42 protein-coding genes (2 of these 42 cut by a window edge) are annotated in these 57,671 nt (G+C 72.7%); 16 read left to right on the forward strand and 26 right to left on the reverse strand.

The features are described 5' to 3' along the window. Positions 1-198, reverse strand: the 5' portion of a protein-coding gene (locus ACIBZJ_RS17605) for an STAS domain-containing protein (RefSeq protein WP_395930637.1). Its footprint begins 171 nt before the window's first position; only the first 198 of its 369 coding nucleotides appear in the window; its start codon is at positions 196-198; its stop codon lies beyond the left edge, outside the window. 224 nt (positions 199-422) lie between these two features. Here ACIBZJ_RS17605 and ACIBZJ_RS17610 point away from each other — a divergent pair, with 224 nt between their 5' ends. The 3 genes from ACIBZJ_RS17610 to ACIBZJ_RS17620 are packed head-to-tail and all read left to right on the forward strand — an operon-like array spanning position 423 to position 3,681. After that, on the forward strand, positions 423-1,649 hold the full coding sequence (locus ACIBZJ_RS17610; RefSeq protein WP_395930639.1) for a PP2C family protein-serine/threonine phosphatase: 1,227 nt from the start codon (positions 423-425) through the stop codon (positions 1,647-1,649). Continuing rightward, on the forward strand, positions 1,646-3,241 hold the full coding sequence (locus ACIBZJ_RS17615; protein ID WP_395930641.1) for an ATP-binding protein: 1,596 nt from the start codon (positions 1,646-1,648) through the stop codon (positions 3,239-3,241). The genes ACIBZJ_RS17610 and ACIBZJ_RS17615 overlap by 4 nt, the downstream gene beginning before the upstream one ends. Continuing rightward, positions 3,238-3,681 (forward strand): response regulator, encoded by a 444-nt coding sequence (locus ACIBZJ_RS17620; protein ID WP_395930643.1) that lies wholly within the window; start codon positions 3,238-3,240, stop codon positions 3,679-3,681. The genes ACIBZJ_RS17615 and ACIBZJ_RS17620 overlap by 4 nt, the downstream gene beginning before the upstream one ends. A 78-nt stretch (positions 3,682-3,759) precedes the next feature. Here the strand turns inward: ACIBZJ_RS17620 and ACIBZJ_RS17625 are convergent, their stop codons facing one another. The 3 genes from ACIBZJ_RS17625 to ACIBZJ_RS17635 all read right to left on the reverse strand — a co-directional run bounded on the left by ACIBZJ_RS17625 (position 3,760) and on the right by ACIBZJ_RS17635 (position 7,545). After that, positions 3,760-6,105 carry a sodium-translocating pyrophosphatase gene (locus tag ACIBZJ_RS17625; RefSeq protein WP_395930645.1) on the reverse strand — a complete coding sequence of 782 codons (2,346 nt, stop codon included), beginning with the start codon at positions 6,103-6,105 and terminating at the stop codon, positions 3,760-3,762. 649 nt (positions 6,106-6,754) lie between these two features. Further along, on the reverse strand, positions 6,755-7,207 hold the full coding sequence (locus ACIBZJ_RS17630; protein ID WP_395930647.1) for an ATP-binding protein: 453 nt from the start codon (positions 7,205-7,207) through the stop codon (positions 6,755-6,757). Next, positions 7,207-7,545, reverse strand: a complete 339-nt coding sequence (locus ACIBZJ_RS17635) for an STAS domain-containing protein (protein ID WP_395930649.1) — start codon at positions 7,543-7,545, stop codon at positions 7,207-7,209. The genes ACIBZJ_RS17630 and ACIBZJ_RS17635 overlap by 1 nt, the downstream gene beginning before the upstream one ends. A gap of 75 nt (positions 7,546-7,620) precedes the next feature. Here ACIBZJ_RS17635 and ACIBZJ_RS17640 point away from each other — a divergent pair, with 75 nt between their 5' ends. Genes ACIBZJ_RS17640 through ACIBZJ_RS17655 form a run of 4 tightly spaced genes read left to right on the forward strand, consistent with a single transcriptional unit; the run spans position 7,621 to position 13,787 of the window. After that, the gene (locus ACIBZJ_RS17640) at positions 7,621-10,059 is read left to right on the forward strand and encodes a DEAD/DEAH box helicase (protein ID WP_395930651.1); all 2,439 of its coding nucleotides are present in this window, start codon (positions 7,621-7,623) and stop codon (positions 10,057-10,059) included. A gap of 51 nt (positions 10,060-10,110) precedes the next feature. Next, positions 10,111-10,845: a hypothetical protein gene (locus tag ACIBZJ_RS17645; RefSeq protein WP_395930653.1), complete on the forward strand. Its 735-nt coding sequence runs from the start codon at positions 10,111-10,113 to the stop codon at positions 10,843-10,845. A gap of 33 nt (positions 10,846-10,878) precedes the next feature. Then, positions 10,879-12,399: a TldD/PmbA family protein gene (locus ACIBZJ_RS17650; RefSeq protein ID WP_395930655.1), complete on the forward strand. Its 1,521-nt coding sequence runs from the start codon at positions 10,879-10,881 to the stop codon at positions 12,397-12,399. After that, on the forward strand, positions 12,396-13,787 hold the full coding sequence (locus ACIBZJ_RS17655) for a metallopeptidase TldD-related protein (protein ID WP_395930657.1): 1,392 nt from the start codon (positions 12,396-12,398) through the stop codon (positions 13,785-13,787). The genes ACIBZJ_RS17650 and ACIBZJ_RS17655 overlap by 4 nt, the downstream gene beginning before the upstream one ends. An 843-nt stretch (positions 13,788-14,630) precedes the next feature. Here the strand turns inward: ACIBZJ_RS17655 and ACIBZJ_RS17660 are convergent. The 7 genes from ACIBZJ_RS17660 to ssd all read right to left on the reverse strand — a co-directional run bounded on the left by ACIBZJ_RS17660 (position 14,631) and on the right by ssd (position 19,850). After that, complete coding sequence (locus ACIBZJ_RS17660; protein ID WP_395931250.1) at positions 14,631-14,972, reverse strand: Rv3654c family TadE-like protein; 342 nt, start codon at positions 14,970-14,972, stop codon at positions 14,631-14,633. 350 nt (positions 14,973-15,322) lie between these two features. After that, positions 15,323-15,805 carry a TadE family type IV pilus minor pilin gene (locus ACIBZJ_RS17665; protein ID WP_395930659.1) on the reverse strand — a complete coding sequence of 161 codons (483 nt, stop codon included), beginning with the start codon at positions 15,803-15,805 and terminating at the stop codon, positions 15,323-15,325. Positions 15,806-15,957: 152 nt separating this feature from the next. Beyond that, positions 15,958-16,125, reverse strand: coding sequence for a DUF4244 domain-containing protein (locus ACIBZJ_RS17670; protein ID WP_395930661.1), 168 nt, complete (start codon positions 16,123-16,125; stop codon positions 15,958-15,960). A gap of 35 nt (positions 16,126-16,160) precedes the next feature. Next, positions 16,161-16,775 (reverse strand): type II secretion system F family protein, encoded by a 615-nt coding sequence (locus ACIBZJ_RS17675; protein WP_395930663.1) that lies wholly within the window; start codon positions 16,773-16,775, stop codon positions 16,161-16,163. Further along, positions 16,772-17,614, reverse strand: coding sequence for a hypothetical protein (locus ACIBZJ_RS17680; protein ID WP_395930665.1), 843 nt, complete (start codon positions 17,612-17,614; stop codon positions 16,772-16,774). The genes ACIBZJ_RS17675 and ACIBZJ_RS17680 overlap by 4 nt, the downstream gene beginning before the upstream one ends. Continuing rightward, positions 17,611-18,768, reverse strand: coding sequence for a TadA family conjugal transfer-associated ATPase (locus ACIBZJ_RS17685; RefSeq protein WP_395930667.1), 1,158 nt, complete (start codon positions 18,766-18,768; stop codon positions 17,611-17,613). Before ACIBZJ_RS17685 ends, ACIBZJ_RS17680 begins: the two co-directional genes overlap by 4 nt. Further along, positions 18,765-19,850 (reverse strand): septum site-determining protein Ssd, encoded by a 1,086-nt coding sequence (ssd, locus tag ACIBZJ_RS17690; RefSeq protein ID WP_395930669.1) that lies wholly within the window; start codon positions 19,848-19,850, stop codon positions 18,765-18,767. The genes ACIBZJ_RS17685 and ssd overlap by 4 nt, the downstream gene beginning before the upstream one ends. A 644-nt stretch (positions 19,851-20,494) precedes the next feature. Between ssd and ACIBZJ_RS17695 the strand changes: the two genes are divergently transcribed. Continuing rightward, a complete protein-coding gene (locus ACIBZJ_RS17695) occupies positions 20,495-21,370 on the forward strand; it encodes an HAD family hydrolase (protein ID WP_395930671.1) in 876 nt (291 codons plus the stop codon). Positions 21,371-22,037: 667 nt separating this feature from the next. Further along, a complete protein-coding gene (locus ACIBZJ_RS17700; protein WP_395930673.1) occupies positions 22,038-22,880 on the forward strand; it encodes a hypothetical protein in 843 nt (280 codons plus the stop codon). A 178-nt stretch (positions 22,881-23,058) separates the two neighbouring features. Here ACIBZJ_RS17700 and ACIBZJ_RS17705 read toward each other — a convergent pair whose 3' ends face one another. Continuing rightward, a complete protein-coding gene (locus tag ACIBZJ_RS17705; protein ID WP_395931252.1) occupies positions 23,059-23,802 on the reverse strand; it encodes an oxidoreductase in 744 nt (247 codons plus the stop codon). A gap of 23 nt (positions 23,803-23,825) precedes the next feature. Continuing rightward, positions 23,826-25,325: a TolB family protein gene (locus tag ACIBZJ_RS17710; RefSeq protein ID WP_395930675.1), complete on the reverse strand. Its 1,500-nt coding sequence runs from the start codon at positions 25,323-25,325 to the stop codon at positions 23,826-23,828. Between the two features lie 156 nt (positions 25,326-25,481). Here ACIBZJ_RS17710 and acs point away from each other — a divergent pair, with 156 nt between their 5' ends. Further along, positions 25,482-27,449: an acetate--CoA ligase gene (gene acs, locus ACIBZJ_RS17715; RefSeq protein WP_395930677.1), complete on the forward strand. Its 1,968-nt coding sequence runs from the start codon at positions 25,482-25,484 to the stop codon at positions 27,447-27,449. A 38-nt stretch (positions 27,450-27,487) separates the two neighbouring features. Here acs and ACIBZJ_RS17720 read toward each other — a convergent pair whose 3' ends face one another. After that, a complete protein-coding gene (locus ACIBZJ_RS17720; RefSeq protein WP_395930679.1) occupies positions 27,488-28,462 on the reverse strand; it encodes a WD40 repeat domain-containing protein in 975 nt (324 codons plus the stop codon). Between the two features lie 117 nt (positions 28,463-28,579). Here ACIBZJ_RS17720 and ACIBZJ_RS17725 point away from each other — a divergent pair, with 117 nt between their 5' ends. After that, positions 28,580-29,503: an alpha/beta fold hydrolase gene (locus tag ACIBZJ_RS17725; RefSeq protein WP_395930681.1), complete on the forward strand. Its 924-nt coding sequence runs from the start codon at positions 28,580-28,582 to the stop codon at positions 29,501-29,503. On the opposite strand, the gene idi is transcribed toward ACIBZJ_RS17725, so the two are convergent. Further along, positions 29,466-30,014, reverse strand: coding sequence for an isopentenyl-diphosphate Delta-isomerase (gene idi / locus ACIBZJ_RS17730; RefSeq protein ID WP_395930683.1), 549 nt, complete (start codon positions 30,012-30,014; stop codon positions 29,466-29,468). The two genes, ACIBZJ_RS17725 and idi, sit on opposite strands and share 38 nt — an antisense overlap. A gap of 254 nt (positions 30,015-30,268) precedes the next feature. Here idi and mycP point away from each other — a divergent pair, with 254 nt between their 5' ends. Continuing rightward, positions 30,269-31,537 carry a type VII secretion-associated serine protease mycosin gene (mycP, locus tag ACIBZJ_RS17735; RefSeq protein WP_395930685.1) on the forward strand — a complete coding sequence of 423 codons (1,269 nt, stop codon included), beginning with the start codon at positions 30,269-30,271 and terminating at the stop codon, positions 31,535-31,537. Between the two features lie 11 nt (positions 31,538-31,548). Here mycP and ACIBZJ_RS17740 read toward each other — a convergent pair whose 3' ends face one another. The 5 genes from ACIBZJ_RS17740 to ACIBZJ_RS17760 form a co-directional block, all read right to left on the reverse strand. Further along, positions 31,549-32,064, reverse strand: coding sequence for a hypothetical protein (locus ACIBZJ_RS17740; protein ID WP_395930687.1), 516 nt, complete (start codon positions 32,062-32,064; stop codon positions 31,549-31,551). Positions 32,065-32,184: 120 nt separating this feature from the next. Continuing rightward, on the reverse strand, positions 32,185-32,427 hold the full coding sequence (locus tag ACIBZJ_RS17745; RefSeq protein WP_395930689.1) for a histidine phosphatase family protein: 243 nt from the start codon (positions 32,425-32,427) through the stop codon (positions 32,185-32,187). After that, on the reverse strand, positions 32,334-32,885 hold the full coding sequence (locus ACIBZJ_RS17750) for a phosphoglycerate mutase family protein (RefSeq protein WP_395930691.1): 552 nt from the start codon (positions 32,883-32,885) through the stop codon (positions 32,334-32,336). Before ACIBZJ_RS17750 ends, ACIBZJ_RS17745 begins: the two co-directional genes overlap by 94 nt. Continuing rightward, the gene (locus ACIBZJ_RS17755; protein ID WP_395930693.1) at positions 32,882-33,364 is read right to left on the reverse strand and encodes an SUKH-3 domain-containing protein; all 483 of its coding nucleotides are present in this window, start codon (positions 33,362-33,364) and stop codon (positions 32,882-32,884) included. The genes ACIBZJ_RS17750 and ACIBZJ_RS17755 overlap by 4 nt, the downstream gene beginning before the upstream one ends. Next, positions 33,361-33,741, reverse strand: a complete 381-nt coding sequence (locus ACIBZJ_RS17760; protein WP_395930695.1) for a YwqJ-related putative deaminase — start codon at positions 33,739-33,741, stop codon at positions 33,361-33,363. The genes ACIBZJ_RS17755 and ACIBZJ_RS17760 overlap by 4 nt, the downstream gene beginning before the upstream one ends. A gap of 55 nt (positions 33,742-33,796) precedes the next feature. On the opposite strand from ACIBZJ_RS17760, the gene ACIBZJ_RS17765 reads away from it, so the two are divergent. After that, on the forward strand, positions 33,797-35,446 hold the full coding sequence (locus ACIBZJ_RS17765; protein ID WP_395930697.1) for a right-handed parallel beta-helix repeat-containing protein: 1,650 nt from the start codon (positions 33,797-33,799) through the stop codon (positions 35,444-35,446). Here ACIBZJ_RS17765 and ACIBZJ_RS17770 read toward each other — a convergent pair. The 5 genes from ACIBZJ_RS17770 to ACIBZJ_RS17790 form a co-directional block, all read right to left on the reverse strand. Next, complete coding sequence (locus tag ACIBZJ_RS17770; protein ID WP_395930699.1) at positions 35,443-35,928, reverse strand: SUKH-3 domain-containing protein; 486 nt, start codon at positions 35,926-35,928, stop codon at positions 35,443-35,445. The genes ACIBZJ_RS17765 and ACIBZJ_RS17770 overlap by 4 nt on opposite strands. Continuing rightward, entirely contained in the window at positions 35,925-36,641 is a 717-nt protein-coding gene (locus ACIBZJ_RS17775; protein ID WP_395930701.1) for a YwqJ-related putative deaminase, read from the reverse strand. Before ACIBZJ_RS17775 ends, ACIBZJ_RS17770 begins: the two co-directional genes overlap by 4 nt. Next, the gene (locus tag ACIBZJ_RS17780; protein WP_395930703.1) at positions 36,638-38,902 is read right to left on the reverse strand and encodes a toxin glutamine deamidase domain-containing protein; all 2,265 of its coding nucleotides are present in this window, start codon (positions 38,900-38,902) and stop codon (positions 36,638-36,640) included. The genes ACIBZJ_RS17775 and ACIBZJ_RS17780 overlap by 4 nt, the downstream gene beginning before the upstream one ends. Before the next feature lie 69 nt (positions 38,903-38,971). After that, positions 38,972-39,529: a hypothetical protein gene (locus tag ACIBZJ_RS17785; protein WP_395930705.1), complete on the reverse strand. Its 558-nt coding sequence runs from the start codon at positions 39,527-39,529 to the stop codon at positions 38,972-38,974. A gap of 27 nt (positions 39,530-39,556) precedes the next feature. Beyond that, entirely contained in the window at positions 39,557-39,802 is a 246-nt protein-coding gene (locus ACIBZJ_RS17790) for a hypothetical protein (protein ID WP_395930707.1), read from the reverse strand. Positions 39,803-39,850: 48 nt separating this feature from the next. Between ACIBZJ_RS17790 and ACIBZJ_RS17795 the strand changes: the two genes are divergently transcribed. From ACIBZJ_RS17795 to ACIBZJ_RS17805, 3 genes are read left to right on the forward strand one after another with little or no spacing between them, the layout of a single operon-like run. Beyond that, positions 39,851-40,399, forward strand: a complete 549-nt coding sequence (locus ACIBZJ_RS17795) for a hypothetical protein (protein WP_395930709.1) — start codon at positions 39,851-39,853, stop codon at positions 40,397-40,399. 5 nt (positions 40,400-40,404) lie between these two features. Beyond that, the gene (locus tag ACIBZJ_RS17800) at positions 40,405-40,971 is read left to right on the forward strand and encodes a hypothetical protein (RefSeq protein ID WP_395930711.1); all 567 of its coding nucleotides are present in this window, start codon (positions 40,405-40,407) and stop codon (positions 40,969-40,971) included. Continuing rightward, positions 40,968-42,185, forward strand: a complete 1,218-nt coding sequence (locus tag ACIBZJ_RS17805) for a hypothetical protein (RefSeq protein ID WP_395930713.1) — start codon at positions 40,968-40,970, stop codon at positions 42,183-42,185. The genes ACIBZJ_RS17800 and ACIBZJ_RS17805 overlap by 4 nt, the downstream gene beginning before the upstream one ends. Here ACIBZJ_RS17805 and ACIBZJ_RS17810 read toward each other — a convergent pair. Next, a protein-coding gene (locus ACIBZJ_RS17810) for a toxin glutamine deamidase domain-containing protein (RefSeq protein ID WP_395930715.1) crosses the window boundary here: on the reverse strand, positions 42,182-57,671 show its 3' portion. Its footprint extends 5,702 nt past the window's final position; 15,490 of the gene's 21,192 nt are visible here — the last part of the coding sequence; its start codon lies off the right edge, out of view — the gene reads right to left on this strand; the stop codon is at positions 42,182-42,184. The genes ACIBZJ_RS17805 and ACIBZJ_RS17810 overlap by 4 nt on opposite strands.

Here is a 57,671-nt window from a genome sequence, read left to right on the forward strand (position 1 = left end):
CACCTCCATCAGGACGCCGAGGCCGGTGGAGTCCAGGAACGGCACTCCCGACACGTCGAGCACCAGGTGCTGCTCACCCGAATCGACCAGGCCGAGCAGCTCGTCCCGCATCTGCGGCGTGGTGGCCATGTCCACCTCACCGACGATGACGCAGCATGCGACTCCGTCGACGTGCTCCACACTCACCTGCAATGACACGCGAACCTCCGGCGAGCAGACAATCGTCTGGGGGCCACTATCCAGAATCCGGCTCCGGCAAACGTGTCCGGGGCGAGTAGTTACGTTTTCGGCCTCCGGAACGCTTATCGATATAGAGGTGCACCACTGATGCCCGGCACACGGCAAGACGGGCAAAGCGACCAGTCGACACGGTCGGCTCGACGTCCACTTATCCTCGGGGACGCCGAAAGAAGGAGTTGTCGGTGAGCGCTGCCATCTACCCGCCCACGCACGACTTGAGCGGGCGCCCGGTCGACCCCGCTGACGCCGGTCCGGTCCGGGTGATCCTGGTCGAGGACGACCACGGCGACGCGTTCCTCGTCGAGGAGTTGCTGGCCGGTGCCCGGGTGGCGTTCGAGCTCACCTGGGTGCAGAACCTGGCCGACGCGACCTCGGCCGTGGACGAGCGCGTCCGCTGCGTCCTGCTCGACCTCAACCTGCCGGACGCCACCGGGATGGAGGGTCTGCACCGCATCCTGGAGCTGGCGCCGCAGGCGGCCGTGATCGTCCTCACCGGTCTGGCCGACGAGCACCGCGGCGTCGAGGCGGTCGCCGCCGGGGCCGAGGATTACCTGGTCAAGGGCCAGGTCGACGGCGAGCTGCTGGCCCGGGCGATCCGGTTCGCGATCGAGCGCAAGCGCGCCGACTCGGCGGCGCTGCGTCTGCGCGAAGCCGAGCTGCTGGCCAGCGAGAACGCCCGCATGGAGCGGGCCCTGCTGCCGACTCCGCTGCTGCACGACCCGCACGTGCACTTCGCCCACGCCTACCGGCCGGGCCGGCGGATGGCTCTGCTCGGCGGTGACTTCTTCGACGTGATCGAGCGCGACGGCACGGTGTTCGCGCTGATCGGCGACGTCAGCGGGCACGGGCCGGACGAGGCGGCGCTGGGCGTCTGCCTGCGCATCGCGTGGCGGACGCTGGTGCTCTCCGGGGTTCCGGCGGCCGGCATGCTGCCGGTGCTGGACATGCTGGTCGTCCGCGAGCGGCACAGCCCGTTCGCGTTCGCGACCGTCTGCATGGTGGTGATCACGCCCGACCGGCGCTCGGCCGACATGTACCTGGCCGGGCACCCCTCCCCCATCCTGGTCTCGGACGACGTGCACCAGCTGCCGATGGGCCCGCGCGGCCCGGCGCTCGGCTTCCTGCCCGAGGGGCGCTGGCCCGCCGTGCGGCTCGACCTCCCGCCGTCGTGGGCGCTGCTGCTGTTCACGGACGGTTTGTTCGAGGCCCGCACCGGGAACGGCCCGGATCGGCTCGGCGAGGAAGGGCTCGTGGAGTTGATCTCGGCGCACCTGCCGGATCTGCCGGTCACCGACGGGTGGCCGGAAAGCTTGCTGGACGCCGTCGAGGAGCGGAACGGCGGCGCGCTGGCCGACGACGCCGCGCTGGTCGTACTGTCCCGCCGCGCGCCGGAAGGAGAGGGTCGATGACCCCGGGAACCGGCGGGTGGACGCTGCGCCGCCGCCTCCTGATCACGTTCGTCGTGGCCGGGGCGCTGACCGTGGTGATAGCGCTGGTGACCGCGACCGCGCTGGGCCGGGTGATCAACCGCAACGACGACCTGCTGGAGCGAATCGGCCCGGCCCGGATCGCCGGGTACCAGATCGAGGCCGCGCTGCTCAACCAGGAGACCGGCGTCCGCGGCTACGTGCTCACCAAGCAGCAGACGTTCCTGACCCCGTACGAGGACGGCACCAAGGCCGAGAGCAAGAACCTCGCGAGCATCCGGAGCGCACTCAAGGGCAACGCCGGCCTGCTCCGTGACATCGACGAGTTCGAGGCGGCGGCGAACGCGTGGCGCACCCGGTACGCCGAACCGCTGATCAACGCGACGCGCCTCGGGCAGCCGGCGACGACCGGGCAGGACGACCAGGGCAAAACGCTCTTCGACGCGGTCCGGGACGCGACCACGACGTTCCAGAACGACCTGACGTCGATCCGCAACAACACCTACGACGAACTGCAGTCGGCGATCAACACGCTGATCGCGATCGCGATCGTCGCGCTGGTGCTGCTCCTGATCGCGGGTGGCATCCTCTGGCGGGCGCTGCGTCAGTGGGTGCTCCGGCCGCTGGAGGCGATCGGCACCGAGACCCGCGAGGTCATGGGTGGCGCGCTGACGCACCGGGTCGAGGTGGACGGCCCACGCGAGATCACCGCGCTGGCCGAGCACGTGGACGCGATGCGCGGGTCGCTGGTCACCGCACTCTCGACCGCCGTGGCCGCCCAGGACCGGCTCAAGGAGCAGACCGACCAGCTCGCGGCGCAGACCGAGGACCTGCAGCGGTCCAACACCGAGCTCGAGCAGTTCGCCTACGTCGCCTCGCACGACCTGCAGGAGCCGCTGCGCAAGGTGGCGAGCTTCTGCCAGATGCTGTCGCGCCGGTACTCGGGCCAGCTCGACGAGCGCGGCCAGCAGTACATCGACTTCGCGGTCGACGGCGCCAAACGGATGCAGCGGCTGATCAACGACCTGCTCGCGTTCTCCCGGGTCGGCCGCACCACCGGCGAGTTCGAGGACGTCTCGCTCGACAGCGTGCTCGACCGGGCGCTCACCAGCCTGGGCAGCACGATCGAAGAGAGCGACGCGGCGATCCAGGCCGACCCGCTGCCCGAGGTGCACGGCAATCCGATCCTGCTGACCCAGATTTTCCAGAACCTGATCGGCAACGCGATCAAGTTCCACGGGATGGCGCCGCCGCGGATACGGATCACCGTCGAGCGCAAGGGCGACAACTACGAGTTCGTGTGCAGCGACAACGGCATCGGGATCGAGCCGCAGTACGCGGAGCGGGTGTTCGTGATCTTCCAGCGACTGCACGGCAAGGACCAGTACGACGGCACCGGCATCGGCCTGGCGATGGTGCGGAAGATCATCGAGCACCACGGCGGCCGGATCTGGCTCGACACCGACGGCCCGACCACCGGAGGCACGACGTTCCGCTGGACGTTGCCGGTACCGTCCTCGACTGAGGGGGAGCCCGTCGCGGTCGGCGGGGCAGGAACGGAGAGCGACGCGTGACCCAGCCGGAACCGCTGCCGATCGAGGTGCTGCTGGTCGAGGACGACCCGGGTGACGTCCTGATGACCAAGGAAGCGTTCGACGACCACAAGCTGCGCAACACGCTGCACGTCGTCAACAACGGCGTCGACGCGATGGCTTACCTCCGCAAGGAGGCGCCGTACGAGGGCGTGCCGACCCCCGATCTGGTGCTGCTCGACCTGAACCTGCCGCGGATGGACGGCCGCGAGGTGCTCGCGGAGATCAAGAAGGACGACGCGCTCCGCCGGATCCCGGTGGTGGTGCTGACCACCTCGGAGGCCGAGGAAGACGTCCTGCGCAGCTACAACCTGCATGCGAACGCGTACGTGACGAAGCCCGTGGACTTCGAGCAGTTCGTCAACGTCGTCCGCCAGGTGGACGAGTTCTTCCTGTCCATAGTCCGCCTTCCTCCGCTGTAGGCGGCCCGCTCCACGTCACGACAAAAATCAGGGCCCTCCCGCCATTCGGCGGGAGGGCCCTGGTTCTGGGCTGCTTGGTCAGACGCCGATGGGTTCGGTCTTTGTGGTGGCCGGCTGCTCGGTGTCGTCCTCCGCGATGGAGATCGGACGACGCCGGCTGACGACCACCGCGGCGACGATGACGAGGGTCGCGACCAGCGCGATCGTCACCCGCACCCCGACGTTCGCGTCGACGCCGGTCGACAGCGCGACGACCGCGGGCGCGATGATCAGCGAGACCAGGTTCATGACCTTGATCAGCGGGTTGATGGCCGGACCGGCGGTGTCCTTGAACGGGTCACCCACCGTGTCACCGATGACCGTGGCGTCGTGGGCGGAAGAGCCCTTCCCCCCGAACGCACCGTCCTCGACCATCTTCTTCGCGTTGTCCCACGCCCCACCGGAGTTGGCCAGGAACACCGCCATCAGCGTGCCGGTCGCGATCGCGCCGGCCAGGTAGGCACCCAGCGGCCCGACCCCGAGCCCGAACCCGACCGCGATCGGGGCCAGCACCGCGAGCAGACCCGGCGTGGCGAGCTCCCGCAGCGAGTCCTTCGTGCAGATGTCGACGACCTTGCCGTACTCCGGCTTGCCGGTTCCTTCCATGATCCCGGGGATCTCCCGGAACTGGCGCCGGACCTCGAACACGATCGCGCCGGCCGCCCTGGTCACCGCGTTGATCGCGAGACCGGAGAACAGGAAGACGACCGAGGCGCCGATGATCAGCCCGACCAGGTTCTTCGGGTCGGCCACGTTCAGCACGCCTGCGAACTCGTCGGTGACCTTGCCCTTCGCGTCCGCCGCGGCCGTCTGGACGGCGTCGGTGAACGACCCGAACAGCGCGGTCGCCGCGAGCACTGCGGTCGCGATCGCGATGCCCTTGGTGATCGCCTTGGTCGTGTTGCCGACGGCGTCCAGGTCGGTCAGCGTCCGGGCGCCCTTCTCGTCGATGTCGCCGGACATCTCGGCGATGCCCTGCGCGTTGTCGGAGATCGGGCCGAACGTGTCCATCGCGACGATGACGCCGACCGTGGTGAGCAGGCCGGTACCGGCCAGCGCGACCGCGAACAGCGAGATCACCGTGACGCCACCGCCGAGCAGGTAGGCGCCGAACACCGCGGCGCTGATCACCAGGCCGGTGTAGACCGCCGACTCCAGGCCTACCGTGATGCCGGAGAGCACGACGGTCGCCGGGCCGGTCAGCGCGGTCTTGCCGATGTCGCGGACCGGACGGCTGCCGACCGCGGTGAAGTAACCGGTGAGCAGCTGGATCGCCGCGGCCAGCACGATGCCGATGAGCACCGCGACGACGGCCAGGATGCGCGGGTCGCCGCTGTGATTGGCGATCGTGTCGCTGACGCCGTCGAAGTCGGAGAACGACGACGGGAGGTACGCGAACGCCGCGATCGAGCACAGCACCGCGGAGATCAGCGCGGAGATGAAGAACGCCCGGTTGATGGCGGTCATCCCGTTCTTGTCGCTCGCCCGCAGCCGCGTGATGAACACGCCGATGATCGCGGTCACGACGCCGATCGCCGGGACGATCAGCGGGAAGACCAGGCCCTCGCCGCCGAACACGACCTTGCCCAGGATGAGCGAGGCGACCAGCGTCACCGCGTAGGACTCGAACAGGTCGGCGGCCATACCAGCGCAGTCACCGACGTTGTCGCCCACGTTGTCGGCGATCGTGGCGGCGTTGCGCGGGTCGTCCTCGGGAATGCCCTGCTCGACCTTGCCGACGAGGTCGGCGCCGACGTCCGCGGCCTTGGTGAAGATGCCGCCGCCGACCCGCATGAACATCGCGAGCAGCGCGGCACCGAAGCCGAAGCCCTCGAGCACGGTCGGAGCGTCGCCCTGGTAGGTGAGGACGACGATCGCCGCGCCGAGCAGGCCCAGGCCGACGGTGAAGAAGCCGACGACGCCACCGGTGCGGAACGCGATCCGCATCGCGGTCGGAGCGCCGTCGCTCTCCCGGGCCGCGGCCGCGACCCGCACGTTCGCCCGGGTCGCCAGCCACATGCCGACGTAACCGATGAACGCCGAGAACACCGCGCCGACGATGAAGAAGACCGAGCGTCCGATCCGCACCGACATCTCGTCGCCCGGTACCGGCAGCACGAACAGCAGGATCACCGCGACAACGACGAAGATCCCGAGCGTTTTGAACTGCCGGGTCAGGTACGCGGACGCGCCCTCTTGAACCGCGGCGGCGATCTCCTGCATCTTCGCCGTGCCTTGGCCGGCTGAGAGCACCACTCGCACCAAGGCGGCGGCGACGCCGAGCGCGAGCAGCGCGATCGCGGCGGCTATGACCACGTAGGTCACATTGCTGCCGCTGAGGTCGATGCCCTCGCCGCCGATGGCGACGGGAGTTGGCCCATCCATGCGTCCTCCTGAAACGGGCGAGCGCAACGACGCGCTCCACCAGAAGCCTGCGCTGGGGGCCCGGCGGTAACGAATGGGGACTGGGGATCTCTCCGCCGGGATTTGGGGAGTCTAGGTGACGTTGACCACAGCATGCACCGCGACCTGCGGTGCGAGATCCATCACATCTGCCGTGACCGGCCATAACACCCACGAACCCGACCTGTCGGAATCGATCCGGATTCGCACCACCCCGCAGCCGGACGTCCCCCCGCAACCCCCCGATCCCCAGACCGCCCGAGGCGCAGTCCCCCTCCCCCGGAGCGCGCCTCAAACGGCCGAAGCCGCCGCGCCTTCGCACGAACCGGAGCCCGCCGAAAACACGCCGCCAAATCCGCCGCAGGCGCGTCTCGCACGAACCCGAAGCCCGCTGAGGCCACCGCTAGAGCCGCCGCAGGCGCGTTTCGCACGAACCCGAAGCCCGCTGAGGCCGCCGCTAGAGCCCCCGCAGGCGCGTTTCGCACGAACCTGGAGCCCGCTGAGGCCGCCGCTGCCGCTCGACCGGGCCGACGCCGTGGCATAAAGCGAAGCGCCACAAGGAGGCCCGGTCGCGCGGCAGCGGCGGCCTCAGCGGGCCGCCCACTCAAGGGGAAGCGCGGCAGCGGGGACCTCAGCGGGCCGCTGAGACCCAGGTCATGTGGACTATGGTCCCGTCCCGATCCTCGGCCGCGGTCACCGTGACGTCGTCCACCAGACCGGTGAGCAGCGCGAGGCCGACACCGGCCGCGACCTCTTCCTCGGACTCGGTCTCCGCGAACGCCGGACCGGCGACGAACGGGCTGCTGACCGCGAGGTCCGCATGCAACGCCTGATCGGCGGGCGCTGAATCACGCACGACGACCTCGAACCGCGGCCCGTCGGTGAACTCGACCTCGACCAGTTCGGACCGCTTGTGCTGAACGTGCAGGCTCACCGCGCGTGAACACGCCTCACCGACCGCGAGCCGGATCTCGTCCAGCAGGCTCTCGGCCACACCCGCGTTCCGCGCCGTCGCGACCGCGACCAGCCGGGCCGTGCGGACGTGCGCGGGGGTCGGAGAGAACGCGAGCCTCACGGTGCGCATCAACCGGCCGCAACCGCCTCTTCGACGGTCGGATGGATACCGAAGACCTTCTCCAGCCCGGTGACGTTGAAGATCTTGAGGATCTTCGGCTGGGAACACGCCAGCTCGACCGAGCCGCCGGCCGCGCGGGCCCGCTTCAGCGCACCGACCAGCACGCCGAGCCCGGTCGAGTCGAGGAAATCGACCCGATCCATGTCGACGACGATGTGCGCGTACCCCGCGTCAGCGAGACGGATCAGCTCCGTCCGGAGCTGAGGGGCGGTGTAGACGTCGATCTCACCGCCGACCGCGAGAACCGTATGGCGCCCCACGGCCCGTGTCGTCAACGACAGTTCCACGAAGACCCCTCCACGATGCCCAGGCCGACCTAGGTCCTGATTCAACCATCTATCCAGCGACGACGAGTCGATCCGATGCCGAGGTGCGGCGCGATCCCTCGAACATACGTGCAACAAATCTGGCAGAGTGCAGGCGTGTCCCGCCACCCCACCCTCACCGCTGGGCCCGATGAGTGGCTGAATCGGGTGCGAGCCGGCCGCTCGGAAGACCCGGTCACGCACGTCGAGCGGCTCCCGGCCCGGCCCGGCGTCCTCGTCGACTGGCCGGGTTGGACACCTCCCGTCCTCCGGGACGCTTTCGTGGCGCGGGGCGTGACCCGACCGTGGGCTCACCAGGTCGCCGCGGCCGAGATGGCGGCGAGCGGCGAGTCGGTGGTCATCGCCACCGGTACGGCGTCCGGAAAGTCGTTGGCGTACCAGTTGCCGACGCTGACGGCGCTGTTGTCCGACGCGCGGGCGACCGCGCTGTACCTCTCACCTACGAAGGCGCTGGCCGCCGACCAGTTGCGGGGGCTGCTCGACGTGGCCGACGCGGTCGGCGGCGGCATCCGGCCCGCGCTCTACGACGGCGACACGGCCGACGCCGAACGCGACTGGGTCCGGGCGCACAGCCGTCTGGTGCTGACGAACCCGGACATGCTCCACCGCGGGATCCTGCCGCGGCACGACGCCTGGGCGTCGTTCCTCCGCCGTCTGCGGTTCGTCGTGATCGACGAGTGCCACGCCTACCGGGGGGTGTTCGGATCGCACGTGGCGCACGTGCTGCGGCGGCTGCGCCGCCTCTGCGCCCGGTACCGGTCGGCGCCGGTGTTCGTGCTGGCGTCGGCGACGGTGGCCGACCCCCGCACCTCGGGCGCCGCGCTGATCGGCGCGCCACTGCGGGCGGTCACCGAAGACGGGTCGCCCCGCGGCGCGACCACGTTCGCGCTCTGGGAGCCGCCGGTCAGTCCGTTCGTGGGCGAGCGCGGCGCTCCGGTCCGGCGCACGGCTACGGCCGAGGCCGCCGACCTGCTCGCCGACCTGGTGGCGGTCGGGGCGCGCACGCTCGCGTTCGTGCGCTCCCGCCGCGGCGCCGAGGCGGTCGCCCTCGGCGCCAAGAGAGCGCTGGCCGAGGCGGTCCCCGAACTCGTCGATCAGGTGGACGCCTACCGGGCCGGCTATCTGGCCGACGACCGGCGCGAACTGGAAGCGGCGCTGCGGTCCGGTGCGTTGCGGGGGCTGGCGTCCACGAACGCGTTGGAGCTGGGCGTCGACGTGACCGGTCTGGACGCGGTCGTGCTGACCGGCTATCCAGGGCGGCTGGCGTCGCTCTGGCAGCAGGCCGGGCGGGCGGGCCGGGGCAGCCGGGACGCGCTGGCGGTGCTGGTCGCACGGGACGATCCGCTCGACAGTTACCTGGTGCACCACCCCTCGGCCGTCTTCGGTCGCCCGGTGGAGGCGACCGTGCTCGATCCGACCAACCCGTACGTCCTGGGCCCGCAGTTGGCGTGCGCGGCGGCCGAGCTGCCACTGACCGAGGCGGATCTGCCGTTGTTCGGGGGTGCGGTGGCCAGGGCGGCTCTCGACGGACTGGTCGATGCCGGGGTGCTGCGCCGGAGACCGGCCGGGTGGTACTGGACCTCTCGCGGCCGGCCCGACGCCGACCTGCGCGGTACCGGCGGCGAACCGGTGTCGATCGTCGAGGCGTCCACCGGTCGGCTGCTGGGCACCGTGGACGCGGGGTCGGCGCCGTCGAGCGTGCACACCGGGGCGGTGCACCTGCACCGCGGTGAGACGTTCGTGGTGGACGAACTCGACCTGGAGAACCTGGTCGCGCTGGTGCGCCGGGCCGAGCCGGACTGGTACACGCAGTCGCGGGACGTGACGGATCTTTCGGTGGTGTCGGTTTCCGCGTCGATCGCGTTCGACGGCGTCGAGTTGTCATTCGGGACCGTGGACGTCACCAATCAGGTCGTTTCGTATGTGCGGCGACGAATTGCCACTGGTGAGGTGCTGGACGAGCAGCCGTTGGACCTGCCCGAGCGGCGGCTGCGCACTCGGGCGGTCTGGTACACGATGACCGATCCGGTGCTGACGTCGGCCGGAGTCGCTCTGGAAGAGCCGGACATCGGTGGGGCGGCGCACGCGGCGGAACACGCCGCGATCGGGTTGCTGCCGCTGGTCGCCTCGTGTGACCGGTGGGACATCGGAGGCCTGTCGACAGCGTCGCATCAGGACACTGGTCTGGCGACGGTTTTCGTGTACGACGGACACCCCGGCGGCGCCGGTTTCGCCGAGCGTGGATTCGCGGCCGCCGACGACTGGCTGACGGCGACCCGGGACGCGATCTCGGCCTGCGAATGCGCTGCTGGGTGCCCCTCTTGTGTCCACTCCCCCAAATGCGGCAACGGAAATGATCCACTGGACAAAGCAGGTGCGGTTCGATTGCTGACCGCAGTCGTCGACCGCGTGCGGCACGCGCGGGCTGAGCAGAGTACGTTTGGCCACCAAGTCGGGGGGCAACGCCCCCTGTAACCGGCGGGTCGGTTGCAGGGGAACCGGGCTGATTCGGAGAGGACGCGGACCATGGTTCTGCTGGGCCTGCTGCTCGCCGCAGTGGCGATTGCCCTCGGGGTGGGTCTGGCGTTGCAGCCGGGCGACACAGCCAACGTCCATTTCTTCGGTCTGAACATCCCCAACCTCAACGGCCGGACGCTGATCCTGGTCGGGGTGGCGATCGGGATCCTGTTCATGCTCGGCCTCTGGTTCATCAAGTGGGGCTTCGCGGTCTCCGCGCGCCGGCGCCGGACGAAGAAGGCCGCGAAGGCCGCCGCCGCCGGCGTCGCTCCGGTGGGAGACCCGCGCGATCAGCACGAGGTGCCGCCCCGGCCCGACGCCGATCCGCGGGAGCCCGACCTGGACCCTCGCCGGCAGGACGACCTCCGCCGTCAGGACGAGGCACGCAGGCAGGACGACCTCGCGAACTGGGAGCGGGCCGAGGCCGCCCGCCGGGAGGACGCCGCCCGGCACGAGGAAGCGGCGCTGCGGGCCCGCGCCGAGGGGCACCAGCAGCCCGACCCGTACCCGCCGGCCTCGCCCGACGCCTACCAGGGCCACCAGCCGCCGCACCGGCAGCCGGAGCCGTACCGCGGTGACAACCACCCCACCGATGCGTACCCGACGATGGACCACAAGACCGAGGAGTACCCGACGGTCGACCCGTACCGGGACGAGCCCCGTCCGACCGGCACGGTCTACCAGTCCGGCGGCCACACCTATCCCCCGAACGACGAATACCCGCCCCAGCCGCCTCGCTACTGAGCGCGCGCCTCGCCAAGGGCTAATGTCGACCGGGTGCCGCACGAGATCGATGAGCGATTCCTAGCCCTTCCCCGCGCGGTCCTCGCCGACGCCGCGCTACAGAAGGCCCGTGACCTCGGCGCCAGCCACGCCGACTTCCGCCTCGAGCGCATCCGCTCGCAGGGCCTGTCGCTCCGCGACGGCCGGCTGGAGGGCAGCCACGACGGTGAGGACGTCGGGTTTGCCGTCCGGGTGGTCCACGACGGGGCCTGGGGCTTCGCGTCCGGCGTCGACCTGACCGCCGACGCGGTCGCGGCCGCAGCCGAGACCGCCGTTCAGGTCGCGAAGGTCAGCGCCCGGATGAACACCGAGCGCGTCGAGCTCGCCGACGAGCCGGTCTACCGCGATGTCCGCTGGGTCTCCGCCTACGACACCAACCCGTTCGACGTCCCGGAGCAGGAAAAAGTCGCGCTGCTGGCGGAGTACTCGCAGCGGCTGCTGGCCGCCGACGGGATCGACCACGTGACCGCCGGTCTCTCCCAGGTACTCGAGGGCAAGTTCTACGCCGACACCGCGGGCAGCGTGGTGACCCAGCAGCGCATCCGGCTGGCCCCGGCGCTGGAGGCCCTCTCGGTGGACGCCGCCGGCGGACGGTTCGAGCAGATGGGGACGCTCGCTCCGCCGGTCGGGCGCGGCTGGGAGTACCTGACCGGCACCGGCTGGGACTGGGAGTCCGAGCTGTCTTCGCTGCCGACGCTGCTGGCGGAGAAGATGGCGGCGCCCAGCGTCGAGCCCGGTCGTTACGACCTGGTGATCGACCCGACGAACCTGTGGCTGACGATCCACGAGTCGGTCGGTCACGCCACCGAGCTCGACCGGGCGCTGGGTTACGAGGCCAACTACGCCGGGACGTCGTTCGCGACGCCGGACAAGCTCGGTGCTCTTCGCTACGGGTCCGACGTCATGAACATCACCGGCGACCGGACCGTGGAGCACGGTCTGGCCACCGTCGGCTGGGACGACGAGGGTGTCGCCGGCCAGTCGTGGGACATCGTCCGCAAGGGCACGCTGGTCGGCTATCAGCTCGACCGGCGGATGGCCGCGCTTCTCGGGGACTCCCTGGGCGTGTCCCGCTCGAACGGCTGCGCGTACGCGGACTCGCCCGGGCACGTGCCGATCCAGCGGATGGCCAACGTGTCACTGGCCCCGGCTCCTGAGGACGCGTCGACGGCCGACCTGATCAGCGGGGTCGAGCGCGGGATCTACGTGGTCGGCGACAAGTCCTGGTCGATCGACATGCAGCGCTACAACTTCCAGTTCACCGGCGAGCGGTTCTTCGAGATCCGCAACGGGCGGCTGGCCGGGCAGCTGCGCGACGTCGCCTACCAGAGCAACACGCTGGACTTCTGGGGGTCGATGGAGGCGGTCGGTGGCCCGTCGACGTGGCGGCTCGGTGGGGCGTTCAACTGCGGGAAGGCTCAGCCGGGCCAGATAGCGCCGGTGTCGCACGGCTGCCCGAGCGCGCTGTTCCGCGACATCTCGATCCTCAACACGGTGCAGGAGGGTGGGCGATGAGCGTCTTGCGGCCTCAGGATCTCGTCGAGCAGGCGCTCTCGCTCTCGAAGAGCGACGGGTGCATCGTCATCGCCGGGGAGTCGACGAGCGCGAACCTGCGCTGGGCCACGAACACGCTGACCACGAACGGCGTCATGCGGTCCCGATCGATCACCGTGATCTCGACCGTGGGCACCGGCACCGGTGTCGCCAGCGGAGCCGTGTCACGGACCGCGGTGTCGACCGACGAGTTGGAAGCGCTGGTCCGGGCGTCGGAAGAGACGGCACGGGGCAACGGCGCCGCCGACGACGCCCAGCCGCTGGTGCCGGGCGCGGTGTCGTCCGACTGGGATGCCGCCCCCGGCGAGACGTCGATCGACGTGTTCTCGTCGGTGGCGCCCGCGCTGGGGGACGCGTTCGGGGCCGCCCGAGGCGACGGGCGCCTGCTCTACGGCTTCGTGGAGCACGAGGTCGACACGTATTACCTGGGGTCGTCGACGGGGCTGCGCCTGCGGCACGCCCAGCCGCAGGGGCACATCGGCATCACCGGGAAAGTCGCCGACGACCTGGCGCGGTCGGCCTGGGTCGGGCAGGCGACCCGGGACTTCTCCGACGTGTCGGTCGCCTCCCTGGACGCGGAGCTGGCGCGGCGATTGGCGTGGTCCGCGCGGCGGATCGCGCTGGAGCCGGGCCGGTACGACACCGTGCTGCCTCCCACGGCCGTCGCCGACCTGTTGATCTACACGTACTGGAACATGAGCGCCCGGTCGGCATTCGAGGGGCGGACCGTGTTCTCCCGACCCGGTGCCGGCACCCGCGTCGGCGAGCGGTTGACGCCGCACCCGGTGACGCTACGGTCGGATCCGGGTTTCGCCGGGCTGGCATCGGCGCCGTTCGTGGTGGCGCAGGCGTCGTCCGGGACGTCGAGCGTCTTCGACAACGGGTTGGCGCTGGAGCCGACCGACTGGATCCGGGACGGCGAGCTGACCGCGCTGATGCAGACCCGGCGCTCGGCGGAGCTGACCGAGCTGCCGGTCACGCCGATGATCGGGAACCTGGTCATGGAGGTGGGCGGCGCGTCGGGCGGGCTCGATTCGCTGGTCGGCGGCGTCGAGCGGGGGCTGCTGCTGACGTGCCTCTGGTACATCCGCGAGGTGGATCCGCAGACGCTGCTGCTCACCGGCCTGACCCGCGACGGCGTGTACCTGGTGGAGGGGGGCGAGGTCGTCGGGGCGGTGAACAACTTCCGGTTCAACGAGAGCCCGATCGATTTGTTGTCCCGCTTCAGCGGGGCGTCCGAGACGGTTCCTGCGTTTTCGCGCGAGTGGGGCGATTATTTTCCGCGCACTGCGATGCCTTCTTTGCGGGTGCCGGACTTCAACATGAGCAGCGTCTCGCCAGCGTCTTAGCGGACGCCTGATCCAACGGCGGGGCCCGGTCCAACGGCGGGGCCCGGTCCAACGGCGGGGCCCGGTCCAACGGCGGGGCCCGGTCCAACGGCGGGGCCCGGTCCAACGGCGGGCGCGTGACCCGACACGGGTGCTCGGCCCCACGACGGATGCCCGGGCCCCACGACGGATGCCCGGGCCCCACGACGGATGCCCGACCCGACGGCGGATGCGCGTCCCCACGGCGGATGCCCGACCCCACGGCGGATGCCCGACCCACGGCCCGGCGCCCAGCCCAGCGCGGGTGCTCGGCCCCACGGCGGGTGCTCGGCCCCACAGCGGGTGCCCGACCCGACGCTGGGCGCCCGACCCCACGGCCCGGCGCGCGGGCCCACGGCACGTGCCCGACCCCGGCCCGGCGCCCGACCCAACGCGGGTGCCCGGCCCCACGGCGGATGCCCGACCCATCGCGGGTACTCGGCCCGACGGCGGATGCCCGACCCGACGGCGGGCGCGCGACCCTATGGGCGGCGCGATCCAATGGGCGGGCGCACGACCCTACGGCGGGCCCCGCTCAACGGCGGTGCTCAGCTCCACTGCGCGTGCGCGGCCCCCACAGCGCGAGCCTGATCCGGGAGGAGCCCAGCTCAGCGGGTGACCCCAGCGCGTGCGGGATCAGCCTTTCGCTCACCGGGCCACCGGGCCACCGGGCCACCGGGCCACCGGGCCGCGCGGGCATCAGACCTGCGCGGGCATCAGACCTGCGCGGGCATCACGGGATCAACCTCCGCTCACCCGGCTTCCAGGTCCGCGCGGAGATCGTTACCGGGTTACCGGGTTACCGGGTTCCGGGCCTGCGCGGGATCAGCCTGCGGTTACCGGACCGGCACGTGATCGGACTTCGGCGACGCCGACCCGGCTGCTGACGGTGACGACGACGGTGATGTCGCGATCGGTCACCGTGCAGTGGGCGAGGTAGGCGCCGTTGCGACCAGCTATGTCGCGTGCGCTGGCGCAGGCAGCGGCCGGACCTGCGGGGACGTGAAGCGCGCCGGAGAGCGCAGCAAGGTCGGCCGCCACTGCGGCACGATGCCGCGCGACCACGGCGGAGCCGACCGCCTGAAGGCCGAGCGCGATTGTCAGTAGGGCGAGCCCGATACCCAGAGCCAGCACCGAGGCACTCCCGCCCTCCCGAACCGGGGTCATCCCTTCGAGCCGCAAACGCAAGGCCGGTCCAGACGTCGTCCCGGGCCCGAACTCGGCCCTGACCCCAGGCGCGGACGCGAGCCCGACCCTAGGCGCGGACGCAGGCCCGAGCCCATGCCTAGGCACGGACGCGGACGCGGGTCCAAGCCCATGCGCGAGCACGAGCCCCGGCGCAGGCCCATGCGCGAGCACGAGCCCCGGCGCAGGCGCAGGCCCGAGCGCAGGCGCGAACACGGGCCCGAGCCCAGGGGCGGACGCGGGCGCGAGCGCAGGCGCGGACACGGGCCTGAGGGGCGATCCGGGCTCGGGCCCAGGCCGGGTTGTGGATCGGAACGCGGATCCGGTCATCGTTACGGACGCGGACCCGCGCGGAGACCCGGTCTCGAACCTGGACCCGAGCCCGATCCCGGGCCAGGGCCAGGGCCAGAGCCAGAGCCAGGGCCAGGGCCAGGGCTAGAGCCGAGGGCAGGCTCTGGCTGTGGGCGGAGGTGGGGATTCGGGCCCCGGTCCGGGCCCGGTTCTGGCTCGATGACGGCAGTGGCCTCGATGCGAGCCGGCCACAACCGGCTCGCGGCAGGTACCGACACCGTGACCTGGACCAGCCCGTCGACCCGCGCCACGCGGATCGAAGCGCCCGCCGGCGCGGTGCGCAGCCCCACTGCGACCGGGTCGGCCTCTCCGCGCGCCGCGGCCCTGGCCGTTTCGCGCGCAGCGTCCACGCACCGCAGCTGGGTGGTGGTCGCGCTCAGGGCGGCCAGACCTGCCGTCAACAGCAGCACCACGACCGGAAGCGCTGCCGCCAGCTCCGCGGTCACCGACCCCCGCGCCCCCACCCGCGACCCGACCCGTGTCCCCAGCCGCAACCCGACCCACGGCCCCGCCCACAACCCGACCCGCGACCCGACCCACGGCCCGACCCACGGCCCCGCCCGGCGGGCCGCGCACAAGCGCGACCACGCCCGGCGGGCCGCGGGCGGGCGGCGGGTTAGCCCTTCAGGGCCCTGGCGATGATCGCGGTCAACGCGGCCTGCACCGTCGACGACGTCACCACCTTCAGCAGAACTCCCGCGAACGCCACGGCCGCCACCGTTCCGACCGCGTACTCCGCCGTGGTCATCCCGGCCTCGCCGAGCAACCGAAGCCTCCGAGCCATGAGCATCTCCTCTCGTCCGCCGGGCGTTTCCCGGCTCACCCCAGAACGTCATCGAGCACCCCGATCAGGATCGGCACGACGCCGACCAGCACGAACGCGGGCAGGAAGCAGAATCCGAGCGGCAGCACGACCAGCACGCCCGCGCGCTGGGCGGCCGCGTCGATCCGGGCTTCGCGCTGCTCGCGCAGCTCGGCCGCACACCGTACGCACGCGGACGCCAGCGCAGCGCCGCTCTCTGCCGCTCGCACCGCCGACGGCACGAACCCGGCGGCACCGTCCACGTCGGCGAGCGCCGCCCACCCCGGCTCACCCTGGACACCGAGCCGCAGCGACCGCCCGACTTCGCTGAGCCGCTCACCCAGCGACCCGCCGACCGCGATCCCGACCAGCAGCACCGCACGGTCGAGCGGAGCCCCGGTCTTCAGCACGGCCGCCAGCAGATCGATCGCGTACGGCAACTCCGCCGCCGCCCGCTGCCGATCCCGTTCCACCCCCGGCGACGGCAACCTCCGGACGACGAGCCGAGCGCCGAGCGCGGCCAGCACGCCGAGCCCCGCACCGGCCCAGCCGCCGACCAACAGGGCAACCGCCAGCCCGAGGAGCACCGGCATCCCCCGCTGAACGCGGGTACCGATCGGTAGCGCGCTCATCCGGTCGTCACCCGGCTCAGCCGGGACGCCAGCGCGAAGCCGATCAGGTGCAGCGCCACGGCGGCGGCCGCGCACGCGGCACCGGCCACCGTCTCGGTCAGCACGATCAGGGGCCGCGCCCCCAGCAGCTCACCGACTCCGAGCCCGACGACCGGCAGCCCTGCGACCAACCGAGCGGTCGCCCGCGCGGAAGCGGTCTGCGCCGCGGCCCGCTCGGCGACCCGGCGCATCCCCCGCAGCTCGACGTCGAGCCGCGCCACGACGTCGGCGAGCGGGATGCCGCTGTCGGTCAACGCCCACGCCGCTGCCAGCCGGCCGAACGCGGGTCCGAGCGGTCCCGGGACGGCCCGGAGCGCCGCAACGACGTCGCCGGCCGGGTGACGCACCACCGCGCGCCGCACGGCCACCAACGCCGACGTGACGCGCGCCGGTGCGGGCACCCGGTTCAGCGCCGTCAATGCCGTGTGCAGGGCAGCGTGCGGGGTGGCGCCCGCCCGGAGATCGTCGGCCAGCCCGGCGAGCGCCACGGCGGCAGCGGCCCGCAACGCATCCTCGGCCCGGGAGAGGGCCCGACGCCGGAGCGCCAGCCACCCGGCGGTCCCGTACGCCAGCGCCGCTCCCACGAGCACCGGACCACCCACGACAGCGAGACCGGCTGCGCCCACCGGGACAGCCACCGCCAGCACCACCGCACGCCGCCACCGCCGCGAACGCACCCGGTCTCCCTCCCGCAGCCGCCCCGCTCCGAGCAACCGCCCCGCTCCGGGCAGACGCGCCCCGTCCACGCCCGGCCCGACCCCGGTGATCCGCGCGCGTCCGCGGACGCCGGCCGCCGTCACCTCGCACCGTCCAGAAGCGCTCGCAACAGCTCCGCTCCCGGCACCGCGCCCCCGTCGAGGCGCCAGGCCGGCCACGCGCGGACGCGCCCGTCCGGCGCGGCGGCCAGCACACCGATCTCGGTCACGACCCGGCCGCCGGGCCGTCCGCCGCGCGCCGGGAACCGGACGATGTGGAACGCGACCTGCACCGCGCTCGCGAGCTGTGCGTGCACCGCGTCCCGGCCCAGGCCGCCGACCAGGCCGAGCGCTTCGATCCGCGCCGGGACGTCGTCGAGGGTGTTGGCGTGAAGGGTGCCCGCACCACCGCGGTGGCCGGTGTTCAGTGCCGCGAGCAGCTCCACCACCTCGCCGCCGCGGCACTCACCGACCACGATCCGGTCGGGACGCATCCGCAACGCCTCCCGGACCAGCGTCCGGACCGGCACGAGCCCGGCGCCCTCGGCGTTCGCGGGCCGGGCCTCGAGCGACACCACGTGCGGATGCGCGGGCCGGAGCTCGGTCGCGTCTTCGACGACGATCAGGCGCTCGTCGGGCGCCACCTCACCGAGGAGAGTGGCCAGCAGCGTGGTCTTCCCGCTCCCGGTGCCCCCGCTGATCAGGAACGCGAGGTGGGCGCCGACGACGGCCCGGGCCAGACCGGCCGACGCCGCCGTCAGCGTTCCGGCGGCCACCAACTCGTCGAGGCTGAAGCCGCGCGGGCGGAACGTCCGTAGCGAGAGGTGCACGGTGGCCACGGCCACCGGCGGCAGGGCGGCGTGGAACCGGGTGCCGTCGGGCAGCCGCGCGTCGACGAACGGGGACGCGTCGTCGAGGCGCCGCCCGCAGGCCGCGGCGAGCCGCTGTGCCAGCCGTCGGACGCTGGCGTCGTCACCGAGGTCGCAGCGGACGCGTTGCAGGCCGGCGCCGCGGTCGACCCACACCTCGGCCGGGCCGTTGACCAGCACGTCAGTGACGTCGGGCTCGGCCAGCAGCGCGGTCAGCGGCCCGGCGCCGACCAGCTCCGCGTGCAGGTCGGCGCCGAGCGAGAGCAGCGCCCGGTCTCCGATCGGCGACCCGTACTCGGCCCGCACCGCGGTGGTCACGGCCGCCCGGGTCGGTGAGCTGCCCTCGGAGATCAACCGCCGCCGGACCCGCTCCGCCAGCGGCGCGCTCATCCCCGGGCCGCCAGATCGTCCAGCCTGCCGAGCAGGCGACGGCAGAGATCGGCCAACGGACCGCGGCCCGACCCGGCGGGCACGTCGCCCCGCTCCAGCGCAACGGCCAGCCGTGGCTCGGGACGCAACACGCCCACCATCGGCAGTTCCAGCGCCTTCGCGAGGTCGGCCGAGCGCAGGCCGGCCGGGGCCGGCCCCCGCACCACGCACGCCAACTGCCCACAATGCGGCCGGACCGCACGGAGCACCCGGGACGCCGCCGCACATGCCCGCACCTCGGCCGGTACGACCAGCAACGTCAGGTCAGCGGCCTGCAGCGCCCGGATCGCCGCTTCGTCCGGCCGGCGCGGAAGATCGACGACCAGCAGGTCAGAACCTCGACGCCCGGCCGACAACGCGGCTTCGGCGGCGTCGGGCGGAATCGTCAGGACGTCGCCCCGATCCCACGACAGCACCCGCAACTCGCCGACCCGGGGCAGCGCGTCCTGCAGCGACGGCGGACTGACCGGCCTCGACGCCGCCACCAGGTCGGGCCACCGCAGACCGGCCGTGGACTCCCGCCCCAGCAGCAGATCGAGCCCGCCGCCCAGGGGATCGGCGTCGACGAGCATCGTCCGGGCGCCACCTCGCGCCGCCGTCACAGCGAGTGCCGCCGCCAGCACGCTCGCGCCCGCGCCGCCGCGCCCGCCGACCACGCCGACGACCCGGCCGAGCGCCGAACGGTCACTCACCGCATCGGTGAACCGGTCGATCAGCCAAGCTTCGGCGGACGGAATGAACGCCACGTGCTCGGCTCCCAGTTCCGCGGCGAGGCGCCAGATGACCGGATCGTCCGGCCCGGTCGAGTGCTCGTCGGCGACCAGGATCAGCCCCACCCGGTACGGCAACCGGGCCGTCGCGTACTCGACCGCGACGTCCATGCCGACGACCACGAGAGCCGCGCCGGTCCACAGTGGGCGGGCCGCCACCGCGTCGACGGGAACCTCGACCGCGGCGCCGGCCGCGGCCGCCAATCGCAAGAGGTGATCGGCCAGGTCAGGATCGCGGACGCAGACCAACGGTCGTGCCTCGGGCGGCGGCATGAATCCTCCGACGGGTGGATCGCGGTTTCGACCCGCCAACCGTCGCGGAATCCGGCTCCTGTCGGAATCTCCTCCACAGAGCCGCAGAACCTGCGATCTACCGGTGGACAACCGCCGGATTCCTGGCGTCGTGTGCTATCGCACGAAAACGACGCGGATGACGTTTTCGCTGCTCATTACTGGGACCGCGCAGAAAAACGAGCAAGAAACGCATATCCGAGAACTTCCGAGAAATGTCCGCATCACAAAAATGCGCAGACCGCCCGATATGGACGGAAAGAGATTTCTGGAGAAAAGGGGACGGTCCCCGCCGGGGGGGTGGGCGGGGACCGTCCGGGGTCCGGCTCCGGGGGGGCCGAGCCGAACCCGCCCAGATGACCGCGGGGGGGGTGCGGTCAACCAGGCCGTCAAAAGGTGCCGAGGCTGACTAGATGTTCTCTTCTCCGCTTCTCGACACAGAGCCCCTCTGACATTGTTCAGCAAACCGCGCTAGATCTGCAACCGAAGGGAGCCGGAAACAAGATCCGTAAGAATTTTCTTAAGGCGCCCAAGCTTCTTGGGCGCAGACCCCCGGTAAGAATGCCCTAAACGAACGCCGGAGTCGAGGGCCCGGTCGGTATCGGTCCCGTCCTACACTCCGAGGCATGAGCGAGAGCGCCAGCGCGGGCGACGAGCCGAACGGTCTCCCAACTGTGGACAGTGGCAGCACGGTCGAACCGGCGCAGGCGCGCAGCGCGGCGTTCTTCGACCTCGACAAGACCGTCATCGCCAAATCGAGCGCGCTCGCGTTCGGCCGCCCGTTCTATCAGGGCGGGCTGATCACCCGCCGGGCGATGCTCCGGAGTGCTTACGCACAGTTGATGTTCCAGCGCGCCGGTGCCGACGAGGCCCAGATGGCCCGCATCCGCGACGCGGTGACCTCGATGATGACGGGCTGGAGTGTCAGCCAGGTCCGGCAGATCGTCGCCGAGACCCTGCACGAGCTGATCGAGCCGACGATCTACGCCGAGGCGGCCGCACTGATCGGCGAGCACCGGGCGGCCGGGCGTGACGTCGTGATCGTGAGCACCTCCGGCGACGAGGTCGTCCGCCCGATCGGTGCGCTGCTCGGCGTCGACCGGGTGGTCGCGACCAGGATGAAGGTCGTCGACGGCCGGTACACGGGCGAGATCGAGTACTACGCCGCCGGCCCGGCGAAGGCCGCGGCGATCCGCGAACTCGCCGACAGCGAGGGTTACGTCCTCGACGACTGCTACGCGTACTCCGACTCGGTGAGCGACGTCCCGATGCTCAGCACCGTCGGGCATCCGTTCGCGGTCAACCCCGACCGCGGCTTGCGCAAGGTCGCCGCCGAGCGCAACTGGCCGGTGCTGCTCTTCCGCCGCCCGGTGACCCTTCCCACCCGATTCGTCCGCCCCTCGACGCCGGTGCTGGCCACCGCGGCCGTCGGGTTCGGCGTCGGTGCCGCGGCGCTCGCCGGCATGGTCTGGTACGGACGGCGACGCGCCGTCGGAGTATGAACGTTCTGCTCAGAGGGCCTTCCGCGGTGCACACAACCGGCGTAGAAAGGTGTGACGGGCATCACTAGAAGCTAGTAAAGCTCGGGCACAGACTCTAGGTACCCACGCGCGACCAGCCGCGTACGGCGCGTCGAGGCGGATCCGACGGGATCCGCGCTCGTCGGAGAAGGCGCACGCTTGGTAGCCCAGACCGACTGTGCGTGACGGCGTCCCGATCAGGGGCGCCGTCCCTATGCGCGGCGGCTCCCTCCACTTCGTGAACCCCAGACAGGTTCGCTTTCGCGTCGATAGGCTGACTGCGGGGCTGGAGTGGCTGGAGGGGAACACGACGATGGATCCGCGCCCGCGCCGGGAGAGACCCAGGCCGCCGGAGAGACCTCGTACACCGCCGGAACGGCCCCTCGCGCGGCGCCCGAACGATCCGTTCGCCGGCGACGATCCGTTGACGGCGCCACTCGTCAAACCCTTACCGGACCACGAGCCCGCGCCTCGATCGCACTCCGCGCCGCCGTGGTCGGCGGTGACCCAACAGCCCCGCCAGCAGCGGCCGATCCCCCAGGTACGCCCACCCCAGCCGCCTCCCCAGCCGTCGAGGCCGACGCCTCCGATGTCCGCACCTCCGATGCCGGGGCCACCGATGTCAGGGCAACCGATGCCGGGGCCACCGATGTCAGGGCCACCGATGCCGGGGCCGGCCTCCCCGATGTCGGCGCCTCCGCTGTCGCCGCTCCCCCGCTCCGGACCACCCCGCCCGGAGAGGTACGCCCCGCACCCGCGCGAGAACGTCACCGAGCCGATCCCCGGCGCCGCCGGGCGCGTCACCGGCCGCGGCCGGGCTCGCGCCGGTGTCCCCGTCGTCACGATCGGCGACCTGCTCACGGTCCTCGGTGGAGTGCTGGTCCTGGCCTTCTCGCTGCTGCCGTTCGTCTCCTACACCGACGGACGCTACGAAGCGGTCAAGAACCGCGCCGACGTCCCGACCTCGTGGACGGCCTGGGCCTCGGGCACGTTCCTCACGCCGCTCAGCTGGATCGCGATCGTCGCGGCGGTGGCGGTCGCCGTGCTCGGTGCGCTCCGGGTCCTCGGGCGCGGCCGGTTCACCGTGCTCGGCCTCACGGCTGCGCAGATCCGCGTACTGCTCAGCGGTCTGACGCTGCTGATCCTGCTCGGCCTCGGCGTGTCACCCAAGACCGTGATGTTCGGGGACGACCGTCCCCAGATCACCGCGGGCGGGGTCAAGATCGCCTCGACGCTCTCGCTCGACCTCGGTGGTTACCTGATGCTGCTCGCCGGCGTGGTCCTGGTGGTGGGCACGGTGCTCACGGCCGGTGGTGGCGGCACGGTGCTCTGGCCGCCGTCGAACGGTGTCCGTCCAGACTTCCTGCGGACGCCCGGCCGCGCGCCACGCGGGCGCCTGCCGCAGCCGAGCCGCTACCCCGGAGGACCACCGCCACCCGGCTACGGCCCGCCACCCGGCCCACCCGGCTACGGCCCACCCCCACGCTACTGACCCACCCGGACCACACCCGCCCGGACCACACCCGCCCAGACCGACCCGCCCGGACTGCACCCGCCCGGACTGCACCCGCCCGGACTGCACCCGCCCGGACCACACCCGCCCGGACCACACCCGCCCGGACCACACCCGCCCGGGCTCAACCCGCGGTGATCCGCCCCGCGGCGTCCACCTACCGGGCCATCGCCTCGCAGATCGCGAAACCCTCGTCGGCGCCGAGCGCGACCGCGGTGCAGCAGTGCTGGATCCAGTTGCGGACGCCGTCCGGCGTGCCGGTGGCGTAGGCGTTGGCCGCGCCGATGTACTCGGGCTCGCGGGCGAGATGGCCGGCCTCGGGCACCGAGACCGCCTTCGGGTCGAGGCCCTTGGCGATCAGCGTCAGGCGCGCCGCGGCGCGGGCGACCAGGCCACCGGGACCGTCGAACGGAGCGAGCGCGAGAAGTTCGCCGTGGACGATCGCCGCGACGATCACCGCCGGGGCGTCGGTGCCTCCGGTGACGAGGTCGCTGAGCGCCGACAGCCGGGCTGCGACCTCGGGATCGGTGCGCGGACGGCCGAGCGCCTCCGACGGGAGCACGTCACGGGCGGCCAGCACGTGCAGGCGGGCCAGGACCTGGAGCGGCGCCTTGGCCCAGGTGCCGACGAGCGAGCCGATCGAACCGGCGATGCGCAGCGAGCCCTGGACGATCGGATCCGTGACCGCTCCGGCGCGGACCGACTCCAGGTCGTAGCGGGCGCCCTCGAGCGCGGCGGACGCCTGTGCGCCCCGGAGCGCGGCCTCGACGCTGACCGGACCGGAGCCGCGGCGCAGGATCTGGTGGCCGAACAGCTGGTCGACTTGCTTGCGTGCCTCGGCGGCCGCGTCAGCGACGCCCGGCAGACCGAGCAGCGGCGCGAGGGGATCCGACACGCTCAGTACCGTATCCGCCGACGCCGGTGTCACCGAGGCAGGGCCCAGTCGCCCGCCGCCGCGACCGGACGCGGCTCGGCCGCCGGCACCCCGGCCGCCGTTTCACCCGGCTCCGCCGCGCCGCCCGTGAAGACGTCCACCGGCGGCGGTCCGGCGGGCGGCGGCCTCCACCGGGCCGGCGCCGGCGGGGCCGCGTAGACCGGGCGGCCGTACGGGAGCGGGGGCACCACCGTGCGCCGGGCCGCGGCCCGGCGGTGCAAGGCCAGCGGGACGCCGACCGCGGTACCGACCACCGACAGGACCAACGCCGCCACCAAGGCCGTCACCAACCCGATCGCCACCCGCCAGCCCATCGGCGTCGGGCCCCCGGTGAAGCCGCCGCCGCGTGGCGTCGCCTCCACCAGGAGCTTCGCCGCGAACACGGCCGAGAACGACGAATACCCCAGCGTCAGCACCCGCGAGCGCCTCTGGCCGTCCAACCGGTACGCGTCGACGATCTCCGTACCGTTCTCGTCGGTGCCGGCGAGCAGCACCTCGTCGGCGCTCCGCCAGCCCACCGGCACCGGCTCGCTGAACTCGACGAGCCCGAACCGCGCCAGCCGCTCGGCCTGCTTCGACGCCACGTCGATCGCCAGCAGCGACGTGGTGCCGTCGTACGCGGTCGCCTCGTCGCGCAGAACCAGCACCCGCGCGCCGTCCGGGGACCACGCGTTCGGCCCGGCCAGCCGGACCGTCCGGTCGGTGAGCAGCACCGGCGACCCCGACCCGTCGGCCGGGTACACCTCGATGTCGGACCCGTCGTCGAACACGATCGACCGCCCGTCGGGCGAGAACGCCGCCTGCACGCCACCCGGCTCGTCGTACGACCCCGGCGATCCGGACGAGAGCGCCGGTGGCTCGGCACCGCCCGGCAGCGGTTGCTCACCGGGTAAGAGCTCCGACTTCTCCGGGCTGGCGGCGTCGGGCGAGCCCACCTTCGTGAACCGCCCGCTCTCCACGTCCAGGACGTACAAGCTGCCGGCCGCGACGGCCAGCTGTCTGGCGTCCGCAGACCAGGCCAGGACCTCGATGAGGCCGGCCGGACCGGCCTCGATCGGGAAGCGCCGCTCGGAGCCGGTGGTGAGATCGGCCACCAGCACGTCGGTTCCGTCACCGGTGGCGTCACCGACCGCGAGGCGGCTGCCGTCCGGGGCGAGCTGCATGGTGACGACGCCGTAGTCCTGGTCGGTACGGCCGGAGATCGAATCGACACCCCGGACGCGGTCGGAATCGGCGGAGAAGACGACGTGGCTGCTGCTGAACACCCCGATCGTCTCGAGCAGGAAGACCGACCGGCCGGGGGCGGATTCGGTCACGTCCGACGTCCAGAGCGGCAGGTTCTCGGTGTCGGTCGGGTACCTCGGGCCCGGGTAGCGGCTGCCGCCGGAATCGCCCTTCACGGCGAACGCGGCACCGACGCCGAGCCCGGCCGAGGCCAGCACGCCGACCGACGCCAGCACCAGTACTACGAACAGCGGCCGCCAGCGCATAGACCTTGCCCCTCCACATCAATGCAGGCCCCGGACGCTACCGCCGACCGCCGACAGCCCGCCGCTCGACGCCACAACCGGCGACCACGTGGTGTGCGCCGCCGTCCGCCGCACTAGGTTTAACGTGGCCGCCGGCTCACCGAGGAGGTCCCGCACATGACCGAAGAAGCCTCTTCCGAGGCCACGCTCTCGAACCTGCTTCGCGAGGAGCGCACGTTCGCACCCCCGGCCGCATTCGCCGAGGCCGCCAACGTCAAGGAAGACGCCTACGAGCGCGCACGGAACGACCGGATCGGGTTCTGGGAAGAGCAGGCCCGCCGGTTGGACTGGGCCGAGCCCTGGCACACCGCCTGCGAGTGGAACGCGCCGTTCGCGAAGTGGTTCGTCGGCGGGAAGCTGAACGTCGCCTACAACTGCGTCGACAGGCACGTAGAGGCGGGCAACGGAGACCGGATCGCCATCCATTGGGAGGGCGAACCGGGCGATACCCGCACGATCAGCTACCGCGAACTGCAGGTCCAGGTCTCCAAGGCCGCGAACGCGCTGCACGAACTCGGCGTCCGTACCGGCGACCGGGTCATGATCTACCTGCCGATGATCCCGGAGGCCGCGTTCGCGATGCTCGCCTGCGCCCGGCTGGGTGCGGCGCACAGCGTGGTGTTCGGTGGATTCTCCGCCGACAGCCTTCGCAACCGCATCGAAGACGCCGAGGCCAAGGTCGTCATCACCGCCGACGGCGGCTACCGGCGCGGCAAGCCGTCGGCCCTCAAGCCCGCCGCGGACGAGGCGGTCGACGGCACCGGCGTCGAGAAGATGCTGGTCGTCCGGCGCACCGGCGAAGACGTGCCGATGACCGAGGGCCGCGACCTCTGGTGGCACGACGTCGTCGACCGGCAGCCCGAGACGCACGCGTACACGACGTTCGACGCCGAGAACCCGCTGTTCATCCTCTACACGTCGGGCACCACCGCGCGGCCGAAGGGCATCCTGCACACCTCCGGCGGTTACCTCACCCAGGTGTCCTGGACCCATCACGCGGTGTTCGATCTCAAGCCGGAGACCGACATCTACTGGTGCGCGGCCGACATCGGCTGGGTCACCGGGCACAGCTACATCGTCTACGGGCCGCTGTCGAACGGCGCCACCCAGGTGATGTACGAGGGCACGCCGGACACGCCGCACCAGGGCCGCTTCTGGGAGATCATCCAGAAGTACAAGGTGACGATCCTCTACACCGCGCCCACGACGATCCGCACGTTCATGAAGTGGGGCGCCGACATCCCGGCGAAGTTCGATCTGTCCACCTTGAGGCTGCTCGGGTCCGTCGGTGAGCCGATCAACCCGGAAGCATGGGTGTGGTATCGCCACCACATCGGCGGTGACCAGGCGCCGATCGTCGACACCTGGTGGCAGACCGAGACCGGCGCGATCATGGTTTCCCCGCTGCCCGGCGTGACGGCCACGAAGCCCGGCTCGGCCCAGAAAGCGCTGCCCGGCATCTCGGTCGACGTCGTCGACGAGGGTGGTAAGCCGGTGCCGGACGGCGGCGGCGGGTACCTGGTGCTCACCGAGCCGTGGCCGTCGATGCTCCGGACGATCTGGGGCGACGACGAGCGGTACAAAGACACGTACTGGTCGCGCTACAGCGACGCCGGGTACTACTTCGCCGGCGACGGTGCGAAGAAGGACGACGACGGCGACCTGTGGCTACTCGGCCGCGTGGACGACGTCATGAACGTCTCCGGGCACCGGATCTCCACCACCGAGGTGGAGTCGGCGCTGGTCAGCCACCCGTCGGTGGCCGAAGCCGCGGTCGTCGGCGCGACCGACCCGACCACCGGTCAGGGCATCGTCGCGTTCGTCATCCTCCGAGGCGACGCCGAGAAGAGCGACGACACCGCCGCGGAGCTGCGGCAGCACGTCTCGCGGGAGATCGGGCCGATCGCGAAGCCCCGGCAGATCCTGGTGGTGCCGGAGCTGCCGAAGACGCGTTCGGGCAAGATCATGCGCCGGTTGCTGCGTGACGTCGCCGAGAACCGCTCGCTGGGTGACGTCACCACGCTGGCCGATCCGACGGTGATGAACCTGATCAGCGACGGCCTGTCGGGCGGCAAGGAAGACTGAGAACGGATGGCCCCGGCCGTCGCGCCGGGGCCATCGCCTCAATTCTTCTTGAAAGCGCCGCGCAGCCCACCGGTCATCCGCTGCCAGCGCGGCGGGACGCCGAGGTCGACTTCGTCCGAATTGGTGTTCGGGCGGACGATCTCTAGCAGACCGGCCGCTGCCCGGACCTCCCAGACCGAGCCGTGCAGACGGGCGAGCGTCTCGATCTCGGTACCGTCCAGTGCGCGCACCACGAGCCGGAACGGCTCGTCGAACCGACGCTCGAGCAGCAGGATCGAGTGCATCGAGCGCCACCCGACGAACGCGCCGGCGACCACACCCACGACGCTCACCTGCGCGGCCGGCCGGAACCCGCGCTCGGTGTCGAGTGCGGTGATCACCAGGTCGAACCCGCCCTGCTGGCTGCGTGACGGCGTGATCTCGCGGCCCACCGCGAGCAACCGGCCGTCCGGCGACCAGCCGTGCGCACCGAGGGCGGCGTCCTCGGGCAGCGGGACGCGCACCGGCGGCCCACCGGCCAGCGGTGCGATCCGGACGTAGGACCCGACGTCGACCGCGATCCGAGCTCCCTCGGGCGCGACGGCGACCTCGCGGGGCTCTTCGCCGGACAAGTCGTACGCGTCGCTGCGACCCGTCTCCAGGTCGAGCAGGTACATGCCCTCGTCGTTGCCGTACAGAAGTCGCCGGCCGCTCGGCAGCCAGGACAGCACTTCGGCACCCCGGACCGTCGCCGGGAAACCGCGCCGGGACCCGTCGGACAGGTCCAGCACCGCAACCGTCGGAACCGGCCGGTCGACCACCAGCGCCAACCGGGTGCCGTCCGGTGAGAGCTGGCCCGGGTCGTCCAGGCGCTCCGCTCCCACCATTCTTATCCGCCGCCCGTCGGCGGCCAGCAGTAACGTCTGCTCGCCGTCGTCGATGGCGAACGCTGCCCGCCCCGGTGGATCGGCGTCCCACGACATCGTCCAGTCCGGGCACCGAGGAACCTCAACTGGCGCGTACACGTCGATCACGGAAACCCTCCTCTCCCCGGCGGCAAGGGTAGAGGCTGTCAGCTCGGTTAGCGCAGGAAACGTGCACGCCAGCAGGTGGCGGACCGTGAACGAACGCAGGTCTCTACTGTGAGGACCATGGCCAACCCGCCGGACGACGTGATCGTCCTCCACGAGGGACCATGGAGCCACCGCTTCGTCAGCGCGAACGGCAGCCGATTCCACGTCGTCGAGGCCGGTACCGGCCCACTCGTCCTGATGCTGCACGGGTTCCCCGAGTACTGGTGGACGTGGCGGCACCAGATCGAACCGCTCGCCGAGGCCGGGTACCGGGTCGCCGCGGTGGATCTGCGTGGTTACGGCGCCAGCGACAAACCACCGCGCGGCTACGACGGGTTCACGCTCGCGAGCGACGTCGGCGGGCTCATCCGGGCGCTTGGCGAGCGGGACGCGATGCTCGTCGGTCACGACTGGGGCGGTGCGCTGGCCTGGGCGACGGCCGCGTTCCACCCGCGTCAGGTGCGGCGGATGGTGATCCTCGGATCGCCGCACCCGCTGCGGCTGCGGACGGCGATCGCCAGCGACCCACGCGGCCAGCTCGCCGCCAGCCGGACGCTGTTCGCGTTCCAGACCCCGCGGTACGAGCACCGGGTCACCGCGGACGACGCCACCTACGTCGAGGACCTGTTCGAGAAGTGGGCCGGCCGGCGCTGGAAAGAATCGGACGAGTACGCGGAGTACACCCGAGCCTGCCGGACCGCGATCCAGATTCCGCAGGCGGCGTTCTGTGCGATGGAGTACTACCGCTGGTCGCTGCGGTCACTCACCCGCCCGACCGGGTGGCGGTACGCGAAACTGATGCAGGCGCCGATCGCCGCGCCGACGCTCCAGCTGCACGGCGCGGACGACACCTACCTGCTGCCACGCACCGCTCAGGGCTCCGGGCGGTACGTGACCGCGGACTACGAGTGGCAGGTGCTGGACGGCGTCGGGCACTTTCCGCAGTCCGAACAGCCCGAGCTGGTCACCGGTGAGCTTCTCCGCTGGGCAAAAGCGTCGTGAGCGCCGGGTGGCCCTCCAGTTCGGCGAGCTGGAGGAGCGACCACGGCGACAGCCCGCTGGTGTCTTCGACCGGCCACGAGACCCAGCGGTACTCCTCGACCTCGTCCGGGTTCGGCTCCGGTTCGGTGTCCACGCGGACGCCGAACACCGGGCAGATCTCGTTCTCGACGATGCCGTCGAGCTCGGCCCGGTAGCGGAAGTCGGGTAGCAGCGGCACGATCTCCGCCGCCTCGACGACGAGACCCAGCTCGTATCCCAGCCGCCGCCGCACCGCCTCGACGGGCGACTCCCCCGGCGCCGGGTGCCCGCAGCACGAGTTCGTCCAGACTCCCGGCCACGTCTTCTTGCTCAGCGCCCGCCGGGTCAGCAGGAAACGGCCGGACGCGTCGAAGACGTAGCTGGAGAACGCGGCGTGCAGTGGGGTGTCGGCGTGGTGACTGGCCAGCTTGGGGGCGGTCCCGGTCGGCTGTCCGTCGTCCGCCAGCAGGACGATCAGCTCATCGTCCGGCACCCGGACGGCCGGAATCGCGCCACCGACCGGCCACGTTCCGCTGTGCGGTTGCTCACAGGCATCCGCGCCCGATTCAATCCTGTCTATACCGGCCAACACGTAATTAGCCTCTTCCATTCACGGCGCTGCACGCGTACCCGATCCAGTCTGCCTGCTCCGGCCGGTGCGCGCTTCTCGAGACGAGCGAGGCACACGGTGTTCGTTCGCCGTACCGTGGCATCCGACCACCACCACCTTCATCTGCGGAGATAGCCGTGCGCGACCGTGACCGAGTACCGAGGCTCGCCGCCTTCGTGCTCGCCGCGGTGACCGCGCTGGTCGCGGTGCCGACGGCCCCGGCCGCTGCAGACACCGTCCGCGGCCAGCAGTGGCAGCTCTCGTTCCTGCAGGCGTCCTCGGCCTGGCGGTATTCGGCCGGCAAGGGCGTCACGGTCGCGGTCATCGACTCGGGCGTCGACGCGACGCACCCCGACCTCGTCGGTCAGGTGCTCCCCGGCACCGACTTCGTCGACGGCACCACCGACGGCCGGTCGGACGTCGTGGGTCACGGCACCGCGGTAGCCGCGTTCATCGCCGGGCACGACGACCCGAACGGCGTGGTCGGCCTGGCGTACCAGGCGAAGATCCTGCCGGTCCGGGTCCTCGACCCGCGCAACGAGTACGACTCGGCGACGACGGTCGCGAAGGCCGTCCGGTGGGCGGTCGACCACGGTGCCGACGTGATCAACCTGTCGCTGGGCAGCGCCGACACCGCGAAGGTGCTCACCGACGCTGTCGACTACGCGTTCGCCAAGGACGTCGTCGTGGTCGCGTGCGACGGCAACCTCTCCAACGACCGGGGTGCGAAAGTCTGGCACCCGGCACGCGAGCCCGGCGTCGTCGCGGTGTCGGGCCTGCTGCGCACCGGCTCGTTCTGGACCGGTTCGCTGCAGGGCCCGGAGACCGTGCTGGCCGCACCGGCGACCGAGCTGACCGCGGCCGGCATCGACCACGGGTACTGGCGGGTGCAGGGCACCAGCTTCGGCGCGCCGATGGTCAGCGCCACCGCGGCGCTGATCCGCTCGCGGTACCCGAAGATGTCCGCGGCCAACGTCATCAACCGGCTGATCACCACCGCCACCGACGAGGGCGCGGCCGGGCGCGACACCGAGTACGGCTACGGGGTCGTCGACCCGGTCGCGGCGCTGACCGACCGGGTGCCGTCGGTGACCAAGAACCCGCTGCTCGCCAAGCCGGTCAGCACGAACCAGGGCGGCAGCGCTCCGTCGGCGTCACCGGCGCCGACGGTGCCGTCGGCCGACCCGTCCGCGGTCGAGGCGCCGGGCCCGGCCGCTCCGACCGCGCAGCCGAGCGAGACCGCGCTGGCCGGTCAGCTCGATTCGTTGCGGACGCGGGCCCTGCTGGCGGGCGGCGCGATCGCCGCCGTGCTGCTGCTCGGGCTCGGCGGTCTGCTCGTGATGGTGCTGCTCAGCGCCCGTCGCCCACGACCCGGACGCAAAGGCTGGGATCTACCGCCGGAGTGACCCGTGGGCCCTCAGCTCGCGGCGCGGGCCAACGCGTCCCGGTAGGTGTTGCGCACGGTCAGCAGGCGACGCTGCTTGAACCGGCCCGGCTCGGTCTGCCGCAGCGTCCGGCTGCGATCGGACCAGAACCCCGCCCGCGGCACCTCGTCCTTCTCCGGCGGGATGAACTTCAGAACCTCGTCCATCGCCGCCACCGCGACGATCAGCGACTCGCGCGCCTCGGCCGAGAGCACCGGACCGGGCTCGCGGCCCGGCCCACCGGCGGCGGCCTGCGCGCAGACGTCGGCCACGTACAGCCACTCCCCGGCGTCCAGCAGCTCGGAGGGTTCGTCGCCGCCGAACAGCACCACGTCGCCGGCGCCGGGCAGCAGCGGACGATCGGGGAGCCGGAAAACGAACGCGCGCGGTGACCGGCAGCCCGGGCAGGAGCCGCTGTAGCGGCGCGCCGGGGCGCCGTCGTCCGAGGTGAGTGCACTATCCCAATGGACGTCGCTCTTACCGCAGTTCGGGCAGGGATGCATATCCATATAGAGATGGGCTTCGTCCCGGGTTCGTGCTACCGGTAAGGCCATACCGGGCAGCCTAACCGAATTGGTCGGTCGCGCGACCCCGCCGACCAGCCGAAATGTTATCAGCGTAAGCCGATATCAAAGGTGTCGAATGTCATTGAATAGCGTCAATCGAAGCGCCGATCCGTCCCATTCCCACCGAGTTACCGAAGCATTACGAATGCCACCGGACTTCGCGATCGCGTGCACGTCACTCTCGACCAGACCCTCGATCACGTAGCGCAACATCACGACGACGGAATCGTGAGCGACGAGGAGCACCCGGCGCCCGGAGGCGTACCGCGCCAGGTCGGCGAGGAAGCTGCGCAGCCGGATCGCCATGTCGGCGTGCGACTCCCCGCCCGGCGGCCGGTAGTAGAGGAAGCCGGTCTCCTCCCAGCGCTCACCTCGTCCGGGTAGGCCGCGCGGACGGCCGCCTCGGTCATCAGCGTGAGGACACCGATCTCCCGGTCACGGATCCGGTCGTCGAGCCGGAACTCGACTTCGCCGTCGAGCGCGTCCACGGCCGCCCGGGCGGTCAGCTGCGCCCGCAGGTAGGTGGACGCGATCACCAGGTCGGGCGGGTTCGGCAACGCGGCGGCCCAGCGGCCGACCGCGGCCGCCTCCTGCTCACCACGCTTCGAGAGCGGGACGTCCGCGTCGCGGGCGGGCAGGCCGTCGACCGACGCGATGCCCTGCTGGTTCGCGGCGATCAGCAGCTCGTTCGAGAGGCTCTGCCCGTGCCGGACGACGGTCAGCTCGGCGACGTCGAGGCCGGGCACCGGGAAGCCCGGGATCACACCGAACCGTCCGCGCGCACCCGGGCCGGACGACGTCCGAGCACCAGCGTCACCAATGCCTCGTCGATCGTGCGCCCGAGCAGCCACTCCGCGGTGTGGTCGAGCGCGAACACCCGTCCCTTGCTATCGATGGCCAGCACCGAGACACCGCCGTCCTCCAAGCCCAGCGGGAACACGCCGGTACCCAGCGCACCACCCAGCCCGCGCAACGTCAGCCAGGTGGGCAGCGCCAGCTCGGGGTCGAGCGTGAACGACGTGCGAGCCACGTCGACGCCCGGCCCCGACTGCTCGACCGCGAGCCCGCCGAACTCGGCCAGCGCCGCGGACGCCGCCGGCGAGAACGTGTGCTGGTGGCCCCCCGGTGACGCCCAGGCGCTGAGCGTCAGGCCCCAGTGGCGGGCCCGCTGCACGTCTTTCGACCCGGGTGACCACCCGGCCGCCGTCAGAACCTCGAAGACGTCCGCGGGAAACCGCGTCATGCGCTCACCGTCGAGATGCCGAACCGGTCGAGGAGCACCGCACAGGACCGGCAGGGCGGCTGGAACTGCCCGTGCGTCGGGTCGCCGTCCTCCCGGATCCGGGAGATGTGGATCTGGCCGCCCGTCAGCACCTCGCGGGCCTGCTCGACGGTGATCGCGGGCCCGGCCTCGTGCAGCCGGTCGGAGATCAGCACGACCTCGGCGCACCAGCCGGTGAATCGCTCGCGGTGCTCGGCCGCGAGCCCGTCGAGGACCTCCCGCACCACCGGGTGCAGGTTCGGCGGCGCGTCGCCCCGGACCGAGGTGTGCGAGTGCACCAGACCACCGACGATGAGCGCGCCGGCGGTCATCGGCAGCGGACGAGGGGCATCGGGCATGGGCTGGACCATACCCGGCCGGTTTTCGCCTTCGACCGCTACCGTTGGCCTCACTATGTCTCGCACGCTCCTGGTCTCGTCCAGTCGCCCCGGCGCCTACCCGACGATCAGTGAGGCGCTCGCCGCCGCCACTGCCGGGACGGTCGTGTCGGTGGAGGCGGGCGAATACACCGAGAACCTCGAGTTACCCGGCATCGACGTCACCGTGACCGCGGCCGACGGCGCCGAGGTCACGATCGCGTTCCGCGACCGGTACGCGCCGCTGATCCGGACGCGCAGCGGCACGGTGACGCTCACCGGGCTGACACTGAAAGCCGGTGACGCTCCGGCTGTGCTGTCCGAGGGCGGTCGCCTGGCCGTCGAGAAGTGCACGATCGAAGCCGGGTTCGGCCCGGGCGTCCGGGCCAGCGACCGGGTGCAGCTCGCGATCACCGGATGCACGATCCGGAAGGCCCAGCAGGGCCTGCTCATCGAAGACGCCGGTGGCACGGTCGCCGACACGACGATCGAGGACATCGGCGACGACGGTGTCGTGGTGCGCCTCGGTGCCGACCCGGTGCTGCGCGACTGCACGATCGTCCGCTGTGGATACCGCGGGATCTACGTCTACGAGTCCGGCCGGCCGACGTTCGAGGGCTGTGACGTCTCCGAGACCCGGGAAGCCGGGGTCGCGATCGCCCAGGGCAGCGCGCCGACGTTGCGGCGGTGCTTCGTCCACGACGTCGTCGGCGCCGCCGTCACCGTCGACCGCGGGTGCGGAGGGCAGATCGACTCCTGCAAGCTCGAAGGACCGGTGAAGATCGCCGACGGTGCGACGATCACGGTCGTCGAGGCACCGCCTGCGGCCTCGGCCGGAGTCGGCGCCGGCACCGACAAGGCCGACGCCGAGCAGGTCGATGCCCTGCTCGTCGAACTCGACACGATGGTCGGCCTGGCCGGGGTGAAGGCCGAGGTCCGGGCCCTGATCGACGAGATCCAGGTGAACGAGTGGCGGCGCAGCGCCGGGCTCGCGGTCGGCGCGATGAGCCACCACCTGATCTTCGCCGGAGCACCCGGTACCGGTAAGACGACGGTCGCGCGCCTCTACGGGCGGATCCTGGCCGCGCTGGGCGTGCTGCCGGGCGGTCCGTTCCGCGAGGTCTCCCGCCGGGACCTGGTCGGTCAGTACATCGGGCACACCGCGGAGAAGACCTCGGCGGTCTTCGACGCGGCGAAGGGCGGTGTGCTGTTCGTCGACGAGGCCTACACGCTGTCCCGGGCCGGTGCGGCCGGTGGCGACTTCGGGCAGGAAGCGATCGACACGCTGGTCAAGCTCATGGAGGACCACCGCGACGAGATCGCGGTGATCGCGGCCGGCTACACCGGTGAGATGCAGGAGTTCCTGGACGCGAACCCCGGTCTGGCGTCAAGGTTCGTGAAGACGATCGAGTTCGGCAACTACGCGCCCGACGAGTTGACGCTGATCGTCAATCGCATGGTGACCAGCGGCGACTACGCGCTGGCCCCGGACGCGGAGCCCGCGCTGCTGCACCACTTCAGCACGATCGAGCGCGACCAGAACTTCGGTAACGCCCGCGAGGCCCGCAAGTTGTTCGAGGGCATGCGCAAGGCCCAGTCACAGCGGTTGCGGGCGCTGGGCCGGATGCCGGGGCTGGAGGAACTGCAGACCCTCACCGCCGCCGACGTCCACCTCGCGACCCGCTAGGTCCACGTCCCGTCGTCGCGCACCCGCGGGGGCGAGATGCCGGTGATGAGCGTGACCAGGGCCGCGTCCAGAGACACGCCCAGGAACCACTCGCCGGCGTGGTCGAACGCGAACACCCGGCCCCGATCGTCGATCGAGAGCACGGCGTCCCCGTCGCCCTCGACGCCGAGCGGGAACATTCGCACGCCCAGCACCCGGCCCAGGTCGGCCAGGCTCGCCGCGGTGGCGGCGGCCATCGTCGGGTCGAGCGCGAACGGCCGCCGCCGCAGCTCGATGCCGGGCTCGTCCTGACGCACGAACAGCCCGCCGAACTCGGTCAGCGCGGACTCCGCGGCCGGGAACGGCACGTGACGCGACCCGTCCGCACCCGGCTGGGCGCAGACCAGCCGGATCGCCTCCGCGCTGGCCTCCGGGACCGCCCGCCCCTCGGCCCAGCCGCTCGCGTGCAGCACCGCCTCGACTTCGCTCGGGAATCGGCTCACGAGTCGACCTCGGGCCAGAAGTCTTCCGGAGGCGCGATGTCGAAACCGAAGTACGCGAGCATCGCCAGGCACGACAGACACGGCGCGCCCGGCACCGCGTCTTGCGGGTCGGCGGGTTCGCGTACCCGGTACGTGACGAGCTCCGCGCCGCGGAACACACGCTTGCGCGCTTCGTCGAGAGTGGCCGGTGCGGGCTGGCGGGCGTCGTAGGCGAGCAGGGCCCCCGAGAGCGCGGCCACCTCCGAGCAGCGCTGGTAGCCGCGCTCGCGGAACTCCAGCGGCAGCCGGCGCAGGGCGTCCGCGACCAGCGGGTGGTGCTGCGGCTCGGAGTCGCCCTTGATGCTGCGCGCAGTGACCGGCGGGCCGTCCAGCAGCAGGTAGGTGATCGTCGCCGGGGTACCGACCCGGTCGAGGTCACGGCGGGCCTGGGTGAGCTGGTCGCTCACCGGGCGCGGCCGGCCGAACGCGGCCCGCTCGGCCCGGTACCGCTGCGCGACGACCTCCACCGGCAGGGCCGGCCAGACCGACAGTTCGCCGGACTCCCGGTCGATCACGCCCCGGCCCGCGCCGAGCTGCGGCTCGATGCCCGCGCCCCAGACGACGAACCCGGCGTCGAACTCGTAGAGCTGGGGCGAGAGGTCGGGGCTACTCTCACCGACCCAGCGCGCCGCGATGCGCCTGGCCTCGTTCGCGGTGATGCCCGGAGCCGTCACGACACCGACCCGACGGCTTGCGTCACCGCGGTCGCGTACGCGGTGGACGCCGTCCGCGTCGTCCACGGCGAGAGCGGAGCGCCGGGGAACGGAACCGGCCGCGCCGAGCCGTCCACCATCAGCACCTCCAGCGTCCGGATCCACTCCGCCGGTACCGGCGTGTCCGACACCGTACCGAGCTGCGGATCGACCCAGCGTGTTCCGCCCCGGTGGTTGACGGCGGCCCAGGTGCGGGCGTCGCCGTCCTGCCAGCCGGTCACCAGCACGGCGAGCGCGCCGTGGCCGGCCTGCCGGAGCTGATCGGCGACCAGGTCGAACGCGGTGTGCACCGCGTAGGCCTCGGCCGGGGTCTGGACGTCGGCCGCCTGCCGGAACAGGATCTGCAGGCTGCCGTCGAGCCCGCTCTCCAGCCGGTGCCGTCCGGTCGTCTCGCCCCGCAGCGGCAACCGGGTCGTTCCGCTGCGGTGCGCGTCGACGATTCGCGGCACCGCCACCCGCGGACGACCGCGGACGAACGCGTCGAACAGCGCCAGCGTCGCGTCCACGCAGTTCTGGGCGCGGCTGTTGTCGGCGAGCAGACCGACTCCGTTGAGCCGGCTCAGCCAGTCCGAGGTCAGCTCGGGCGCGGTCACGAACGAACCGTCCGGGTTGCGCGGCAGCACCTGCTCCAGCGCGACGTGCTCGGACAGGAGCGGCCGCCGGTAGCCGACCGGAATCTCGCCCTGGTGAGCCAGCGCCACCGCGGCGCCGTTCACCCAGCGGCTCAGCTCGGGCCGCAGGCCGACCAGGTCGATCAGCCGTTCCCGGGAATCGAGCCGGGCCCGGATCGCCTCGGCGATGCAGCCCGCGGCCTCGTGGTCCATCCGCTGGGCGTCGCTGCCGAGCCGCTTGTAGCGGTCGACGAGCGTCTGCTGGCGCGCGGACAGCTCGACCGACTCGCTGACCCGCTGGTCGCGCTCGCCCGACAGCCCCTCGAGGTGCGCGCCGAGCTGCCGGAACCGCTGCTCGGCGCGGTCCAGCCAGTCGCGCAGCTGCTGCACCTGGTTCTGGCCCTGCTCGGCCCTGGCGTTCGCGGACTCGCCGTCGGTGCCGCCCAGCCGGGCGGCCTCGTCGCGCAGCTGGCCGATCCAGGTGTCCCAGGCGGCGACGTCGCGCATCGCGCCGCGGGCCTGCTCGGACAGCTTGCGCTGCTCCTCGGCGACGCTGTTCGCCTCGCCGGTGATCTGCTGCAGCTCCTCGGCGAGCGTCGCGCGCCGGTGGGCGGTCCACTGCCAGGTCGCGCGCGCCTCGTAGGCCTGGTCCCGCGCGATGGCGGCCTGCCTGCGCAGTTCGTCACCGCGCGACTCGGCGGCCAGCGCCTCGCGTCCCGCGCGGTGGGCGAGGACCTGGAGCTCGACATCGGACCGCCGGCGACCGTCTTCGAGCGCGGTCATCCGCGTCGCCGACTGCGGCGCCGCGACCGGCGGCGGCATCAACAGCCGGATCGCCCGGGGTAACCGGTCGGCGACCGCCTGCCGGTAGTCGCGCCGGCCGCCGAACGGCCCGGCCGGATCCGGGTCCGGATCCATTCCGACCTCGGCCGACAGCGCCAGGAAGCCTCCCGTCGGCTCCGACAAAGCACTGTGCGGACGCTGCGCAGGCAGCGTCGGCGCGGGCTGCGGCGTCGGCGCGCTCAACGAGGCGACCAGCGGAGAGGCCGCGGGCCGGGCCGGCTCGACCGGCTTTTCCGGTGCGGGCGGCGCGTCGGCCGAGAACGCCAGCGCGAGCGGCACCTTCCGCGGAGCGTCCGCCTCGGGGGTAGTGAGCTTGGGCAGCGGACCGCTGACGAACTCCGGAGGAGTGAGCAGGGCCGGAGGCGTCGGCCCCGGCTCGAAATCGGCCGGATCGGGCATCTGGTACGGCTGCGTCGGCTCGTCGACGAACCGGCGGCGCCGGTCGGCGTTCATCCGGTCGCTCGGGTCGGGCAGCGCGGGCGTGTTCTGCAGCGCGGGTGGACCGGCGTCGACGTCCGGGTCTGCGGCCAGCCGGAAGCTCGACCGCGACCAGCGCGACGGGTTCGTCAACGCCCGCGGAACATCCGTCGGCGACGCCGGACCGTCGGGTTCGGACCCGTCCGCACCGTTCGGGGCACTCGACGTGCTCGACGGCAGCGCGGGGCCCGCCGACCACCTGGTCGCGCCGGGATCGTCCTCCGGTGGCCCCATCCGCTCCACGTCGGGCTGCCCGACATCGGATGGGGGGCCGTTTTTCGTCTCGGTCACCGGATCGGAGGCGACAGCGTCAGACCGCAAAACTCCACGGGAACACGGTACGCGGGTGCCGGCCGTGGTTCAGACCGAAGAGTCGATTTCCTCGAGGATGCGGTGGTAGGTGTCACGGATCACCTCGAGCCGGTCCCGGGAAAAGCGGCCCGGCTCCTCTTCCCGGACAGAAATGCCCAGGTCGGACCAGAAGGATTCGATCGGGACCTCGTCGGCACCGGACGGGACGAAAGCCAGCACCTCGTCCATCGCGGCCCTCGCGGCCGAGATCCGGGACCGGGCCGCCAGGCGCCCCTCCGCGTCGAGGGCCGAGGTCTGCGCCGGGACCGCGCCCGCGTAGCGGTCGGCGACCCACAGCCACTCCCCCGGATCGAGCAGCTCGGACGGGGCTCCGTCGCCGTAGACGACCTGGCCGACGATCGGCAGCACGATGTCGTCGGGCAGCCGGAACACGAACTCGCGCTCGGTGCCGCAGGACGGGCAGGTGCCGGTGTAGCGGCTGCCCAGATCGTCGTCCAGCTCGATGACGCTGCTCGACCACGAGGACGCGGTCTCCCCGCAGTCGCAGGGCCGCAGGTCCATGTAGAGGTGGGCCTCGGTACTGGTCCGGGCAAGCGGTGTCGCCATGCCCCGACTCTACGAGAGGCGCGCCGCTCAGCCCCGGTAGTCCCCGGTATCCGGGTCGTAGCCCATGATCTCCCGCGCGCGGCGGAAGTACTCGTCGTCGGCGCCCTCCGGCGGGTCGACGTCGACGTGGTGGACGCCGTAGTCGTCGGCGGCGTGGGGCTTCGGCTGGGCGGCGGCCGCGTGCTTGAGAACCCACTCGTCGTGCATCGCGGCGAGTTCGGCCAGTTGCTGCTTCACTTCCGGATCGATGTCGTGGATCTCGTCGTCGGGCATGCCCCGATCATCCCGCCCGGGTGTGGATGCTGGCTACGATCGCCCGCGATGAGCATTCTTCTCCCGGTGGGGCATCTCCTGGGCTCCGAATACGACGAGGCGACCGGCGAGGCGACCCAGCGGATCCGGGTCGGGCCGGACGTCGTGCACCTGGACGGGCCGCGGTTCGCGGTCTGGTCGCTGGCGCACGGGACGTCGACCGTCGACGGCGTGCTGGCGTCCGGCCTCCCGGACGCGGACGTCGCACTCGCCGCGCTGCTCGACGACGGCCTGGTCACGGTGGTCGCCCCGGACGCGGTCGAGGCGTTCGCCCGTCGGCACCGGCTGGTGCCGCTGATGCTCGGGCTGGGCAACCTGCCGGAGTCGCCGGAGGTCTACCAGATCGGGCTGCCGGGCAGCCCGCTGCTGCACGTCTCGGCGGCGGTGTTCGACGTGTTCCGCTGGTCGCCGGTGGAGAACGACCTGTGGTCGGCCGGGATGGCGACCGCGGGACGGCTCGGCTCGGTGGGTCCGGAAGAGCTGCTCGGCGAACTGCTGGCGGTCGTGCACACGCTGCTCGCGTCGAGCGCGGTCTGCCTGGATGCGGCCCTAGGATGACCGAGATGGATTTTGTGCTGCCGGTCGGGCACTACCTGGGGCCGGTGCATCCGGCACCGGAGAGTCCGCCGACCCACCACTCCGTCCGCGTCGGCCGCACCCCGGCCCGGCTCGCCGATCAGGATCAGCTCGACGTCTGGCTGCTCGCGCACGGCGTCCCGAGCGAGGTCGGCGACCGGCCGTGGAGCCGGAAGCTCCTGCTGGAAGCCGCGTCCGAAACCGGTGTCGGCGACGCGGAGGCCGCGTTCACCGACCTGATGGCCCGCGGTCTGCTGATCGAGGCCGCGGCGGACGCCACCGACGCGCTGTCGCCGGTGCGGCACCATCGCTTGCTGCCGCTGCTCGTCGGGCTCGGTACCGGGCCCGGCGAGCCGCTCGACGTGATCGGTGTGCCGGGCCTGCTGATCGCGCTGAAGGCCGAACCGCGGGTGTTCGAGCTCTGGGAGTGGGGCCACCGCTGGCCGGATCTGTGGTCGGCCTGGCAGGCGCTGTCACTCGACGACAACGACGGGCTGCGGGCCGTACAGACGTTGATCGCACACGGCGCCGCCTACCTGGACGTCATCTCGTGATCGTGCCGATCGGCCATCTGCTCGACGTCTACAACGCCGAACGTCCGTGGCCGGAACTGGTGCCCGCGGCGGTGCGGGTCGGCTCCGAACGGCACGAGCTCACCGAAGACGAGTACCGGGTCTGGTGGCTGGCCCACGGCGTCCCGGAGCTGCTCGGGCACGGACCGTGGACGGCGGACCGGATGGTGTCGCTGGCCGACGGGTTCGGGTTCCGCGACGTCGGGCCGACGATCGAGGCGCTGCTCGCCCGGGGGCTGCTGGCCACCGTCGACGAACGCTTCGCGGCCACGTACCGGCTGATACCGCTCGGGACCGGGCTGGGCAACGACCCGGACCAGGACGTGCGCCGGTTCCAGGTCGGCGTAGGCGGGGCCGCGGTGCTCAGCCTCCATCCGCTGGTCTGGCTCGCGCTGTTCTCCGCACCGGGCGAGGCCGACCTGGCCTCGACCTGCGACGCGCTGCCCGAGGGTTCGTACGACGAGGTGCTCGGCCTGGTCGTCGACGCACTGCACCCGATGCTGGCCGCGGGGGTGCTCGCACTGGACGCGCGCCGGGACGACGGGGAGTTCGTCGAGGTAGCGCAGTCGTCGGAGGCTGGAGATCGAGTGATCTACCCGGTCGGGCAAGCGGGCGGCCCGGTCCACGCGCTCGACGGGGCGCTGCGCTCTTACCACGTCCGGGTGGGGCGGCGGGTGCACGAGCTCGACGAGGTCGAATACTTCTGCTGGCAGACCGCGCACGCGCACTCGGTGGTGGGCGAGGACACGCCGTTCGATCGGCAGGTGCTGATCGAGCAGTTGCAGCTCGTCGCCGACCGGGCCGGGAACCGGAGGCTGCGCAAGCCCGAGCCCGCGGTCGACGGGCTGTTGCGGCGGGGGTTGCTGGTGCCTGCCGACCCGTCCGGCGGGCGGGACTTCGCCACCGGTTACCGGCTGCAGAGCCTCCATCACGGGCTCGGGTACCAGCCCGGCGACTACTACCAGATCGGGCAGGTCAGCCACGCGCTGGCAACGCCGCTGCGCCCGGCTCCGCTGAGCGGTGGGTTCGATCCGCTGCTCGTCGGGCTGTGGCAGTGGGGGCCGATGTTCGGCACGCTCGCCGACGCCGACCGGCGGCTGCGGGAGCGCGGGCCGGGCGGCCCGCTGTTCTCGGTGCTGAGCCGGTTGATCAGCCCGAACCAGTCGGCCTATCTCGACGTCGCTCGCAGCCGCTAGGGCAGGTGGCTCAGCCACCACTCCAGGATCGGATCCGGGGTGGGGTTGCCGTTGGCGTAGTAGTCGAGTTCGCTGACCACCGCGTAGATGCTCGCCCTGGCCGCCGTGGCACCGGCCTGGACGGCGCTGCGGGCGATCGCCGCCGCCACTTCGGCGGCCGCGGCCCGCACCGGGGGCTGGACGCCCGGTGCGGCGGTGTCGAGGCCGTAGATCGCACCGACCAGGCGGGTGCCGGGTGCTTTCGGGAGCAGCGGCAGCCGTCCGACCCGGAGCGTCGGGTCGGCGTTCGCGAGGTTGGGCGCGATGACGCCGGCCCCGTCGTCGGCGACGATCGTGACCGGGCCGCCGGGTACGGAGAGCGTCCGGGCGGTCTGCGCGACCGCGGCCCACCCGGCCGGATCGGTGGGCGTCGGCACCGAGTGCAGATGGGTCCGGACGAAGCCGGGATCGAGTATCCCGGCGACCCGCTGGACGGTGTCGTCGGCGCCGAGCAGCAGGAATCGGCTGCTCGGTGCGGCCGCGACGACTTGGCGCAACCGGGCCAGCAGGTGATCGACCACCGCGACGACGTACGGACCGGTCCACTGCAGAGCCACGTCGTAGCCGGCGCCGATCTCCTGGATCCGGGCCGGATCGGTCACCCCGTGGGCCGCCGCCGTCGCTCCGACCACGCGATCACGCTGGGTGATCGGCGCAGCGGCGGACATCCCCGACGGAGGCGTCACCACCGGTGCGGGCGGGGTCCTGGGCGCGGGCGGCGGGGTCGTGGCCAGCGCCGCCTCGATGTAGGTGACCAGGTTCTCGATCGTCTGGCGCTGGACGAGCTGGAACTGCTCCTCCGCCGCCATCCGCTGGGTGTGCCCGGACGCCCGCTCGCTCGCCCGCGACTTCTCGGACTGGTCGGCGAGCGCGTCCGCCGGTGAGTAGAGCCAGTTCGCTCCGCGCGAGAACAGCGCGGGCACCAAGTACATCGCGGTATCGAGACCGGCGGTGGCCCACACCGTCCCGAACGCCCCCGCGTAGACCAGGTCGGCCCACACGGTCCGGTGCAGGAACTCGCGCCCGTCCTTCTTGCCCCGCAGCACCGAGACCACGTCTTTCGCGGCGTCCCGGACGTCGCCGGCCAGCTGCCGTGCCGGGGAGCCCGGCGTCGTCGGCCGGGCCTGTGGGGAGGGAGCGGGCAGCACCGGTGGCGCCGGTATCGGCGCCACCGACAGACCCTGCTGCGCGCGCAACGCCTCGAGGTTCCGCGCGACCTGGCTGAGCTGATCGATCAGCTGGTCGTACTCGGCGGCCCGGCGGGCGGCTCGCCCAAGCTCCAGGTCGGCCTCAGCGCGCTCCCGCTCGTCCTTGAACGCGTCGCCGCCGTAGTGCAGGTGGGACTCGCCCGCGCTGTGGGCGAGCGGCGCCAGCAGCGACCCGCCGAGCCCGACCGCCACCGCCACCGGATGCGTCTTGAACGCGCCGACCACGCCGGTGATGAACAGCCCGAGCCCGGACGGCGACGTCGCGGCCTTCAGGTAGTACTGCGGCCAGGACGGGAAGTACGTGGCCAGCCACGGCCGCGACACCTCCCGCACCCCGACCTGCGTCGCCCGCGAGGTCGGCCGCTGCGGCCGGGCGTCCGGATCGGTGTCGACCGGCCGCAGACCGGACCGGGTCACCAGTTGATCGACCTGCGAGTCGATCGCTTCGCCGGACCGCAGCAGGCGGTCGCGGGAGGACGCCGCGACCGACTCGTCGCGGTCGCGGTGACCGCGGTCGCGGTCGAACTGACGGTCGGCGTCGGCGTCGACCTCGTTTTCCTGGTCGGTGTACTTCCCGGTCTCACCGGCCATCGCGGTCAATCCGGCGGTCGGAGCGGCGAAGACCGACGCACCGGCCAGGTCGTGGTTGCCGGTCACGAACGCACCGATCACCCAGCTCGCCGCCGAGCTCGTCGGACCGGGCGCGGTCTTGAGCAGATACGCCGGCGCCGCCGGCACCGCGGATCTGGGACGCCGGTCGGGGGTCGGCACCGCCCGCGGGTCGAGGCCGCTGCCGCTGCCGGACACCGGGCCGGGGGCGGGTGCCGCGGTGATACCGAGCACGCCGAGATGGAACGACACCCCGAGCAGACGCTGTTCCAGCCGGAGTTCGGCGGCCGACCGGGTGGCTCGGCGGGTGTCGGCAGCCGCCCGCTTCCGGGCCGCGTTCCGGTCGGAGCGGCGCTGCCCCAGCCGACGGGTGTGGTACTCGCCGAGGCCCGCGGCCGTCGGCAACACCGAGCCCAGCCCGAGCAGCGCGCCGACCACCGAGCCGGTCGACACCGGCGGCTTGGGATGGAAGTGCACGCCGACCGCGAGCGCGGTCACCAGTGATCCGACGCCGGACGAGAGATACGCCTTCCGGATGTAGGTGCCGGGTGACGGCACCCCGGTCGGACGCCCGGCGCCGAACCGGTAGCGCGCGGCGGAGTCCCAGCTGTCGTCGAGCCGTCCGAGTCCGATCGCGACCCGGGCCGCCGCCGGGCTCGCACCGTCGAGCGCGATCGCGCCGAGGGCCCCGGACCGGCCGATCGCTTCGCGCTGACCGGGCAGGATCCCGAGCCGCGCCGCCGCCGACGCCAGCCGCGGCGACGGCGGGAACCGACGCACGGCCCGCCGCGCGAGCAGCGTCTCGACCAGCGACCTCGGGCGGACCTTCCCGCCCAGCACCGACTGCCGGGCGACGACGCGGAGCATCGCCCGTTCGCCGAGCACGTTCGCGTCCGGGTCGCCGTCGTGCTGGGCGACGCGTTCGGCGACGAACTTCGCCAGGTGCGCCTCGATGTCCAGCGGCGACGCGTCGCGGGCGACCACCAGGCGATCCGGCTCGAACCGGCTGGTGAGGCCGGACGGGAGGTCCTCGACCGAGACCCGGAACTCCACTCCGGACGGCGCCACCCGGAACGTCGGGCCCTGGCCCGTCACGGATTCGACGTCGAGGTCGGCCGCGAACTCCCGGGCACCGAGGAGCCGGTCGACGGCACGCAGCGTCGACCGCTCGGAGCGCGTCCGCCGATCGTCGAGCCGGTCGAGCAGATCGCTGACGTCGGGAGGAGCGTTCCGCCGCTGGTCGACGGCGCCGGGCAGGTCAGCGGCCAGGCCGAGTTGCTCGGCGAGCAGGCGCAGCTCGACCTCGAGGTCGGGCTGGGTACGGCCGAGCGAAGCGTCCGACAGCCCGGCGCGGTCGGCGAGCAGCCGGAACCGGGAGACCGCGACCGGGTCCATCGTCGCGGTGCCGGGCTGGGTGGTGGCGAGCCACTCCGCGACGCGGGCGGCGACCTCGAGCCCGAGCACGCCTGAGGCCGCGTCCGGCGCGAAGCCGAGCGTGGCCCGGCCGCCGGTGATCGTGAGGTCGGCGACGGCCCGGCCCGGGCGCGTAGTGACGTCGAGCGGCAGCGAGCGCCCGTCGCGCAGCCGCAGCGCGTAACCGCCGCTCTTCGGCCGCTCCAGGCTGACGTCCCGGCCGTCCGGCCCGTTCCAGGCGTCGACCGCGCTCCGCAACGCCCTCTCGATCGCCCGGCGGGCCTGGGCCGGCGAGCGCCCGACCCGGTTCGGGTCGTGCCCGGCGATCAGATCCCGGACGCCCGGCGGGAGCGCCTGCCAGCGCAGCGCGGCTCCCGGCCGGCCGTACCCGAGCCCCAGGTGGGTGATCAGCTCCTCCGACCGGCGCCGGGCCCAGCGCGCGTGGGATCCGTCGGCGATCATCCGGTCGAGAACGAAGAGTTCGGAGAGCGAGGCCCGGTCGACGGCCGACAGCTCCGGGGTCTGCGTCGGCAGCGCGGAGTCGCGCCGGACCAGCGCGTCGGCGTCCGCGAGCGTCCCGTGGGTGAGCACCTCGCGGAGCGCGGGCGCGGTCACGGTGTGCCCGGCGATCGGCGGCGGTCCGCCGGAAATCGCGGGATCCGCGGCGAAGATCGGGGCCAGCGCCCGGGTGAGTTCGTGCGCGACCGCCGCCCGGATCCGATGCGGGGCGGTCTTCTCGGAGATGTCGAATTCCCAGCTCCCGGCCACGTCCGGGCCGCCGGTGTCGGCGTCCTCGAGCCGGGCGACGACGCCGTCGGGCAGCGTGTCGACGTAAAGCCGCAGGTCGATCCGGCGCCCGTCGCCGAGGTGCAGCGCGTACCGGTTGGGCCCGGCCGAGACGGCCCGGACACCGAGCGCGTCCGCGACCTCGACCACGGCCGACTCGGCGAGCCGTTCACGCGGGTCGAGGTGGACTTCACCGGCGAGTTCGGAGAGCAGGTTGCCGACCGGCGCCGGGAGCAGCGCGCGCCGGACGTCGGCGTCGGGGCTGCCCGCCACCAGGCCGAGTTCCTGCGTCAGGACGTCGATCCGGCGCTGGATCCAACGGCGCTCGGCGCGGCTCGCGTCGGTGCGGTACTGGTCGGCGAGGTAGCGGAGCTCGGCAGTGGACGCCCAGTCGGCCGGAGCGAACTCGCGGCTCCGCACGTCCCCGGGACGCAGTACCGGATCGGGCACCGGCCTATTGCCGTGCGCGCGGGTGGCGGCGATCCGGGCCACTTCCCGGGCCACCGCGGCGCGTGCCGCCAGCCGCCCGGCCCGCGGGTCCAGCCGCCCCAGCCGGTCGAACGCGCCCGTCGAGACATCGAGGACGGCGGTGCCGGTCGCGCCGTCGTAGCGTCCCCGGGCCAGCTCGGCGCCGGCGGTGGTGGCTTCGGCCCGGACCGTGACCGGGGAGCCGCCGTCCAGGACGATCTGCAGCTCACCCGGCGTCCCGGTCGGGCGGATCTCGCGCACCCCGTCGACCGGCCCGAGGCCGGTCAGCACGTCGCTGACGGCGTTCACGGTTTGATCCGCGGTCCGCCCCCGGCCGACCGGGTCGGTGCGCTCCACCGCGGCCAGTGCGTCCGGGTGCTCGGCCCCGAGCACTTTCCGCCGCTCGGCGACGCCCGGCGCGTCCCGGTCGAGGCCGTACCGGCGGGTGAGCGTCGCGAGTTCCTGACGCAGCCGGGCCCGGTCGAACGGTGAGCGCTCCTGCCGGATCTGCCGGTCCAGCATCGCCAGCTCGGCCATCCGCCCGCGGTCGGCCGGCGTCGCCACGCTGCCCGCCGGTGCGCCCGACCGCAACACCTCACCGGAGGTCACCCGGGGCGCCAGCTCGGTGGCCAGTGCGCTCGCCAGCGCCCGCTCGATCTCGGCCCGGCCGGCCCGTGCGTTCACGACGAGGCGGTGCCCGCGCACCTCCACGAACTGCCCGGTCTGGAGTGACCGGGCCTCGAGGTCGAACTGGCGCCCGCCGATCGTCAGCTGATTCCCGGCCCGCGGGATGCGTCCCACGCCGAGGGTCGTCGCCACGGCCGGTAGGGCGGCGATCGCGTCGGCCAGGGCACCCGACTCGCTCGCGCTCCCGCGGCCGCCGTCGCGTTCCGCGACGATGGCTCGGACGTCGTCCAGCAACTGGTGGCGCCGGTACTCGACGCCGATCTCACCGGCGTTCAGCCCGAGGGCCCGGATCTCCGCGTCGAACCGGGCTCCGAGGCGCGCGGCCCGGCGTCCGGCCGGGGTGAACCGGTTCGGCTTGCCCGCCTCTCGCACGGCCTGCTCGTACTGGTGCGCGAGCACCCCCAGCGACGCCACCCGCGCCTGATCCTCCACCGACAGGTCGCCGGCCGCCGCCGGGTCCAGCACGGCACCGGCGAAGAACCGGTTCGTCGCCGTGTTGGGACTCCATTGCGTGTACGGCGCCGCGCCTCCGGGGGGCTGCTGCGCGAGCATCGCGGCCAGCGCGCCGGCCGCCGACCGCGCGAGTTGATCGGTCCGGGTCCGCTTGTGCGCCAGCAGCGGCACCTGCCGCCGGTTGACCGTGATGCTCGCTCCGGCGCCGTCGATGTCGACCGACAGATCGGTGTGCTGGTCGAGCGCGAGCACACCGGCGACGACGTCGAGTGCGAACGTCCGCTGACCCACCGTGACCCGGAACAGGTCGCCGTCGCGCGTGAACGCCGTGATCAGCCCTCGTCGCTGCGCCCGGACCAGCTCGTCGCCGACCTGCGTGACCGCGCGCCGCACCGCTTTGCGCGGACGCCCGACCGCGCGCACCGCCGACGCGTGTCCGGCGTCGAGCAGACCGGCCTCGACGAGCAGCCGGAGCCGTTCCGCGCTGCCGGCCACCCTCGAATGCACGCCGACCTCGGCCGCCCCGATCTCCAGCCGCACCTTCGCGGCCGGCCGGCGGCGCCGCGGCGCCGCCCGGTACTGCTCCGCGAGCAGCCGCACCGAGGCGATCGCGGCGTGGTGCGCTGCGCTCCACTTCGTCGCGTCGAGCGGCAGGCGGCGGCGGACCGGACCGGCGATACCGGTCACCGAGTCGACGGTTGCGAACCGCGCCCACTCCGTGACCAGCTGGATCGCGGCCTGCTCCCGCTTGGCGGCGTCCCCGTTCCCGGCCACGAACAGGCGGTGCGCCGAGCCCGGGGCGTTCGGCAGCTCCGCGAGCGTGTCGTCGGGGAACGACGTCCGGTAGATCGAGAGGCTGAGCTGTTCGTTGCCGCGCCGGACGGTCAGCCGGTTCGGGTCGGCGGGATCCGCCTGCACGTCGAGCGACCGGTCACGACCGAGTTCGGACCGCAGGCGTGCGCGCAGCCCGGCCACCCAGGCGCCGGTGGCGCCCTCCCGGCGGTCGAGCGCCGCGCGCAGCGGGGCGTCGAGGAGTGCCCGGCGCTCGGGTGAGCCGAGCGTGTCGTGGCGCAGCCCCATCGAGCGGATCAGTTCGTCGATCCGCTGCTCGGCGACTTTTCGATCCGATCGATTGCCGTCGAGGGCCCGGTCGGCCGACCGGCCGGAGGCGCGGGCGGCGGACCGGCCGGAGGCGCGGGCGGCGGACCGGCCGGAGGCGCGGGCGGCGGACCGGCCGGAGGCGCGGGCGGCGGACCGGCCGGAGGTGCGGGCGGCGGACCTGCTCGGGCCGGCCGGGCGCTCGAGCAGAGCCGAGAGCTCGGCTTCCTTTGCCCGGTCGGCCGTGGTGCGGTCGGTGCGCACCGAGGAGCGGCTCTCCCCCTCCGTGTAGACGTTCGGGCCGGTGTTCTGCCGCCGCGCCGTGACGGCGGCCGCGACCGCGCGCGCCAGCGAGGTGCGGTCGTGCATCCGGACGTCGATCGAGACGATGCCCGGGGTGGTCAGCGGCTGGTCGTCGGTGACCAGCTCGATCCACAGCGGCCCGCCAGGCAGCGCGTCCAGCATCAGCAGCGGCCCGTCGACCACCACGGGCACGTCGGCGGCGAGTTCGGCCGCCCGGCCACCGATCCGGACCAGCTGCTCGTGCGTCGGGTCCAGCGTGCGGAGCACGTCCACTTGGTCGTGCACCGCGGGCGGGATGAGCCCCGCGTCGCGGAGCGCCCGGTAGCGGATCGTGCCCCCGGCATCGCCCGGCCGCAGCTTCGCTCCGGCCAGCAGGCGGCGGGTCGCCGCGGTCGCCGCCGGTCCTCCGCGGGCCAGTTGCTCGGCGAGCACCCGCAGCTCGGCGGCGACCGTGACGTCCGCGGTGGTCGCTGCCGGTGCGGTGGCCGACGCCGGGCCGCCGGTGATTCCGGGGCCGGTGGGCCGGCCGGCCAGCGCGCCGAGTTCCGGGCCCAGCAGGCGCGCGAGCGCGGCCTCGTCGAGGTCGACCGGCACCCGCAGCTCGAAGCCGGTGGCCGGGTCGCCGCGCAGCTCGAGCGGGCCGATGTCGATGCGCAGGTCGGCGGTGTTCCGGTTGGCTCGCAGCGTCAGGCCGCCGTGCGTCGCGTTGCGCGAGACCGACCCCAGCGACCGGGTGAGCAGTTCGGTGACCTGGCGGGCCCGGACGACCGAGGGCGGTTCGCCCTCCAGCGTGGCCAGCAGCTGTTCGCCGGCCGAGTCGAGCAGGCCGCGCCGGGCGATCGCCGGACCGTCCGTGCCGGACATCCCGAGCTCGGCCGCGAGCGCGGTGGCCAGCGCGGCCGCGGCGGCCCGGTCGGGACCGGGTGAGGCCGCGCGGCCGAGCGCGAACTGCAGCTCGGCCAGCGCCCGCTGGTCACCCGGCACGAGACCGATCGCCGGCGGCTGGAACGGGCCGGGCCGGAGCTGGCGCGGGCCGTCCTGGGTACCGGCGACCCGCGCGGCCATCTCGGCCAGCGCGCCGGCCGCCGCCACCACCGCGGTCAGATCGTTGGCCTGGTCGTCGACCAGGAGTTCGGCCGAGCCCCGACCGGTCTCGTACCACTCGGCGGCGACCGACCCGACCGTCGGCTGCAGGGTGACCCGCACGTCGGTGACGCCCCGGGCGGTCGGCACCGAGAGCACCAGCGTGCCCTGGTCGACGCGGACGTCCGAGCGGAGCGCACGAGCCAGTTCGTCCGGCGCCGTGAGGATCGCGTCCTTCACCGCCCGGGGCGCCGGCCCCGGGCGACGGCCGTCGGAGAGCGCCGTACCCGAGACCGCCGGCGCCGGGCCCACGCGCGCGGCCAACGCACGGGCCCTGGCCTCGGCGACGGATCGCTCGCGGGCGTTGCGCGCGGCCACGGTGGCCGCCGTGGCCGTACCGGCGGTCGGTACCGGCACCGCGGACGCGGTCCAGGTGGCGAGCGCGTCGAACCGGTTCCGCAGCGGCGGCAGCGGATCGAGCGCCGCGATCCGACCGGCGAGCCGCGGGTCGAGTGCCGCCCGCGAGGCGGGCGTGTCGAGCCCGGCCACCCGCAGCGCGGCCCGGAACTCCCGCAGGATGCCCGGACGGCTCCAGAACCGGGTGCCGTCGAGCTGGTCGAGCAACCGGGTCAGGTCGGCGATCCGGGCGTGGTCGCGGGGCGTGAACCGCGAGCGGACCGGCGTCGTGCCCGCTCCCAGCTGATCGGCGCCGGAGGGGACCCCGGCCCGGTACGCGGTGGCCTGGTCGAGCGCGATCCGCACCGCCCGGTCGACTTCGCCCGGGGTCAGCCGGTCGGAGAGTTCGAGCGTCACGCGGCCGGTGCCGGTGACGACCGAGCGGGCGACGTCGTCTGCCCTCGGCACCGCGCGCACCTCGACGGTGAGCGAGCCCAGCCGGACCCGCCCGTCGGGCAGTTCGGTCGCGTTGCCGAGCGTCCGCAGGGTCTCGCGCGCAGTCGTGACGACCCGTCGGGGGGTCGGCAGCAGCCGCCGACCGCTCGGCCCGTCGACCGTGAACGTGGCCCGCTCGTGCGTCGCCGGCGCCGGGCTGGGCGAATCCGGTACGCCGCGATCCGGCTGCTGCCCGGCGTCCGCCTGGGCTTGGAGGTCGTTCAACGTACGGGACCAGTCCGCGAGCCGAGCCTGTTCGGCCGCGAGGTCGGCCAGCTCGTGCTCGCGGCGGGCGCGTTCGGCGGCCGCGGCGCGGCTGTCGAGCACGTGCCGGCGGACGTCAGCCGGCGTCGCGGTCCAGCCGCGCACCACGTCGGCGACGTCGGGGGCGAAGGCCGCCAGACGGCGGTCGAGGTCGGGACCGCCGTCGAGGCCCAGGTGGGTCAGTAAGGGATCGAGGTCGCGGGCCGCGCGCCACCGGGCGTACCGGCCACCGGAGGAGAGCTGTGCGTACAACTCGAGCAGCTCGGCCTGGCGGCCGCGGCCGTGTGCGGTGAGCGTGTGGTTCCCGCCGGCGTCGACCGTGTAGACGGGTGCGTCCGGGCCGGGGGCGGGCGCACCGTTGAGCACCGCCGTGGCCTCGGCCAGTTCGTGCGCGAGCGCGCGGCCGACGGCGCGGATCGGCGCACGGTCCGAGACCGTGACGACGGCCTGGCGGATCGATCCGTCGGGGTTGCGTGCGTAGCTGACCGTCGCCACGTCACCGTTCGTCGTGGGCCCGACCTGGACCGAGACCGTGAGGTTGCCGGAGCGGTAGGTGCCGACGCCGGCCGGCGTCGTGTGGTCGGCCAGCCAGCGCACGGCCGCGCGCCGGACCGCTCCGGGGCGCGGGATCCGCCAGCGGTGGGCTCCGAAACCCGAATTCGGGACGGCCGCCGCGGCACCGGACGTACGGTCGCCGACGACCGTGACGCCGAGCTGCTCGAGCTGGGCCGCGACCGTCGGGTGGACGCCGAGCGGGAAGACGTAGCGGAGGGTCTCGTCCTGGACCTCGGCCAGGTCGGTTCGCGCACGTTCGAGCAGGCGGCGGGCGTTCGGGCCGTCCGGTGCGGAGGGCGAGTAACCGATGCTGACGTCGAGTACGCGCCGACCGTCGACGATCGCGTCGACGTCGGCGGTGAACGTGCCGATCCGCCGGTCGGTTTCGAGGACCCAGTCGTGCGAGCGGAGCAGTTCGACGGTCGCGTCGAGCCGGTTCAGCGTGATCGCGTGCAGCGCCAGGAGGAGGGGGGTCGCCGCGTCGGCGTCGGTCCGCGCCCGCCGGAGCGCCTGCTCGACGTCGGTGAGGCGTTGCCGCAGACGGTCGACGCCGGGCACGTCGTGTTCGTCGAGCGCGGTGCGGAGCTCGGCGGCGATCGTGCGCAGCTGGTCGATGGCCGGGAAGACCTGCGGCGCGGTGGGCATCGGGGAGTCGCCGGACTCGTCGCGGTGGACGATCGCCCGCTCGAGCTGGTGCTCGAACGGGATACCGGCGGCGGCCGCGTGGTCGCGCAACTGGCTGACCAGCGCGTCGAACGCGCCGGGGCGCCCGTCGAGGTCGCTCCGCAGACGGTCGAGGTTCGGGCCGGCCGGACCCCAGCCGAGGTCGGCGTACTCGTCGTAGGCGGTGAGGCCGCCCTGGGCGAGGCCGGCGATGTCGATCAGCGTCTGCCGGATCCGGGCGACCGGCGTCGGCCGCTGACCGGCGTCGAACCGCTGCTCGGGGTTCCAGGTGACGTCGCTGAGCACCCGCGTGCCCGGGCTCAGCCGCAGGACGTCGGCGGGGGTCGGGTACCCGGGGTCGCCCGGTTCGAGCAGCGCGGGGCGGATCGCGTCGTCGATCTCGGCCCGCTGCCGGAGCAGCTCGTCGTAGAGCCGCTCGGGATCGGTGTGGCCGTACTCGCTCAGGATCGCGTCGAGGTCGACGTTCTCGTCGCCGGCCAGCCCGAGCCACAGATCGGCGGTGACCGCGCTGAGCAGCCGGAGTTCCTCGCTGAGCCGCGTCATCACGGTGCGCGCGGCGGCCGCGTCGCCGGAGCCGGGGTACCAGCCGTTCGGTGGCTGCCAGCCGTAACCGGCCTCGGCGAACGCCAGACCGGCGTCGCCGCTGACCTTGTCCGGGCCCTGGAGTTCGCCGACCCCCGACTCCCGCAGCCAGGTGTCGAGCTCGACCAGGTACTGCGCGGTGGCGTGCGGGTCGGTGGTCCGCACCCGGAAGTGGCGGGCGTACAGGCTCCCGTCCGGGCGCCGGTCGACGCTCGTGCGCACGCTTCCGCCGTCGCCGGGCAGGTGCGCGGTGACGCTGACGCGGTCTTCGTGCGTTCGTACCTCGATCTGGACGCGGAGCGTCTCGCCGATCAGGCGGCGGATGTCGTGGCCGGCGAGAAGAGCCTCGTCGTCGCTGCGAGGCACCAGCTCGCCCCAGCTCGGGCGGCGTCCGGCCTGCTCCCAGGGGCGGTTGGTCCACAGGTGATCGGTCGGGACGCCGGGCGACCAGCGATCGAGCGCCTGCCGGACGTCCGCCGGAACCCAGGGCAGACGGGCCTCGTACCCACGCGAGCCACCGTCGAGCGCGGAGCCCGGAGGCCGGAGCCCGAGGTGGTCGAGCAGCGGACGCAGGTCGCGATCGGCGCGGAACCGCGAGAACGGGTTCGAGGACGCACGCCGCTCGAACAGGTACCGGATCTCCGCGAGGCGACCCCGGTCGTGAGCGCTCGGGCCGTTGGGGTCGAGCGGGCCGTTGCGGGTGAGCAGGTCGGGACCGGCCGGAACGCCGTCCAGCACGGCCGCCGCCTCGGCGATCTCGTGCGCCAGCGCCCGCCCGACCGTCCGCAGCGGGGCCCGGTCCGAGACCGTGACCCGCACGCTCCGCGCGGTCCGGTCGATGTCGCTGACCGCGACCGGCGAGCCGGTGTCGCCCACGTCGACGCGGATCTCGAAGCTGCCGGTGCTGCGACGCACGCGGTACCGGCGGGAACCGTCCACGTCCCGGCCGAGCGCCTCGATCGTGTCGACACCCGCCGCCGCGGCGAGCCGGCCCATCTCCCTGGCCACCCGCCACCCGACCGCGCTGGGCCAGGAGAACCAGCTACGGCGTCCGTCGAAGACCGTCCCGGGGACCGCCGAAGCCTCGATCCGGTCTACTCCAGGTCCGTCCCCGGAGGTTCCCCCTTCCACCGGAAGAGCCACCGGACCGTCTCCTCGTCCGGCAAGGCCTCCCCGTGGGTCACCGTCGGAGTCAATTCTTGCGCCCGCTCCGGGCTGATCTCCTGGAACTGGGCCCAGTTTTCCTGGTCGAACAGGATCAGATGCGCCGCCTCCGGGTCGTACACCCAGGCCTTCTCGCGCCGGTTCCACAGGAGAGCGTCGGGAGTCGTCGACTCCAGGATCACGATGCTGGTCGGAGTCGGGTCCTCCGCGCCGCGCTTGTAGAGCGCGTAATAGGTCAATGCCATCCGAGCCCCGCCCTTCCAGGGATTCCCGCGCCGCCGGGCTGATCGGGAAGTCCCGCTCGCCGAGACCGAACTCCGCCAGTAGATCGTCGAACTGCCAGTTCTCGCTCGTCAACCATTCACGGTAGTCCGTGAAAACACCCCAGAACTTGTTCGCCCACGCGGCCAGGCTGTCGTCGCGGTTCTCCCAGACGGCCGCCAGCGACTCCGGGGGTGTTTCGAGGCCGGTCGGAGTCTTGTCCGCGCTGCCCGCCCGGAGGTACTGCAGCAGGGCGTGCACCGCGAGCACCGGCGACGTCCCGGGCTCGCCCAGGACGCGGTCCCACTTCGTCGTCGTCGGCGCGAGCCGGGCCTGCCTGCTGGTGGGCAGTTCCAGCGTGAACAGACGTCCGTCGCTCGCGCCCGAGGATCGCCAGGTGGTGGTCAGGCCTTGCCTGGCGTTGCCGCGTCCCCACGTGCTGACCGCGCGGACGACCTCGTAGCCCTGGGCGGTGAGCGCCGCGACCAGGGCGTTCACCGCGGGGACGTAGGCCGTCCCGCCCGGGAGCTCGACCGAGAACGCGAGCACGTCGGAGACCGTGGCGAGGTAGCCGTCGACGCCGAGGTAGTCGGACCTGACCTGGTAGTCGCGCACGACGGAGTCCAGATCGCGGACCTTGCTGGTGACCGGCCTGCCGTCAGCGGCCCGAGTCAGGTCCGAGGCGAGCCGGCCCTCGGGCGCGGTCGTGCCCGCGTGCTCGGTCGACAAGACCGTCAGATCGTGCGGCGAAACCGTGGGGGCGGCCGGACGGACCGGGCGCGCGAGCGTCACCGGCGGCCGGGCCGAGCCGAAGAGCCGGCTGGGGATCAGGTCGCGCCCGTCGGCGGCGCGGAAGAGGGCGGCCTCCCCCCACGTCGTCGGCACCCGGCCGGCCGGATGGACCAGCGTGCCCCGGTCTCCGCCTGCCACCCAGGTTCCGTCCGCGAGTTCGCGGATCTCCACCTTCAGCGCCACGCTCGCGCGACGGCTCCTCGACCACTCGTCGGGCCAGGCCGAGAGTGGTTCGTCCGGGCTGTGCGGTACGAACGGCACCGCGTCGACGCCCGCCCGCCGTGCGGCGGTCAGTCGCCGGTTGTCGACGCTGGTCAGCGAGCCGTCTCCCCAGAGGACCCCGTGGAGGGGGCCGCCCTTCCAGCCGTCTTCGGCGAGCACGTCCGCGAGCTCGTTGATGCTCAGCGAGGCGTCGCCGATCCGACTGCTGATCGAGCGCTGGGTGAACGTGATGTCGTGCGGGCCCACCATCCGCGTGAACGGCAACGCCTGCGCGATCTTCTCCGGCAGGCGAGGCTGGTCGGTGCGCGGGACCTCGCCGAGGCCTCCGGGATAACCGAGGTCGGCCCAGGTCGCCGGACGTGACCCGACCGACGCCAGCCGCGCGGGCGTGGCGGGTTCCATCATCGCCGGCCCGGCGACTACTCCGGCGGCTCGCCCTTCCAGCGGAAGATCCACCGGACCGTCGACTCGTCCGGCAGACTCTCGCCTTGGGTCACCGTCGGAGTCAGCTCCACCGCCTCGGCCCGGCTGATCTCCCGTACCCGGTCGAAGTTGCGCCGGTTGAACAGGATCCGATGCGCTGCCTCCGGGTCGTACACCCAGGCTTTCTGACGGTGATCCCACAGAAGCGCGTCCGGAGCCGTCGCCTCCAGGACGACTATCCCCGAGGGCTCGGGGTCGGCCGCGCTGCTCTTGTAGAGCGCGTAATAGCTCAGCGTCATGAGGCCTCAACCTCTCGGCGGCCGCCGGTCGAATTGGCAGATCGCGATCATCCAGTCCGAACTCGGCCACCACATCGCCGAGTTCGAGCCCCTCGTTCCTCAACCACTCACGGTAACGCTCGAACAGGTCCGGATATTGGGCCACCCACCGCGCGAGGCTGTTGTCTTGCTCCGACCACACCGCGGCGAGAGCCGGCGGGGGATCGTCCAACCCGAGCGACTCCGCGCTGACGCCGAGATGCTTGCTCAAGCCGAGGTGCCGCAGCATCGCGTGCATCTTGCGGGCCGGAGCCTCCCGGGGCTCGGCGAGGATCCGATCGAGTTGCGCCCCGGAATCGGCGGCGCGCGACGACTCGGCGGTCGGGAACGACAGGTCGAACAGGCGCCCGTCGTGCGGCGACCGCATCGATACGCGCAGCCCTTGGCCGAAGTTGCCCGCTTGCCAGGTGCTCGTGGCATCAACGACCGTGTACCCACCGCGGGTGAGCGAGTCGATGATTTCGGCCAGCGCGGCGCGATAGTGGGCTCCGCTCGGCAGCTGGAGCGAGAACGTCACCACGTCACTGCGGTCGGAGACGTATTCCGAGGGCCCGAAGTACCTGGCCTCGTCGAGATAGTCGAATGCGACGGCTTCGACGCTGCGTGTCGTCCACGTGGGCTGCGCGGGAACGTCCCGGAGCCGGTCGGCCCGAGCGCTGATCCGGGACAGGTCGGCCTCGATCAGCGGAGCCGAGTAGGCCGCAGCGCGCACCGACGCCTCGATCTCCGCGCGCTCTTCCACGGTGATCGACGGTTTCGTGGGCTTGGCCGGCGGGCGGCCGAGGGTGACCGGCGTCTGATGCGTACCGAAGAGGTTCGCGGGCAGAAGGTCTCGACCGTCCGCGGCGCGGAAGAGCGCTGCCTCGCCGAAAGTCTCCGGCACGTGCCCGACCGGGTAGACGACGGTTCCTCGGTCGCCGCCGGCCACCCAGGTTCCGTCGGCGAGTTCCCTGATTTCGACCGTCGACCGGCCGAACTCGCGACGCTTCTGGTCCCAGTCGTCCGGCCAGTCTTCGAGACGCTCGTCCGGGCTGTGCGGTACGAACGGCACCTCCGCCAGTTCCGCCCGCCGTGCGGCGGTCAGTCGCCGGTTGTCGACGCTGGTCAGCGAGCCGTCTCCCCAGAGGACCCCGTGGATCGGCGCTCCGCGCCAGCCACCGTCG

This window comes from Cryptosporangium sp. NPDC051539 (genome assembly GCF_044454545.1).
GTDB lineage: Bacteria > Actinomycetota > Actinomycetes > Mycobacteriales > Cryptosporangiaceae > Cryptosporangium.

Excerpts from the sequence above, each read along its gene's own strand:
- ACIBZJ_RS17710 (WP_395930675.1), bottom strand. The coding sequence starts at position 25,325 with ATGCGCTGGCGGCCGCTGTTCGTAGTACTGGTGCTGGCGTCGGTCGGC.
- ACIBZJ_RS17695 (WP_395930671.1), top strand. The coding sequence starts at position 20,495 with ATGAGCGAGAGCGCCAGCGCGGGCGACGAGCCGAACGGTCTCCCAACT.
- ACIBZJ_RS17685 (WP_395930667.1), bottom strand. The coding sequence starts at position 18,768 with ATGAGCGCGCCGCTGGCGGAGCGGGTCCGGCGGCGGTTGATCTCCGAG.
- ssd (WP_395930669.1), bottom strand. The coding sequence starts at position 19,850 with ATGCCGCCGCCCGAGGCACGACCGTTGGTCTGCGTCCGCGATCCTGAC.
- ACIBZJ_RS17675 (WP_395930663.1), bottom strand. The coding sequence starts at position 16,775 with ATGAGCGCGCTACCGATCGGTACCCGCGTTCAGCGGGGGATGCCGGTG.
- ACIBZJ_RS17630 (WP_395930647.1), bottom strand. The coding sequence starts at position 7,207 with ATGCGCACCGTGAGGCTCGCGTTCTCTCCGACCCCCGCGCACGTCCGC.
- ACIBZJ_RS17800 (WP_395930711.1), top strand. The coding sequence starts at position 40,405 with ATGGATTTTGTGCTGCCGGTCGGGCACTACCTGGGGCCGGTGCATCCG.
- ACIBZJ_RS17655 (WP_395930657.1), top strand. The coding sequence starts at position 12,396 with ATGAGCGTCTTGCGGCCTCAGGATCTCGTCGAGCAGGCGCTCTCGCTC.
- acs (WP_395930677.1), top strand. The coding sequence starts at position 25,482 with ATGACCGAAGAAGCCTCTTCCGAGGCCACGCTCTCGAACCTGCTTCGC.
- ACIBZJ_RS17785 (WP_395930705.1), bottom strand. The coding sequence starts at position 39,529 with ATGGCGACACCGCTTGCCCGGACCAGTACCGAGGCCCACCTCTACATG.
- ACIBZJ_RS17645 (WP_395930653.1), top strand. The coding sequence starts at position 10,111 with ATGGTTCTGCTGGGCCTGCTGCTCGCCGCAGTGGCGATTGCCCTCGGG.
- ACIBZJ_RS17670 (WP_395930661.1), bottom strand. The coding sequence starts at position 16,125 with ATGGCTCGGAGGCTTCGGTTGCTCGGCGAGGCCGGGATGACCACGGCG.
- ACIBZJ_RS17740 (WP_395930687.1), bottom strand. The coding sequence starts at position 32,064 with ATGGATATGCATCCCTGCCCGAACTGCGGTAAGAGCGACGTCCATTGG.
- ACIBZJ_RS17795 (WP_395930709.1), top strand. The coding sequence starts at position 39,851 with ATGAGCATTCTTCTCCCGGTGGGGCATCTCCTGGGCTCCGAATACGAC.
- ACIBZJ_RS17755 (WP_395930693.1), bottom strand. The coding sequence starts at position 33,364 with ATGACGCGGTTTCCCGCGGACGTCTTCGAGGTTCTGACGGCGGCCGGG.
- ACIBZJ_RS17765 (WP_395930697.1), top strand. The coding sequence starts at position 33,797 with ATGTCTCGCACGCTCCTGGTCTCGTCCAGTCGCCCCGGCGCCTACCCG.
- ACIBZJ_RS17660 (WP_395931250.1), bottom strand. The coding sequence starts at position 14,972 with ATGACCCCGGTTCGGGAGGGCGGGAGTGCCTCGGTGCTGGCTCTGGGT.
- ACIBZJ_RS17615 (WP_395930641.1), top strand. The coding sequence starts at position 1,646 with ATGACCCCGGGAACCGGCGGGTGGACGCTGCGCCGCCGCCTCCTGATC.
- ACIBZJ_RS17725 (WP_395930681.1), top strand. The coding sequence starts at position 28,580 with ATGGCCAACCCGCCGGACGACGTGATCGTCCTCCACGAGGGACCATGG.
- ACIBZJ_RS17760 (WP_395930695.1), bottom strand. The coding sequence starts at position 33,741 with ATGCCCGATGCCCCTCGTCCGCTGCCGATGACCGCCGGCGCGCTCATC.
- ACIBZJ_RS17790 (WP_395930707.1), bottom strand. The coding sequence starts at position 39,802 with ATGCCCGACGACGAGATCCACGACATCGATCCGGAAGTGAAGCAGCAA.
- ACIBZJ_RS17625 (WP_395930645.1), bottom strand. The coding sequence starts at position 6,105 with ATGGATGGGCCAACTCCCGTCGCCATCGGCGGCGAGGGCATCGACCTC.
- ACIBZJ_RS17745 (WP_395930689.1), bottom strand. The coding sequence starts at position 32,427 with ATGGCGATCCGGCTGCGCAGCTTCCTCGCCGACCTGGCGCGGTACGCC.
- ACIBZJ_RS17700 (WP_395930673.1), top strand. The coding sequence starts at position 22,038 with ATGTCAGGGCCACCGATGCCGGGGCCGGCCTCCCCGATGTCGGCGCCT.
- ACIBZJ_RS17640 (WP_395930651.1), top strand. The coding sequence starts at position 7,621 with ATGCCGAGGTGCGGCGCGATCCCTCGAACATACGTGCAACAAATCTGG.